We start from the raw sequence: 57,160 nt of genomic DNA on the forward strand, positions 1-57,160 counted from the left end.
CGCCATTTTCATGGCGGCGGCCTTGTTTCCGGGTCTTGTTCCCAGGCATGGTTTCTAGTCTTTGAGGGGGATCCATATCTCCGTAACGCCCGTGCCCGTGCGTGGGTCGAAGCGGTCATCATAGCGTTCCATCATGTCGGGGGTGCCGGCATGCTGTTGACCCGATTGCGGCAGCCAGTCTCCGAAGATCTGATGCACCGTCGCAGAAATGCCGGAGATATGGCCGCGATGCGTGAAGATCGCGTAGCGCTGTTGCGGCAGTTTCGTCGTCACGAAGCCTTCGGGCAGGCCGTCCGGGGCGGAAACTTCGGCTGCCGACATGTAACGGAAGCTTTCGTTACCGTCTTCCGCCTGGGTGCAGACGCCATAGGCGACATTGCCGATCTGGTCGGGAATATGGCCGAAATACTGGTTGAATTTCTGCCAGAGCGAGGGGATGGCCTGTGTCGCCTCATAGGCATAGGTTTCCGCAAGGCCGGCAAGCAGCATGGCGGGATGGGTCTCGAAGCGCGGTGCCTCGAGCTTGGGAAGGCGGGTGTCGTCCATTCTGATCGGTTCCTGTAGAGCGAGGTTGCGAACGTGCCCCTGCTTGCGCAGGTTTTCCGGCGTCATGCCGAATTGCTCGCGGAAGGCACGGGTGAAAGCCTCGTGCGAGCCGTAGCCGGCATCGAGGGCAACCTGGAGAATGGAGGAGGAGCCGTCGATCAGTGCGAGAGCTGCTTCGCTGAGGCGGCGGCTCCGGATATAGCTGCTGATCGAGTGGCCCGTCGTCATGCCGAAGACGCGTGAAAGATGAAAGCGCGACAGTCCAGCAGTCTCGGCAATCTCGTCGAGCGAGATGTCGGATTTAAAATGGCTTTCGATGAACCATATCGCTCTGCCGATCGCGCTCATTTTCAACTCCCCTGGTTGCCGGGCCACTCATAGGCCTGTGGCGGTGGCGATGCTTGATCGCCATTGCGGAGTTGAATTACTACACGCCCGCGGACCGCAGGAGAGGCCTGATCATCCTAATCCCTGCGATCCGGACCGTAGCCCGCCAGGAAAACCCGCACGGCGCCGCGCACGACATAGTCGATCTCTTCCTTAGACGGCGGCTCTTCCATGTCGCCGAAGAGCCGCAGCTTGAAATAGCCGCCGCTGGCCATTTCCAGGAAGTGGCGGGCAGCCATGTCGAAGTCGTCGATCTTGAGATGGCCTATGGCAGCCTGCCGCTCGAGGAAGCCGCGCAGCACCGTGCGCAGATTTTCGGGACCGGTGAAGAAGCGTTGACAGAGCGAAGGCATGCGCTCGCGCACCCCTATGACCGTGCGCATGGCGCTGATGGTCTTATCAGAGGTGACGTGCGTGACGAAGACGATACCGAAATCATAAAGCGAGGTGGTGACATCCGCTTCGTCTGAAAGGGCATTGCGCACGAGATTGACGAAATGGGTCCGCTCGCTCTCCATCATGGCGGCGAACAGATCTTCCTTGTTGGCGAAATAGACGTAGAGAGTGCCCTTGGAAACGCCCGCTTCGCGGGTGACATCGTTCATGCTCGCCGCATCGAAGCCCATTTTCATAAAGACACGCTTGGCGCCTTCGAGAATCTGATGGCGCTTGGCTGGGTCCTCGCCGGCTGCCCAACGTCCACCGGAGCCCGGTGCGGGCGCGTTCAACACAGCGGCATTTTGGGATTCGTGTTTCATTGGCTCTTCCACTGTCTCCTTTACGCGATACTCGATCATTTTTTCTGAATCTTAAACAGATTCGCGAAATAAATCGAACCGCTCAGTTCGATGTCTCTTGATATGAAGTGAAAAAGGCTTTATGTCAATTGAACCGAACCGTTCGGTTCGATTAATTTGCCAGATTTTCGGTGGTAGGAAATGTCGTCAAGTCATGGAAACAATGTAGCGCGTATCGTGAACGAGCCCGCTGATGCAGATGTGGAAGCTCGGCAAGCCGGTGCACCTGCGGATGCTCCTCTTGCCGAGACGCGCGGTAATCCTGCTCCCGCCCAGGCTGCGCCTGCCGCTCCGGCCCCTGCGGCCCCACCGCCGCCGGAGAAGAAGCGGCGCAGCCTGGTTTTCCCCATCGTCATCGTCGCGGCACTCGCGGCCGGTGGCTGGTATGGCTATGACTGGTGGACGAACGGCCGCTTCATGGTCTCCACCGACGATGCCTATATTGGCGGCGATATCGCCACGATCTCGCCGAAGGTGACGGGCTATGTCGCCAAGGTAAACGTTGTGGCCAACCAGCAGGTCAAGGCCGGCGACGTGCTCGTAACGCTCGATGACGGCGACTACAAGCTGGCGCTTGGCCAGGCTCAGGCCTCGCTCGATACCGAACAGCTTTCGCTCCATACCATCGATGCACAGATCGCTGCCGGCCAGGCAGCCCTTGCCCAGTCGCAGGCACAGAAGGTTGCCCTGGAAGCCACGGTCCGCGGCGCCCAGATCACCCAGACGCGCGCTGCCGAACTGCAATCGAAGTCGGTCGGCACCACGGCCGCTTTGGACAGCGCCAATATCGCGCTTGATCAGGCCAAGGCCAATCTGGTCGGCGGCGACGCCGCCATCGCATCCGCGCAGGCCAATATCAACCTGCTGCAGGCTCAGCGCCGTCAGGCCGAGAGCACGATCAAGGGCCTGGAAGCCGCTCGTGACAAAGCCGCTCGCGACCTGTCCTTTACCGTGCTGAAGGCGCCTTATGACGGTATCGTCGGCAATCGCTCGGTGCAGGAAGGCGATCTCGTCTCTCCCGGCCAGAAGCTGATGGCGATCGTACCGACCAAACAGCTCTATATCGACGCGAATTTCAAGGAAACGCAGATCCAGCATCTAGTTCCCGGCTCCAAGGTCAATGTTCACGTCGATGCTTTCAGCGATCATCCGATCGTCGGCACCGTCGAGTCGATCTCGCCGGCTTCCGGCTCGGTCTTCTCGCTGCTGCCGCCGGAAAACGCGACGGGTAACTTCACCAAGATCATCCAGCGCGTGCCTGTCCGCATCGCATTGCCGCAGGATGCGCTCAATACCGGCCGTCTGCGCGCAGGCCTCAGCGTCGTCGTCGACGTCGATACCCGCACGGCGCCGGACAAGTAAACGATCGAGCTCGGGAGAGACGCGCCATGTCGTCCGCCAGCACTACAGCCGGGTCGCCCCCACGCGCGGCCGGCCCCGCCGCGCCCGCGGCTGATCATATCGAGCCGAGAAAGCTCATCGCCTTTCTGGCGATGGTGCTCGGCATGTTCATGTCGATCCTCGACATTCAGATCGTCTCGGCCTCGCTCAGCGAAATCCAGGCCGGCCTCAGCGCCGGCTCGGATGAAATCGGCTGGGTGCAGACCGCCTATCTGATCGCCGAAGTCATCATGATCCCGCTGTCTGGAACGCTGGCACGCATCATTTCGACGCGCTACCTGTTTGCGATTTCAGCTGCCGGCTTCACAGCAGCGAGTGCGCTTGCCGCGACCGCCACCAACATCGATCAGATGATCATCTACCGCGCCCTGCAGGGCTTCATCGGTGGCGGCATGATCCCCTCGGTCTTTGCGGCGGCATTCACGATCTTCCCGCCGTCCAAGCGCAACGTCGTCTCGCCGATCATCGGCCTGATCGCCACGCTGGCGCCGACCATCGGCCCGACGGTCGGCGGCTATCTGTCCAACGCGTTTTCCTGGCATTGGCTGTTTCTGGTCAACATTCCACCCGGTATCATCGTTGCCATCGTCACCTGGAATTTCATCGATTTCGACAAGCCCGAGCTGTCGCTTTTCAAGAAGTTCGACTGGTGGGGCCTGATTTCGATGGGTGTTTTCCTCGGCGCGCTCGAATATGTGCTTGAGGAAGGCAATACGAACGACTGGTTCAACGACAATTATATCGTTGCGGGCGCCATCGCCTCCGCCATCGGCGCCGTGATCTTCTTCTACCGCGCCTTCACGGTCGATTTCCCCGTCGTCGATCTCAGGGCCTTCACGAACAAGAACTTCTCCTTCGGGTCCGTGTTCTCCTTCGTTATGGGCATCGGCCTCTACGGCCTGACCTATATCTATCCGCTCTATCTCGCGCGGATTCGTGGCTACGATTCGTTGCAGATCGGCGAGACGATGTTCGTCTCCGGCCTCACCATGTTCTTCACCGCGCCGCTGGCCGGCTTCCTGTCGAGCAAGGTCGATCTGCGCATCCTGATGATCATCGGCTTCACCAGCTTCTCGGCCGGCACCTACATCATGATGCACCTGACGGTGGACTGGGATTTCTGGGAGCTGCTCATCCCGCAGATCCTGCGCGGTTTCGGTCTAATGCTGTGCATGGTGCCGATCAACAATATCGCGCTCGGAACCATGCCGCCCGCCCGCATGCGCGGTGCGTCCGGCCTGTTCAATCTGACGCGCAATCTCGGCGGCGCCGTCGGACTCGCGATCATCAATACGCTTTTGACGAACAGGCAGGACCAGCATTATTTCAACCTGCGCGACCATGTTCATTGGGGCAGCCATGCGGCCGTTACCCAATTGAACAACATGGCCGCCAGCTTCAATGCAGCGGGTCTGGACGGCGACCAGGCCGCCCTGAAGCAAATGGTCAACATGGCGACGCGGCAGGCGGTTGTCATGTCCTTCGGGGATATTTTCCTGATGCTGACCGTGCTGTTCCTCGCGATGATCCTCGGCGTTCTGATGATCAGCAAGCCGAATACCGCAGGTGGCGGTGGCGGCGGAGGCCACTGATCCGGCTCTTATAAATGCTCCCAAGGCATGGCCCCTCCTCGCGAGGGGCCTTTTTTGTTTGTGGCATCTATCGGAAAAATTCGTCGGTCCGAAATTTTTGATTTACGTACATCAAAAATCGCAGTAAGGCTTTCTGCAGGGGGACCCATGAGACCGACCGTGCATGACATCGCCGCCGCCGCGGGCGTCAGCCTCGCTACGGTGGACCGCGTTTTGAACCAGCGGCCGGGTGTCCGACTGGTAACGCGGGAGAAGGTGGAAGCCGCTATCCGGCAAATCGGCTATATCCGCGATGTCGCAGCTGCCAATCTGGCCAAGAGCCGGGTCTATCCTCTCGTTTTCATCGTGCCGACCGGCGACAATTCCTTCATGCACGGGCTGCGATTCGAAGTGCATCAGGCAACCTTACGGGCCAGCATAGAGCGCACGGACATCCGCATCGTCGAGGTGCCACCATTCGATGTGCCGGCGCTGGTCGCGGCGCTGGACGCCTTGCAGGGGCAGGATATCGCCGGTGTCGCTCTCGTGGCAACCGACGCGCCGGAAGTCAGGGCCGCCGTCGACCGTCTCGTGTCGGAGCGTATTCCCGTCATAACGCTGGTCTCGGATCTCACCGATTCCACCCGCCATCACTATGCGGGTATCGACAATATTGCCGCGGGACGGACTGCCGCGCGGCTGCTCGGGCGCTTCCTTGGCGGTCGTGAAGGCGATCTTACCGTTCTCGCCGGCTCGATGCTGGTGCGCGACCATCGCGAACGCCTGCAGGGCTTTTCCGCCGTGATGGCAGAAGAGTTTCCCAAGCTCCGGCTGCTGCCCGTGCTGGAAGGACGTGACGATCCCGAGCGGGCCAAATCGCTTGTCTCCAAGGCGCTGTCCGAAAACAAGGACATTATCGGCATCTACAGCCTCGGCGCCGGCAACCGCGGTCTGATAGCGGCGCTGAAGGCCGTACGGCCCGAGCGTGAGTTGACCGTGGTCGTGCACGAGCTGACGCGGCATACGCGGGCGGCGCTGTTGGATGGCACGATCGACGCCGTCCTCAATCAGGATGCCGGTCATGAAGTCCGCAGCGCCATCCGCGTCATGAAGGCGACCGCCGACGGCCAAGCCGTCATCGCCGACCAGGAGCGTATACGCCTCGACATTTTCTTGAAGGATAATCTGCCCTGAGTATTCGAACGCGGCAGAGCATAGGGAGTAATATCTGATGTATTTGGGTCTCGATCTCGGAACGTCCGGCGTCAAAGCGATGCTGATCGACGGCAATCAGAAGATCATCGGCTCCGCCAATGGCGGGCTCGACGTGTCGCGCCCGCATCCCGGCTGGTCCGAGCAGGATCCGGCCCACTGGATCCGCGCGACCGAAGAGGCTGTGGCCGGATTGAAGGCTGCGCATCCGAAGGAACTCGCGGCTGTGCGTGGCATCGGCCTTTCCGGCCAGATGCATGGCGCAACGCTGCTCGATGCCGACGACAAGGTGCTGCGTCCCTGCATTCTCTGGAACGACACGCGCAGCTATCACGAGGCTGCCGCGCTCGATGCCGATCCGCGCTTCCGGGCATTGACCGGCAATATCGTCTTCCCCGGCTTCACCGCGCCGAAGCTCGCTTGGGTCGCCAAGCATGAGCCGGAGATTTTCGCTAGGGTACGCTGGGTGCTGCTGCCGAAGGACTATCTGCGCCTGTGGCTGACCGGCGAGCACATGTCGGAAATGTCTGACTCGGCCGGCACCTCCTGGCTCGATACCGGCAAGCGCGAATGGTCCTCAGAGCTGCTGGCCGCGACCAATCTTGACGAGAAGCAGATGCCGACGCTGGTGGAAGGCACCGAAGTTGCCGGCAAGCTGCGCGGCGAACTGGCCTCGAAATGGGGTATCGGCGGCGATGTCGTCGTTGCCGGCGGGGCAGGGGATAACGCAGCTTCGGCCTGCGGCATGGGCACGGTCAGCCATGGTGCGGCCTTCGTTTCGCTCGGGACCTCTGGCGTGCTCTTCGCGGCCAACGGCTCCTATCTGCCGAAGCCTGAAAGCGCGGTTCACGCCTTCTGCCACGCGCTGCCCAACACCTGGCATCAGATGGGCGTCATCCTCTCGGCAACCGATGCGCTCAACTGGCATTCGCATGTGACAGGCAAGTCTGCTGCCGAACTCACCGCCGAGCTTGGCGAGACGCTGAAGGCGCCGACCAGCGTAACCTTCCTTCCCTATCTCTCGGGCGAGCGCACGCCGCACAACGACGCGACGATCCGCGGTGCCTTCATCGGTCTCGGCCATGAAAGCGGCCGCGCCGTGCTGACGCAGGCCGTGCTCGAAGGCGTGTCCTTCGCCATTCGCGACAATCTCGAAGCGCTGCGCTCCGCCGGCACGGATATTGCGCGCGTAACCGCCATCGGTGGCGGTTCGCGTTCGCGCTACTGGCTGGCCTCGATCGCCACCGCGCTCGGCGTGCCCGTCGACCTGCCGGCGGACGGCGATTTCGGCGCAGCCTTTGGTGGCGCCCGTCTCGGCCTGATTGCCGCGACGGGCGCCGATCCGGTTGCGGTCTGCACCCCGCCGCAGACGGCCGGCACGATCGATCCGGTTGCGTCGCTGACGGATGCCTATGCGGATGCCTATAAGCGCTACCGCGCGGTTTATCCGGCGATCAAGCCGCTGGGCATAGCTTGAGGTGAAACCCCCTCACCCTGCCCTCTCCCCGAGGGGAGAGGGTGAGACCGAGTTTGCGGCAGCCGCCCATACCTTCTCCTCTCGGGGAGAAGGTGGCCCGAAGGGTTGGATGAGGGGGCCTTGCCGACAGGTGAACAACACTACCGAAACACCAAACCCAAGGAGATGAGATATGAGTACCGGATTTTTTGGTGACATCAGCAAGGTAAAATACGAAGGGCCTGACAGCACCAATCCGCTGGCCTTCCGCTATTACAACAAGGACGAAGTCGTTGCCGGCAAGCGCATGGAAGACCATCTGCGTTTCGCCGTCGCCTACTGGCACACCTTCACCTGGCCGGGCGGCGATCCCTTCGGCGGTCAGACTTTCCTTCGCCCCTGGTTCAACGAGACGATGGAAGCCGCCAAACTGAAGGCCGATGTCGCCTTCGAATTCTTCACCCTGCTCGGCGCTCCCTATTACTGCTTTCACGATGCCGACGTACGGCCGGAAGGCAAGAATTTTGCCGAGAACACCAAGAACCTCAACGAGATCGTCGACTATTTCGCCAAGAAGCAAGCCGATACTGGCGTAAAGCTGCTTTGGGGCACGGCAAACCTCTTCTCCAACCGCCGTTTCATGTCGGGCGCCGCGACCAATCCTGATCCGGATGTCTTCGCCTTCTCGGCTGCGACCGTGAAGACCTGCATGGATGCCACCCATAAGCTCGGCGGCGAAAACTACGTTCTCTGGGGCGGCCGCGAAGGCTACGAGACGCTGCTCAACACCGACCTGAAGCGGGAGCTGGATCAGTTGGGCCGCTTCCTCAATCTCGTCGTCGAATACAAGCACAAGATTGGCTTCAAGGGCACGATCCTCATCGAGCCGAAGCCGCAGGAGCCGACCAAGCACCAGTATGACTACGACGTCGCCACGGTTTACGGCTTCCTCAAGAAGTACGGCCTCGAAAACGAAGTGAAGGTCAATATCGAGCAGGGCCATGCGATCCTTGCCGGCCATTCCTTCGAGCACGAACTGGCGCTTGCCAATGCGCTCGGCATTTTCGGCTCGATCGACATGAACCGCAACGACTACCAATCCGGCTGGGATACCGACCAGTTCCCGAACAACGTTCCGGAAATGACGCTGGCCTATTACCAGGTTCTGGCAGGCGGCGGCTTCAAGTCCGGCGGCACGAACTTCGACGCCAAGCTGCGCCGCCAGTCGCTCGACCCGGAAGATCTGCTCATCGGCCATATCGGCGGCATGGATTGCTGTGCCCGCGGCCTGAAGGCGGCCGCCAAGATGATCGAGGACAAGGCGCTCTCCAAGCCGCTCGCCGACCGTTACGCCGGCTGGGATTCGGCTGAAGGCCAGAAGCTGCTGCGCGGTGAATATTCGCTCGATCAGATCGCTCAGTGGGTCGAAACCAAGGACGTCAACCCGCAGCCGAAGTCCGGCAAGCAGGAACTGCTGGAAAATATCGTCAACCGTTACGTTTGATCGACAACTTCGGGAGGCGGTGGTTCATCGCCTCCCGATTTCAGCCGAAACGCGCGGCTGGAAATGGCTATGGGATTCCCTGAGGGATCCTTCGCATTGGCGAAAACATAGCCGTCGGCTTGGTGCAGGGGGCCGAACTCCAGTCCCTCCTCCGCACACTTAGTGCGGAAAGCTTCGACATGCTCGACGTCGAAGACCAACTTGACCAGCACCTGGCCCATTTTCTGCGCCTTGCCCGCCGGATGGATCAGCAGGTTGGCGCCGCCATCCTGCGCGAGCAGCTCAACAATCCGATCGCCCTCCAGATAGAGCGGCTTGAACCCGAAATGCTTCTCGTAAAAGCTGATTGTCACTTCGACATTGCGGACATAGAGGGTGATTCTGCCGAGCGGCATCGTTGTGTCCACCTATCGCCGGAGGCGCGGCGGTGGGGAGACCGAATTTCGCACCACGAGATCCGGCCGCAACAGGATCTCCGTCTCGGGCGGCTCGCCATCCGAAAGCAGTTCCAGCAAAAGCGCCATCGCATGCTTGCCGATGGCGGTGCGCGGCTGCCGGATCGTCGTCAGCGACGGCGTCATAAAGACGGCTTGCGGGACGTCGTCGAAGCCGGTCACTGAAAAATCCTCGGGGATATCATAGCCGCGTGCCTTCAGGCCGATCATCACGCCGATCGCGGTCTGATCGTTGACGCACATGAAGGCTGTCGGCAGCGTATCGCGCATGAACAACTGCTCCACGGAGAGCCGCCCGCTCTCGATGGTGCCGTCGCCTTCCAGCACGATGCGCATATCTTGTCCGATGCCGGCCGCATCCAGTCCGGCCTCGTAGCCCATGCGCCGCCGGCTGTAGGCGAGGCGGGTGCGGGAATCGCCGATAAAGGCGATCTTGCGGTGGCCCTCGGCAATCAGCAGGTCGATGGCCTTGCGGGCGCCGGCAATATCGTCGACGCCGACATAGGGAATGCCGCCGTTGAAGACTGGCTCGAAAACGCCGACGCTCGGCGGCAGCCGCGCTGTCATGGTCTGATGACCGAAGGGCAGGATACCGGTGAAGAGGATCAGACCTGCCGCCTGGTTGGAATTGAGGAATTTCAGATATTCCAGGCCACGCTGCGCGTCGTTCTGCGTGTGTCCGATCAGGATGCCGTAACCGTGCGAACGCGCCTCGTTTTCCAGGCCGATCAGGATATTCGAGAAATTGGGATCGCCGATATCGGGCGCCACGACCAGAATCATGTTCGAGCGGCCGAGCCGGAGGCTGCGCGCCATGGCATTGGTGGTATAACCGGTGACGGCGATAGCCTGATTGACTTTCAGCCGCGTCGAATTGGCGACTTTCTCCGGAGTATGGATGGCCCGCGAAACCGTTGCTATCGAAACATTGGCAATTCGGGCGACGTCTTCGATAGTTGCGGGCGTGGAATTCGACACTGCGCTCTGCCTTGGGTCTCGTCTCGGGCTGGAGACTACACAGACTCACGTGGAGGTCAAAGGTAACCGCGAAATTTTGTGCGATATCCAACGATGTAAACCTTTACACGACGTATGTAAAGGTTTACATACCGTGGAAAGCGGGTGGGACCGCAGGGAGGATGCAATGGGTTCGGAAACCGTCGACGGTGCGGTCGTGCTGTCTGCGAGAGGGATTTCCAAGGCCTTCAGTGGCGTACAAGTGCTGTTCAGCGTCAACTTCGATCTTCGGGCCGGCGAAATCCATGCGCTCATGGGCGAAAATGGCGCCGGAAAGTCGACGCTCGTCAAGGTCCTGTCCGGCTTCGAGCAGCCGACCTCCGGTGAGATTTTGCTCGATGGCAAGCCGGTAAAGCTGCCGCCGAACGGTGCAGCGGAAGCGCTCGGCATCGTCATCATCCATCAGGAATTCAATCTCGCTGAGCATCTGACCGTTACCGAGAGCTTGTTTCTCGGGCGCGAAGTTACACGGCTCGGTGTGCTCGATCGCAAGCATATGCGTGCCGAAACGCGGCGCGTGCTCGATCTCCTCGGCTCGCATGTCGACGAGAATGCCGTGATCAGCTCGCTTTCCATTGCCGACAAGCAGATGGTGGAGATCGCCAAGGCGATCAGCCGCGATGCGCGCATCGTCTTTATGGACGAGCCGACCGCCGTTCTCTCCCGCGAGGAGACCAATTTCCTGTTCAAGCAGGTGCGTAAGCTGCGCGATCAGGGAACCAGTTTTGTCTTCGTCTCCCACAAGCTCGATGAGGTGATGGAGCTGACGGATCGCGTCACGGTGCTGCGCGACGGCCAATGGGTGAAGACATCGCCGACCTCGCTGCTCGATGGCGAATCGATCGCCCAGCTGATGGTCGGGCGCGAGCTTTCCAGCCTCTATCCGGCCAAGAACGAGCCGGATGTCGACGAGAAGGTGGTGCTCAGCGTCGCCTCGGTGTCCACCGGCTACGTCCACGATGCGAGCTTTGAGCTGCGCAAGGGCGAGATACTGGGCTTTTCCGGCATGATCGGCTCGGGGCGCACGGAGCTGATGGAAGCGATCGTCGGCCTGCGCGCTCGTGCATCCGGCGAGGTCGTCGCCAACGGCCAGACGGTGCCACCGCATGACGTGCATGCGGCCATCGATGCCGGCCTTGCCTATATGACCAAGGACCGCAAATCGAAGGGTCTGCTTCTGAATTCAGGCATGGTCGTCAATCTGACCCTGCAGTCGCTCGACCGGCACGGCAAGTTCGGCTATCTGAGCGCCTCCAGCGAAGCGGATGCGCTGACGCGGGCGCGACGCCGTTTCGACATACGTGTGCGTGACGGAAACATCGTTGCCGGCCGCATGTCCGGCGGCAACCAGCAGAAGCTGCTTCTCGCGAAGATCATGGAGACCGAGCCGCAGATCATCATCATTGATGAGCCGACGCGCGGCATCGATGTGGGGACGAAGCAGCAGATCTATCATTTCATTTCCGCGCTGGCGCGCGACGGCCATTCGATCATCGTGATCTCTTCGGAAATGCCCGAGGTCATCGGGCTCTGCACGCGGGTTGCCGTGATGCGCGAGGGCCGGATCGTCGGCGTGCTCGAAGGCGAAGAGATCACCGAGCAGGAAATCATGCGTTATGCGGCGGGCCTGAAGAAAAAGACGGCTGCCTGAATGGGCGGTGGAGAGCAGGGCGAATTCCCAGCAATCATGGGACGGGAGGTTGGTTTTGGTTATGAGCGTGGGTGAAGACAGCAGCGGCAAGACAGGCCGGCGCGGACGTTCCTGGCGGGATGTCGATCTTAGGGCGGTTGCACCGTTTGCGGCCCTGGTGCTGCTTCTGATCGTGGGCGCACTGGTCAATCCGAACTTCATTGGCATCACTAATCTCACCAATGTCGCGACGAGATGCGCCTTCATAGCCATCATCGCGGTCGGTGCCACTTTCGTCATTTCGGCGGGCGATCTCGATCTGTCCGTCGGCGCGATGGTCGCCTTCGTCGCCAGCCTGATGATCCTCTTCATGAATTCGGGCGTCATTGCCGATCCCTCTATGATGCTGGCGGCGGCGGTGCTGTTTTCGATCGTTGCCGGCCTGCTATGCGGCCTTGCCAACGGGTTGATTACGACCATGGGCAAGATCGAACCGTTCATCGCGACGCTCGGCACCATGGGCGTCTATCGTGGCCTGACGACCTGGCTGTCGCAGGGCGGTGCCATCACCTTGCGACCGGCGGATATTCAGGCGCTCTACAAGCCTGCCTATTATGGCGCCGTGCTCGGTGTGCCGGTGCCGATCGTGGTCATCCTCGTCGTCACCGGCATTGCGGCTTTCATTCTCTACCGCACCCGTTATGGGCGGCATGTGATTGCGGTCGGCTCCAACCGTGACGTTGCCCGCTATTCCGGTGTCGCGGTCAATCGCGTGCGTACCGTCGCCTTCGTCATCCAGGGATTTTGCGTTGCCATCGCCGTGCTTCTCTATGTGCCGCGGCTCGGTTCGACATCGGCGACGACGGGCAGCCTGTGGGAATTGCAGGCGATCACCGCCGTTGTCGTCGGTGGCACGGCGCTGAAGGGCGGCGCGGGCAGGGTGTGGGGCACGATCTGCGGCGCGTTCATCCTCGAACTCGTCGGCAATATCATGCTGCTTTCCAATTTCATCAGCGAGTATCTGCTGAGCGCCATCCAGGGTGCGATCATCATCATCGCCATGCTGGTTCAGCGTTCGCTTGCCCGCAAATAGTGAATAACCGGGTCAGGGGGCGCCCGGTCGTCATGCTAAGGCCCTGTCTCTATCTGGGAGGAAGAAACATGCGAAAAAGATTCATAGGCTTGGCTGTCGTGATGGCGGCTCTGGCCGGCACAGTACATGCCGCCGACAAGAAGGTGACGATCGGCGTTTCCATTCCGGCCGCCGACCATGGCTGGACCTCGGGCGTGGTGTTCCATGCCGAGCGCGTCGCCAAGCTCTTGATGGCGGAGCATCCGGGACTGAACGTCATCGTCAAGACCTCGCCGGATGCCGCCAGCCAGGCAAACGCCGTCCAGGATCTTGAAACACAGGGCATCGATGCCCTCGTGATCCTGCCGTCGGATCCGGATCCGCTCGTCAACGCGATCAAGGAAGTCAAGGACAAGGGCAAGTTCGTGGCGCTCGTCGACCGTGCGCCGAGCAACAACGACAATTCCGTCCGTGACCTCTATGTCGCCGGCAACAATCCGGCGCTTGGCCAGGTCGCGGGCGAATACATTAAGAAGAACACGCCGGATGCACAGGTCGTCGTCATCCGTGGTCTGCCGATCCCGATCGATCAGCAGCGCCAGGACGGCTTCGACAAGGGTATCGCCGGCTCGAACGTCAAGGTTCTCGACCGCCAGTACGGCAACTGGAACCGCGACGACGCCTTCAAGGTCATGCAGGACTACCTGACCAAATTCCCGAAGATCGATGTCGTCTGGTGCCAGGATGACGACATGGCCGTTGGCGTTCTGCAGGCGATCGAGCAGGCCAAGCGCACCGATATCAAGTATATCGTCGCCGGCGCCGGTTCGAAGGACATGATCAAGAAGGTCATGGATGGCGATAAGCTGATCCCGGTCGACGTGCTCTATCCGCCAGCAATGGTCGGCACCGCCATGGAGCTGACGGCTGCCAATTTCTATGATCAGGTTCCGATTCGCGGCAACTACATCCTGGATGCGACGCTCGTCACCAAGGACAACGCCAAGGACTTCTACTTCCCCGATTCACCGTTCTGATCGGTTTTTCGGTTGATCTTCCAGGGCGCCCGCCGGTTTCGGCGGGCGTTTTTTAAGTGTTCCATCAGCCCCGTTTTGCGGCGGATGGAAATTTTGCGGCACGTACCTCTTGCCGTCTGCAGCGTGCCGTGATTAGGTCGCAAGGCATTCGACTTTCAGCCCGACGACCCTATAGTTTTTGGAGGCTACGGCACCTCAGCCGCCTCGGATATGGGTCCGAAAGGCATCGGAAACGTTTACAGAACGCGATTAGGGAGGAATTACAGATGAAGACGATCAAGGGACCAGGCCTGTTTCTCGGTCAGTTCGCCGGCGATGCGGCACCGTTCAACTCGTGGGATTCGATCACGAAATGGGCTGCCGATGCAGGCTATATCGGCGTGCAGGTTCCGACCTGGGCAAGCCAGCTCATCGACCTGAAGAAGGCAGCCTCCTCGAAGGATTATTGCGATGAATTCGCCGGTGTCGCCCGCGCCAACGGCGTCGAAGTCACCGAGCTTTCCACCCATCTTCAGGGCCAGCTCGTCGCCGTGCATCCGGCCTATGACGAAGCCTTCGACGGTTTTGCGGCGCCGGAAGTGCGTGGGAATCCGAAGGCGCGGCAGGAATGGGCCGTCGAGCAGGTGAAGATGGCGCTGACGGCGTCGAAGCATCTCGGCATCAAGGCGCACGCGACTTTCTCGGGCGCGCTCGCCTGGCCCTTCATCTATCCCTGGCCGCAGCGCCCGGCGGGCCTCGTCGAAACCGCCTTCGAAGAGCTTGCCCGCCGCTGGACGCCGATCCTCAACCATGCCGACGAAAATGGCGTCGACGTCTGCTACGAGATCCATCCGGGCGAAGACCTGCACGACGGCATCACCTTCGAGATGTTCCTGGAGCGCGTTAAGAACCATCCGCGCGCCAACATGCTCTACGATCCCTCGCACTATGTCCTGCAGTGCCTCGATTATCTCGAGAACATCGATATCTACAAGGACCGCATCAAGATGTTCCACGTCAAGGATGCGGAGTTCAATCCGACCGGCCGCCAGGGTGTCTATGGCGGCTACCAGGGCTGGGTCGAGCGCGCCGGCCGCTTCCGTTCGCTCGGCGACGGCCAGGTCGATTTTGGGGCCGTCTTCTCCAAGATGACCGCGAACAATTTCGACGGCTGGGCCGTGGTCGAATGGGAGTGCGCGCTGAAGCATCCCGAAGACGGTGCCCGCGAAGGCTCCGAATTCGTCAAGGCGCACATCATCCGCGTCACGGAAAAGGCCTTCGACGATTTCGCCGGCAGCGGTACGGACCAGGCGGCAAACCGCCGCATGCTGGGGCTGTAATCCGAATCCTTCGTCCCGCAAGTGCGGGGAGAAGGTGGACTCAAACGATTGAGCGGAGCGAAATCGTTTGAGGACGGATGAGGGGCCTTCTCTATATTTCCACCAATTCAGAGCTTGCAGAAGGCTCGGCCCCTCACCCTAGCCCTCTCCCCGCAGGCGGGGAGAGGGGACGATTGCGGCAGGCAATCGCGTTCAAACAATTCCATTCTCAGGAGGACAAAATGGCAATCGAAGGATCATCGGAACAGACGCGGGAGCCGCGCATCCGGCTTGGCATGGTGGGCGGTGGCGCCGGCGCATTCATCGGCGCGGTACATCGCATTGCGGCACGTATTGACGATCAGTTCGATCTTGTTGCCGGTGCGCTCTCGTCTTCGCCGGAAAAGGCCGTGGCATCCGGCCGCGATCTCGGTCTCGATCCCTCGCGCACCTATTCCAGCTACCGCGACATGGCGATCCGGGAAGCCAAGCTGAAGAACGGCATCGAAGCGGTTTCAATCGTCACGCCGAACCATGTCCACTACGACGCCGCCAAGGAATTCCTGCGGCGCGGCATCCACGTCATCTGCGACAAGCCGCTGACCTCCAATCTTGCCGACGCCAAGAAGCTGAAGAAGGTGGCCGATGAAAGTGGGGCGCTCTTCATCCTCACGCATAATTACACCGGCTATCCGATGATCCGTCAGGCGCGCGAGATGATTCAGAATGGCGAGCTCGGCGATATCCGTGTCGTGCAGGCGGAATATCCGCAGGATTGGCTGACGGAAAATATCGAGCAGTCCGGCCAGAAGCAGGCCGCGTGGCGTACCGACCCGGCCCAATCCGGCGTCGGCGGCTCAACGGGCGATATCGGCACCCATGCCTATAACCTCGCTTCCTTCGTCACCGGCCTGGAGCTTGACAGTCTTGCCGCCGATCTCGACAGCTTCGTCGAAGGCCGTCGCCTCGACGACAACGGCCATGTGCTGCTGCGCTTCAAGGCGAAGGGCAAGGAAAAGCCCGCGAAGGGCATGCTCTGGTGCAGCCAGGTGGCGCCCGGCCATGAGAACGGCCTCAAGCTCCGCGTCTACGGCACCAAGGGGGGTATCGAGTGGACGCAGGCCGATCCGAACTATCTGTGGTACACGCCGTTTGGCGAGCCGAAGCGGCTGATCACCCGCAACGGTGCCGGCTCCGGTGCCGCAGCGGCGCGCGTCTCGCGCATCCCTTCGGGCCATCCGGAAGGCTATCTGGAAGCCTTTGCCACGATCTACACCGAGGCTGCGCGTGCCATCAATGCGGCCAAGAAGGGCGTGGCGGTCGATCCGGCTGTGATCTATCCGACCGTCGATGACGGCGTGAAAGGTGTGGCTTTCGTCGAGGCTTGTGTCGCCTCGTCCAAGCGCAACGGCGCCTGGGTCAAGCTCTAAGCTTTACGTGAGGTCCGAGGCGGTGAACCGCCTCGGACCTGCTTGTTCAGGCCGCAGCTTGCTGCTGGCGCTTCGTCAGTGCATCGACGCTCAGCGGGCCGCCGCCGGCGCTGGCGAGAAACAGGAAGATGAAGCAGAAGAGGATGGCAGCGGTGCCGCCGTTCTGCGCGGGGTAGAAGCTTTGCGGCGCGTGGCGAAGGAAATAGGCGAAGGCCATCAGGCCTGACAGGATGAACGAAGCAATCCGCGTCTTGAAGCCGATAAGGACGAGGAAGCCGAGAGTGAGTTCGAGCAGACCGGCGATCCAAGGCAGCGATCCAACGGCGGGCACATTTTCGGCCGCCGGGAAATGCAGCACTTTTTGCGTTCCATAGCTGAAGAGCACAAGAGAGGCGACAATCCGCAGGAGGCTCAGCAGATGAGGATTGAGGGCGTGGATCGCAGGGAGCATTTGTGTCCTTTCGTCGTCGAGTTTGGATGCTACCCTCAATTGATCCGCTTCGAAATGACAAGTCACGACTGTTGACATTGATGTTATCAAGCCGTGCGAAGAGTGTTGCCGCCGCCGACGAAATTCTTTCAGGCGCCTTTCGCCGACTTGTTTATCGGCGCCTGCAACGTTGCAGTTTTCCGGCGCCGACTCTGTACTTTGTCATGCCGCTTGGTTAAACCGCAGCCAACGAAGCCAAAATAGACGGGATTTTCATCATGATCGATCCGAAGCTTCTTGCTGATCGCTTCCCCGGCGATTTCACATTCGGTGTTGCCACCGCCGCTTTCCAGATCGAAGGCGCCACCAAGGCCGATGGCCGCAAGCCATCCATATGGGATGCCTTCGCCAACATGCCCGGCCGCGTCTATCAGCGCGATAATGGCGATGTCGCTTGCGATCACTATAACCGCCTGGAGCAGGATCTCGATATGATCAAGGATATGGGCGTCGAGGCCTATCGCTTCTCGATCGCCTGGCCGCGCATCATTCCCGAAGGCATCGGCCCGGTGAATGAAGCAGGCCTCGATTTCTACGATCGTCTGGTCGACGGCTGCAAGGCGCGGGGGATCAAGACCTTTGCGACGCTCTACCATTGGGATCTGCCGCTGGCGCTTGCCGGCGATGGCGGCTGGACTGCACGCTCGACGGCGCATGCCTTCCAGCGTTATGCCAAGACCGTCATGGCCCGCCTTGGCGATCGTCTGGACTCTGTCGCCACCTTCAACGAGCCCTGGTGCATCGTCTGGCTGAGCCATCTTTATGGCGTTCATGCGCCGGGCGAGCGCAACATGCAGGCCGCCCTTTACGCCATGCATTATATGAACCTTGCGCATGGTCTCGGCGTCGAGGCGATCCGCTCCGTGGCGCCGAAGGTGCCTGTCGGCATCGTGCTCAATGCCGCTTCGATCCTGCCGGGCTCCGATCGTCCGGAAGATCGGGCCGCGGTCGAGCGTGCGCATCAGTTCCACAACGGCGCCTTCTTCGATTCGATCTTCAAGGGCGAGTATCCGAAGGAGTTCGTCGAGGCGCTCGGCGATCGCATGCCTGTCATCGAGGACGGCGATCTCAAGACCATCAACCAGAAGCTCGATTGGTGGGGTTTGAACTATTATATGCCGATGCGCGTCTCCGATGACGCCTCCAAGAGTGGCGATTTCCCCTGGACGAAGGAAGCGCCGCCGGTCAGTGACGTAAGGACGGATATCGGCTGGGAGGTTTATTCGCCCGGCCTGAAGCATGTCGTCGAGGACCTCAACAAGCGCTACGAGCTGCCGGAGTGCTACATCACCGAAAACGGTGCCTGCTACAACATGGGCGTCGTCGACGGCGAGATCGATGACCAGCCGCGTCTCGATTATTATATGGAACATCTCGGCGTCGTCGCCGATCTCATCAAGGACGGCTATCCGATGCGCGGCTATTTCGCCTGGAGCCTCATGGACAATTTCGAATGGGCCGAGGGCTACCGTATGCGTTTCGGCCTCGTCCATGTCGATTACGAGACACAGGTGCGTACGATCAAGAAGAGCGGCAAGTGGTACAGGGAGCTTGCCTCGCAGTTTCCGAAGGGCAACCACAAAGCGGTCTGACGCGGTTCGGCCTCGCTCTCAAGGGGAAGGTGTCTGTCGCCCGAATCGGCGAGGCCTGATAGACAGCATGTATGACTCAGCGGCCGATTTTTCTTTATGCGCTTTGCGGCAGCCAGCGGCGGGCCTCAGCCAACCGCAGGCTGCTGGAGGCGCTGCAGCTCGCCTGCCCCGAAGGCATCACCATAGCGATTTGCGATCTGATCGGCGACTTGCCGGTCTTCAATCCGGATAATGAGGGTGAGCGAACTCCAGTTATCGTTCAGAGATTTGCGGCCGAGATCCGCAAGGCAGACGGTTTGATCGTCGCTTGTCCGGAATATGCCCATGGCATACCCGGCGGCTTCAAGAACGCGCTGGACTGGCTGGTGTCGCGGGACGAGGTGCCGTTCAAGCCGCTGATGTTTGCTCACGCGTCGCATCGCGGCGATCTCGTATTGGCACAGCTCACCGATGTCTTGCAGACCATGTCGCTGCATATCGTTGAAGACGCCTTCTTGCGTCTCCCGGTTGCTGGCAAGAGCGATGAGATACAGGCCGCAATGCTGCTGGAAGTGCGCGAAAGCGGCCTTTTATCCGCAAGTCTCCGCCGTTTCGCGCAGGCGATTGCCACGAAGGCATGAATTCTTCCGGTTTCGGCAGATCTACAACTATTTCCTGTAGGAATCTCCAATTCGCCTTAACCGTTTATTGAAGACCTGACGGCAGACTTATTCGCCAAGGAGAAAAGGCGTTGGGAGCAGCTTTCAGGTCATTGCGCAAAAATACACAGATCGGTCGTCATTCCATCGTGACGGCCGTTTTGGTTTGCTTTGCATTGATCGTTGCCGTCGTGACCTTGATGGTTCTTACCGCGATCGGCCGCGTCGCCGATTATTCCAATAAGCTGGATGACGAGCGCTCCTGGGAGACGACCGTCGGTGCACTGAAGACTTTTCAGGGACAACTGGAAGCGACGTTGCACGACCATTCCGCCCGCAATGACGCGGTGCGAAGCATTTACGGAACCGACAATCAAGGCTGGATCGCCGGCAATTACGGCGACATTTCCTCCAATGGTGCGCTGTTCGACACTGCCGTCATCGTCGACGACAACAACAAGCCGATCGTTGCTTATCATGACGGTGAACCATTGACTGGCAATATAGAGGAGGTCCTTGGCACCGCGGTCTGGGCGCTCGTCGATCAGGCGCGCGCGACACGTGTGACCGGGGTGCCGGAAGCCTCGAGCTATATCATGACCCGGGATGGTATCGCGGTGGCCGGTGCCGCGACGATCCGCGAAAGATCCGGTCGCATTCCGGTGCCAGAAGGGCATCGGCGCTATCTGATCCTCGTCCGCTACCTCGATGCCGACCGGATCAAGATGCTCTCGAATACCTATGTCATCAGCGGCTTGAGGCTGGTGCCGCCGGAAACCGTGGCCCGCTATGCCGTCTCCATCGTCGATCCGCTCGGCAAATCGCTGGGGCGGCTGGTGTGGAGTTCGCGCCAGCCGGGGGACATGAGCTATCAGCAGGTCCGCCCGCTGGTTCTCGGAGCGCTCGGTCTGGTGGGTCTATTCTTCATCGTGCTTTTGATCCTGGGATTGATGGCGGGGCGCCGGCTGCGGGCGGAAGAGGTTCAGGCGCGCCAGGTTTCTCTTCGCGATCGGCTGAGCGGGCTCCTCAACCGCGAGGGATTGCGGCTCGATGTGGATCGCCTGGTCGAGCGGGCGCGCTCCGATGGTACCAATGTCCTGCTTCTCTACCTCGATCTCGATGGTTTCAAGGAAATCAACGACGCCTATGGGCATGGCACCGGCGATCAGCTGATCCGCGCGGTGGCCGCCGGGCTCAAGGTGCTCGTGCCGCCGCAGGCAGCCTTGGCGCGCCTTGGTGGCGATGAGTTCGCCATCGCCTTCCCGACGAGGGAACTCAATGACGCTCCGGCTTTGCGGTTGGCGGAGCAGATCCTGGATTTCCTTGCCGAACCGCTGGAAATTGGCCGTCGCGTGGTGGTCGTCGGTGCCAGCATCGGCATCGCAAGCTCGCCTGAAGGTCGTATCGACAGGGAGGAACTGGTGCGGCGTGCCGATCTTGCTATGTACAAGGCCAAGGAAGCCGGCCGCGCTCGCATGACTTGCTACGACACCGCCATGGATGCCCATCGCGAGGAACGCAACGCGCTGGAGCTCGATCTGCGTCGCGCGATCGAATTGGAGGAACTGACGCTCGCCTATCAGCCGCTGGTCGATGCATCGAGCTGCGAGATGATCGGCGTCGAGGCGCTGGTGCGGTGGAACCGTGCCGGCCACGGGCCGATTTCGCCAGAGGCCTTCATTCCGATTGCCGAAACCAGCGGCCTAATCGAGGCATTGGGCCTGCTCGTCCTGCGCAAGGCCTGCGAGGCGGCAAGACATTGGCCGGATCTGCGTATCGCCGTCAACGTTTCGCCCGGCCAGTTCCGCAATCCCGCCTTCGCCGATTATGTCCGCAGCGTGCTTAACAGTACTGAAATCGAAGCCGAGCGTGTGACGCTGGAAATCACCGAAGGCTATATCATTCAAAATCCTGAGCGTACCCGTCAATCGATCGAGCGGTTGAAGAGGCTCGGCGTCAAGGTGGCGCTCGACGACTTCGGATCGGGTTTCTCCTCCATCGGCTATCTGCGCCAGTTCGGGTTCGACCGCATCAAGATCGATCGATCGCTGACGATGAATGTGCTGGAAGACAACCGCGCCCGCGAGATGGTGAAGGCGACCGTGGCGCTGGCCCGGTCACTCGACATTCCCGTCACGGCCGAAGGGATAGAAACCGAGGAGCAGGGAAGGGCGCTTGCGGGCTTCGGTTGCGACGAGCTGCAGGGCTATTTCTACGGCAAGCCAATGCCGGACGCCGAGATCAGCAAGCGGCTCGCCGTGCAGATAGCCGCGGCAGCGGACAAAGAGCACGCCGCCGCCTGATACGCGTGGAGCATTGGCGCTTTCCCCAGGGAAGGCCGCAGCACAGTTCCTCCGAAAATGCTTTAGCCGATATGCTCGTGGCCGCGCTTGCGGGCGAGCGCGATCTGGCGCTGCCTTTCGCGGTAACGCTCGCGATCCTCTTCGCTGCGCTCATGATAGCAATGGCTGCAGGAGACGCCGGCCTCGTAAAAGGGTGAGGTCACTTCTTCCGATGTAATGGGGTTGCGGCAGGCGTGGCAGAGCTTGTGATTGCCCTCCTTCAGGCCATGTTCGACGGAGACACGCTCGTCGAAGACGAAGCAGGCGCCTTCCCATAGGCTCTCTTCTGCCGGCACTTCCTCGAGATATTTCAGGATGCCGCCCTTGAGGTGATAGACCTCGTCGAAGCCCTGCTGCTTCATGAAGGCGGTCGCCTTCTCGCAGCGGATGCCGCCGGTGCAGTACATGGCGATTTTCGGCTTGTTGTGCAGGCCAGTATTGTCGCGCACCCAATCGGGAAATTCGCGGAAGGTCTTCGTCTTCGGATCGACCGCACCCTTGAAGACCCCGATGGCAGTCTCATAGTCGTTGCGGGTGTCGATGACGATGGTGTCGGGGTCGGAGATCAACGCGTTCCAGTCCTTCGGCGCGACATAGGTGCCGACGACCCTGGTGGGGTCGATATCCTCGACGCCCATAGTGACGATCTCTCTCTTCAGCTTTACCTTCATGCGCACGAACGGCATTTTCGACGCTCGGCTTTCCTTGTGTTCAAGGCCGGCAAATTCCGGCTGGGCGCGCAGGAAGGCGAGCACGGCGCCGATGGCGGCATCCGTGCCGGCAATCGTGCCGTTGATCCCTTCATGTGCCAGCAGCAGCGTGCCCTTGACGCCCTTTTCCTCACAGAGCGCAAGCAGCGGCTCGCGCAGGCTTTCGAAGCGCTGAAAGGAAACGAAATGATAAAGCGCGGCAACGAGGAATGCGCCGGTCGCGTCGCGCCGTGGATCTGGAAGCATGTCGGTCATGCCGGTGAAATACAATTTTGTGAGCTTTCAGGCAATCGGGATTTGCGCCGCAGCCCGCGTCTTCGCCATTCTGCCCGATCGGTGTCACCTACGACGTCGAAGGAAGGCATTTCAAGATGAGCCTATCGTGCAGGCGGCACATCATCCTTGATGTCGTCGGCAAACCTGCGCATGAGGCGCACAAGGTCCTCGATATCCTGGTCATCCCATTTGGCGAAAATGGACCGGGCGATCCTCTCGCGCGCCTCATCGATGCGATCGGTCATCACCTTTCCCTGTTCGGTGATGACGGCCTCGCGAAGGCGGCGATCGATCGCGTTCTCCCGTCGGCTGATAAGCCCAAGCCCCTCCATCTTCGCAACCTGGCGGCTGACGGTGGTGTAGTCGCGCCCGACGCGATCGGCCAGTTCGACGACGCCGATGGGGCCGAGCCGTTCCACCAAAACCAACAGGGAAAACAGTGCGCGGTCGAGGGAGATGCCCGCCTCCTTGATCATCGCCTCATCGCGCTGTGGCCGGTTCATGACGCCAACGATTTCGACCAGCGCGCTATGGAGTTCGCGTAGCTGACTGCTGATATGTGTATTTTGCAAGCTTCTTGTTGACACCGCATCACCCTTCTTTTAATATGTGCATATTACACATATGGAGATGGAAATGACAGAGCAATTTGCAGCCGATGTGCTGATTTGCGGCGCGGGTGCGGCCGGCCTGGCGCTGGCCATCGATTTGGCAAGGAGGGGAATTTCCTTCCGTCTGATCGAAAAGATGGAAGGGCCTTTCCGTGGTTCGCGCGGCAAGGGTATTCAGCCGCGAACCCAGGAAATCTTCGAGGATCTCGGCATTCTCGACCGGGTCGTCGCGGCCGGCGGCCTCTATCCACCCGAGCGGCGATATCGCGACGACGGCAGTTTTACCGAGTCCGACATCACCGAGCATGAGGACCCCACACCGGCAGAACCTTATCATCTGCCGCTGATGATACCGCAATTCCTAACCGAAAAGGTGATGCGCGAGAGGTTGCTTGAGCTTGGCCATAGGCCGCAATTCGGCTGCGAACTGGTTGGTTTCGAGCAGGACCCGAGCGGCGTGACGGCGCGTCTCTCGGGCAAGGCTGGAGAGGAAACTCTCCGGGTGCGTTGGCTCGTCGGCGCTGATGGCGGCCGCAGTTTCGTTCGCCATGCCCTCGATATCGACTTTCCGGGCAAGACCCTCGGCGTCCGTGCGATCGTGGCCGATGTCATTTTGACCGGTCTCACGCGCGATGCCTGGCATCGCTTCAACGACGGCGACATGTCGCGGCAGATCATGTTCTGCCCGCTCGCCGGGACCGAGATGTTCCAGATACAGGGGCCGATCCCTCTTGACGGTGATATCGACCTCTCTGCCGAAGGGCTCGAAGCCATGGTGGCGGAGCGCACCAGGCGCGACGATATCCATATCCAATCCGTGTCGTGGTCGTCGGCCTACAACATGAATGCGCGTCTGGCCGATCGATATCGTGTCGGTCGCGTGTTTCTCATCGGTGATGCCGCCCATATTCATCCACCGACCGGCGGCCAGGGCCTCAATACCAGCGTGCAGGATGCCTACAATCTCGGATGGAAGCTGGCTGCGGCCGCCAATGGAGCCAACGATAAGCTGCTCGACAGCTATGAGGAGGAGCGTCAGCCCATCGCGGCAGCGATGCTCGGTCTGTCGACAAGGCTTCTCGATGACCAGAAACAGGGCAAGATGCGGCGCGGTCGCGAGGTGCGTCAGCTCGATATAGGTTATCCTTCGTCCTCGCTCGCGCTCGAAACGCTGGGGCGCAGCGGTCGCCTGTCCGCCGGCGACCGAGCCCCTGACGCGCCGATCCGCGGCGTTGCCGGCCAGCCGAAACGGCTGTTCAATCTGTTCCGAGGCGCGCATTGGACATTGCTCGGCTACGGGGTGCAGCGGGGATCGGTGCCGCCGCGCGCGGGCTTGCATATTCATACTTTCGGCTCGTCAGGCGATATGGTCGACGCCGAGGGCTATCTTCGCGACATCTACGCTCTCTCCTCCGGCGAATGGGTGCTCGTGCGGCCGGACGGATATATCGGCGCGATCGCTGCGGCCGACGACATCGCGATGCTGGAAGGCTATCTCGCGCAAGTGGGGCTTGGTTCGGCGGATGCGTGGCGTGCCTAAAGGAACGGCTGGGGGCCATGCCGATTGAACTGCCTGAGCCGGGGGCGTGGCCCGGTCAGTCCGCCGCCTCCAGCCAAAGGTGCTTGATAGTCCGCGCCTCGTTTCCCGGCTTGTCGGCGAAGACCCAACGGGCTCGGTCCAGCGTCTCCTCACGCGCGGTCTGCTGCCGGGAAATGATCGCTTCCAGCAGGCGGGCGTGATCGTCGCTCCTGTCGAAGAGATGCGGCTCGCGGTCGGCGACATCGGCCAATATCGACATGTCGAGATAGCGGCCGAGCACGTCGACCAAGGCCTTGGCCTCCAGTTGCTTGGCATGCATGGCGGCTGGCCAGACATCGCGCAGCAACATGTGATGCATCCAGTAGTCCTGGCTGCGTTTGCGCAGATCATGAAAGCTCTCGACGTGCGCCGCTTCCGCATGGCAGTCGGACAGCGCCTCTATCGCCTTGCGGACATTCTTCCGCCAGCTTTTCTGAAAAAGACGCGCCGTGTCGCGCCGGCCGCAGTTGAAGGATATTTCCTTCAACGCCTCACGTGCCTCCGCACATGTGGCGACTGCTGCTCGTGCCTTGTCTTCGAGATCTGTTTCGGCTTCCGCCATACGGTCGCGTCTCGCGGTCAGCAGATCGCTCACGCGAGCCAGCGCATGCAGTTCCTCCGCCGATGCAGCGGTTGCCTGAAGATAATGGCTGATCTCGATCAACGCGGTTGCGTCGCGCACCCCGGAAAGTGTGAGCGCTACATTCCGAAGCCGGTCATTTTCCCGCAGCTGAAATTCGCGCGCGACCGGAGCTACCAACCGGTAGAGCGCCCGCACGCGCTTGATGTTCTTGCGGGCGGCGTGAACCGCTTCGTGCAGGCCCTGCGGCCTGTCCGTCAATACGGCCATTGCTTTGCCGAGTTGATGCGCGGCTGCTTTGTGCACCTCGTCATCAAGGGCTCGGTCAGGCCGTATGCGATAGCTCATCGTACTCCTGCTCGAACTGCGTCGCGAGGGCCTGGTTGGAATAGCGGTATTCGCCTGTCACCTCACGTCCGATCCAGTCCGGCAGTTCCGGATTGTCGCTTTCGTCGTCCATTTCCACTTCAGCGATGACGAGGCCGCGATGGGCGCCGCGGAAGACATCCACTTCCCAGGTAAAGCCCTTGAACTGCACCTTGTGGCGGGTCTTCTCGATGACGAGGCCGATCGCCGTTTCCAGCAATTCCTCCGCATCGTCGACGGGGATCTCATATTCGAATTCGTCCCTGGTCATTGCCTTGCCGATCTTGATCGTCAAGGTTGCCTTGGTGTCGTTCGCCAGCCGTATGCGCACGGAACGGTCCGCCATGGAGGCAATATATCCCTGTCGCAGGATCAGCCGCTCCGAAACGGAATCCCGCCAATGATCGGCGCGCACCAGAAACTTTCGCTCGATCTCTTTTGCCATGCGTTTGACATGCTCCACCGGCACAGATTGAGACAAACTATAGCAAGTTGCCGCAATTTCCTACCCGTCGTATTTAAAGCGAGCTTTTGTCTCGACAAGCACCTTCGGGAAGGCTATTCGAAAGCCGGATTTCAATCGTTTTAAGGGGAGTGCTCCGACCATGGGCGAGAAAACCGAGAAGCTTCTTTCCATCCTGAAACTGCAGCCCGTCGTTCCGGTGCTGATCGTCGATGATGCGAAATCTGCCGTGCCGCTCGCCCGGGCGCTCGTCGCAGGCGGTCTCAAGGCCATCGAGATCACGCTGCGCACCGCCGGTGCGCTCGACGCCATCCGCGCCGTGGCCGACGAGGTCGAGGGTGCAGAAGTCGGCGCCGGCACGATCCTCAATGTCAAACAATGGGACGCGGCTGTCGAAGCCGGTTCGAAGTTCATCGTCAGCCCCGGCACGACGCAGGAACTGCTCGATGCTGCGCGCTCCTCGGATGTGCCGCTGCTGCCGGGTGCCGCTACCGCAAGCGAAGTCATGGCGCTGCGCGAAGAGGGCTATACGGTACTGAAGTTCTTCCCGGCAGAGCAGGCAGGCGGTGCTTCCTATCTCAAGGCTCTGTCGTCACCGCTCGCCGGCACGGTCTTCTGCCCGACCGGCGGCATTTCGCTGAAGAACGCTCATGACTACCTGTCGCTGCCGAACGTCATCTGTGTCGGCGGCTCCTGGGTTGCGCCGAAGGAACTCGTTGCATCAGGCGATTGGGCCGGGATCACCAAGCTCGCCGCAGAGGCAGCAGCACTCAAAGGCTGAGACGCAGCCTGTCGAATTCGATTTGAAAGGCGCGTGGAGCTTTTCGCGCGCCTTTTTGCATGACCTGGATTGGTATTTGCAGTTGCGCTTCCTATCTCCCCTTCACCATCACAAGGACGGAGGACCATCCATATGATCGACGCCCGCAAGCTTCTTGACCAATTCCTTGGATCACAGGTTCCAGGAATGCAAGGAACCGTGAAAGACAGGGCAACGCAGGCCATCAATCTCGCCAGGGACAATCCGATGGCGACGAGTGCGATTGCCGGTGTGCTGCTGGGGACGAAGACGGGGCGTCAGGTCGCCGGAAATGCGCTGGCGCTCGGCGGTCTCGCTGCCATCGCGGGCCTCGGCTATCAGGCCTACAAGAATTATCGCGATGGCAACCAGCCGCAGCCGGCGCCGAAATCCACGCCTCAGGCCGAGCCGCAATTTCTGCCGCCGCCGACAGATTCAGGTTTCAGCACGTCGCCGGCGATTGCCAGCAATGATTTTGCGCTTTCCCTGGTGCGCGCCATGATTGCTGCCGCCCGCGCCGACGGCCATATCGATGATACCGAACGTCAGCGTATTCTCGGCAAGGTTCAGGAGGCCGGCGTCGGGGCCGAGGCGGAAGCTTTCTTCCAGCGCGAGCTCGCCGATCCCGTCGATCTCGATGCCATCGTCGCTTCGGCGAAGACCGAAGAACAGCGCGTGCAGGTCTATACCGCGTCGCGACTGGCGATCGAGCCGGATTCACGGGCCGAGCGCGGTTATCTCGATCTGCTGGCTGGAAGGCTCGGCCTAGCCGATGCGCTGGTCGATCATATCGAAGCGACGGTTGCGGGCGCCAAAGTTCAGCTGTGATTGATAGGGCCGGTTGCCTTTGATTGGCAGCTGGCCTAAGCCTTCGCCGGAACTCATGTCAGGGCGTCAAGGATGGCTACATTGACGGACAAGAAAAGCGAAACCCGCTCAGCGGCGATCGCGGCTGGTATTATTTTGCTGGTCGCGACAGCCGTTCTTTACCTGATGCCGAATGTCATCGTCTGGCTCGGAGACATTTCACCATGGCTCGGCACCGGCTTCGGCGTGCTGGTCATTCTGGCCTTCTTCTTCGTGTTCTGGATGCGAGCGCGCTATCAGCGGCGCAATGGGCCGTAAGCTCCGAGGCAAGGCTCTCTTCTGAATTCTTTCGGAAAATCGCTCAGTTCTGCAGCGAGGCCCCGAGCAGAATGATGCCCGTGCAGATGACGAGCAGCGCGCCGAGAATTTCGATGCCGTTGCTCACCCAAACCGAAAGTCTCGAGCCCTTGCCGGTGAAACGGACGGCGGTGCCTTTCGCGAAGACGGCGATGATGGCGAGCAGCGAAACGGTGAGCGCCGTGCCGATCGACATGGCCAGCACGGACAGCAGTCCACCGAGATAGAGCCCGTTCAGCATCGAAAAGGTCATGACCAGCAGCGCGCCCGAGCACGGACGCAGGCCGACTGCGGCGATGGCGGACCAGGCTTCGCGAGCACTGAACTTTTCGTTCGACAACATCTTCGGATCGGGAAGATGGGCGTGGCCGCAGGTCTCGCAGTAAGCGCCGTCGCTGGTCTTATGGGCGGGATCATAGCATTGATAGCCGCTGGCAGCGGGTATCGCGGCGCTGCTGCGCGCAAAACCTCTTGCCGAATCCGTGCCCGTTGCGGCTTCCTCGAACAGCGAGAGGCTGATTGGCCCCGCCGATGTCGCGAGCTGCATTTCCTGACGCTGCGCCCGGCTCTGCATCATCGCCCGCAGCTTACGGAACAAGAGCCAGCTGCCAAACAGGATGACCATGATGAAGCTTGTGATCTCCATAGCATTGGTCGCCATCGTCATGGTGATGCCGGAACCGCGCAGGACGAAATAGGCGGCGCCGACGACGAGGACGGCAACGAGGCCCTGAATGAGCGCAGAGACGAAGGAGATGCCGATGCCGCGCTTCAGCTCGATCTCGTTGGCGACCATGTAGGAAGAAATCACAGCCTTACCATGGCCCGGCCCGGCTGCGTGGAAGATGCCATAGGCGAAGGAAAGGCCGATCAGCGTCCAGAGCTGCCATGGGTCCTGGCGCATGGCTTCGATGGACTTGGTGAGCGCACGGTAGAAAGCCTGTTGCTCGTAGTTCACATAGAGGAAGATCGGCGCAAGCGGCCCGCCCATCGGCTGGAAGCTCGGCTCGGCCGTGCCAATGCCAAGTGGCGAGCCTGCGGCATGGGCGAAGCTGGCTGCCGCCAGAAGGGCGAATATTGCCGCGGGGACGAGCTTCTCTAGTCGCGAAATCAGCATTGCACATCTATCCGCGTTGCAAAGAGTTTCGACATGGTCGTTCCCGTCGGATCGTTGAAGAAGGCATCCGTCAAGGTGGATTTGTTCTCGGCAATGACTTCATCCGGATTGGGCCGGACGACCTTATGCGTGCAGCTTTTGAAGGCGTCGCCCTCCGTCACCAATTCATTGTCGCTCGGGAAATCGATCGAGGTATAGAGCGTCGGGTCGTAGATGCCGAAGCTCAGCTTGTTGCCCTTGGCGAGCGGCATCGGCTCGGCCGGTTTGACGGCGAAGAACATCAGGAGCTGGCCATCGCGGAAGTCGACATTGATGACATCGGGCTTGTTCACCTTGATTGCTTTGCCATTGAGCGTCAGGTTTGCATAATAATCGTAGTCCGCCAGAGACTCGCGCACCGTCTTGCCAACCTCTTTCAGCTCGTCGGGATCGAGCTTGAGGTTGGTGTTCTTGTCGAAATCCATGAGGACGGAGGAGGAGAACACTTCGTCGAAACGCCAGACATTGCGCAGTTCCTGCACGTTGCCATCCGTGCCGGCCAGCACTTCCAGGCGGGCTTCCACGAAAATATGCGGATGCGCCGATGCTGTGGCCGGCACGAGCAACAGGCCGCCGGTCAGGGCAACAGCGTAGGCGGTCGTGGATTTTCTCATGCGTCCGATAGATTTCGCGAGCATTGATTCACTTCGTTTTCTGGTCAGGAAATGAGACGGAATTGGGACCGGCCAACCAACCTCGGCCGTTCAGCCGTTCTTGCGGAACCAGTTGTGCAGGTAATCCACAAAGATGCGCACCTTGGCGGGGAGGTAGCGGCGATGCGGATAGACGGCATAGATGCCGCGATCCGTCGGAAGGTAATCGTTGAACAGCGTCAGCAACTGTCCGCTTTCGATCGCCTTGCGGCCGATGAAATCCGGGACAATGGCAACGCCGAGATCGGCGAGTGCTGCACGCAGCGTCGCATGCGGGCTATTGACCTCGAGCGTGCCGTTGATGGCGACGTTGAAGGTCGTGCTGTCGGCATCGACGAAGCGAATAGTGCCCTGCGAGCGGGTGTTGGTGTCGATGATGAAGGGAATGCGCGTAAGGTCAGTCGGATGTTCCAGCGTCGGATAGCGCTGAAGAAATGCCTCGGTTGCGCAGAGATGGACGCGGAAATCGGAAATCTTGCGGGCGATCATGCCGGAGTCTTCAAGCTTGGTGATGCGCACGGCGACATCGAAGCCTTCCTCGATCAGATCGACGAAACGGTCGTCGGCGGCGATCTCCAGTGCGAGATCGGGATTCTCCTTGGCGAAGTCGATCAGCGATTGCCCGACATCGGCATCGACGAAGGTGCGCGGCACGGAAACGCGCAGCCGACCTTTGAGCTGCTGATTGTTCTCACGCACGAGGTCGGCGAGATTGTCGATCTCCTTCAGGATATCGGAGGCGGTGCGATAATAGGTATGACCGGCCTCCGTCATGGAGAACTGACGCGTGGTGCGGTTCAAGAGCAGCGCGCCCAGCTCGTCTTCCAGTTCGCGGACATATTTGGACAGCAGCGCCTTGGAGCGGCCGGTCTTGCGCGCAGCCGCCGAAAATCCCTCGGCTTCGACCACGTCGATAAAGGCGCGAATCCGGGTCAAAGTGTCCATGCTGAAGCCTCCCGCTAACTGTTTCCGGATGTTGAACAAAATGCTTTGATTTGTTCAATTATTTTTTTCGGGCATGGCTGAAAAATTTTCTTGATTATTACGGCGAATATTCCTATTTCCCGATCAGCCCAAAGTCGCACGTGCCCGTGGGTGTCCGCCGATCCTCGATGTGGTGAGAAAATCGGTAAGGTACCTGGAACTAACCCCTCCAGTCGCTATTTCGGCCAACCGAAAAATGCGAGGACATCTGAAGCAACGACGGTGCGGGCCTTTTTGTTCTCTCCCGGCTTTCCATCAGCCGGGGATACTGAAGAGGCACACCTTCATTGCCGGAAGTGCGGTTGGGATATTCCCTCCAATCCATGGCAGACAAAGCGAATTAGCGCCGCTTGCGGCACTCGTTCATCATCCGCGCTTCGCGCATTTGCATGGTACCGGGGTCTCCACCGGCTGGTTCCTGAGCAAATGAGCGTCGCCCTTTGTCCTCTGGGTTTTCCCCGGAGCCTTTGGAATTGAAAGGGAATTGACATGACCACGCAACGTATTCGCGATTTCCTCGCTACCCGACGTCCGGACGGTCCTTGCCTGGTGGTCGATCTCGATGTTGTCCGCGACAATTTTCACGCCTTCCGCCATGCCATGCCGGACAGCGCCATCTACTACGCCGTCAAGGCCAATCCAGCTCCGGAAGTGCTGCGTCTGCTCGCAAGCCTCGGCTCCAACTTCGATTGCGCGTCCGTCGCTGAAATCGAAATGGCGCTCGATGCCGGTGCGACCGCGGCCCGCATTTCTTTTGGCAACACCATCAAGAAGGAGCGCGATATCGCCCGTGCGCATGCGCTCGGTATCAACCTCTTCGCCGTCGACAGCCATGAGGAAGTCGAAAAGATTTCGCGTGCCGCTCCCGGCGCCCGCGTGTTCTGCCGCGTGCTGACGGATGGTGAAGGCGCCGAATGGCCGCTGTCGCGCAAGTTCGGCTGCGTTCCGCAGATGGCCGTCGACGTTCTCGTCTACGCGCATCAGCTGGGTTTGGAATCCTACGGCGTGTCTTTCCACGTCGGCTCGCAGATGACCAAGGTTGATGCCTGGGACGATGCTCTTGCCGATGCCAAGCGCGTTTTCGTCTCGCTCGCCAAGCAGGGCATCCACCTGCAGATGGTCAACATGGGCGGTGGTTTCCCGACCAAGTACCTGCGCGACGTTCCCTCCGCCGAAGCCTATGGCAAGGCGATCTTTGCGTCTCTGCGTGCCCATTTCGGCAACCAGATCCCGCACACGATCATCGAGCCGGGCCGCGGCATGGTCGGCAATGCCGGCGTGATCAAGGCTGAAGTCGTCCTGATTTCCAAGAAGTCGGACAACGATGCCGCTCGCTGGGTCTTCCTCGACATCGGCAAGTTCGGCGGTCTGGCTGAAACCATGGACGAAGCGATCCGCTATCCGATCCGTACGACGCGTGACGGCGACGAAATGGAGCCTTGCGTCATTGCCGGCCCGACCTGCGATTCGGCCGACGTGCTTTACGAGAAGAACCTCTATCCGCTGCCGGTATCGCTCACCATCGGCGACGAGGTCCTGATCGAAGGCACCGGCGCCTACACCACGACCTACTCGGCTGTGGCGTTCAACGGTTTCGATCCGCTGAAGGCCTATATCATCTAAGGTCTGACAAAGCCGCCCCCGTAGCCAGCCGGGGCGGCACACTCACAATTCCCATTAGCACCGCTGATAACGGTATTGGGCACGGGAGGCCGAGATGGCCGCTGTTCTTGATTCTGTCCGCGCATTCTTTGCGCCGTCCACTTTCACCCTCGACCTGGAAAATGCAGGCGATGTCGTTGCGCGCGAAAACCTTCTGGATCGCGCCATGGGTCCCGACCGCCGCAAGAAGTCGTCCGAGAAGCTCCGCCAGGGCCGCGTGCCGGCTGAGGGCCTGGCACTGGTCGCGCGTGATCGCGCTGGCCATGTTATCGGCACGGTTCGCCTCTGGAACGTCGAAGCCGGCGTCGATCGCGAAACCCGTCCGGTCGATGCGCTGCTGCTCGGTCCGCTGGCGATCGATCCCGCCTATGAAGGCAAGGGCATCGGCTCGGCGCTGATGCGCGCCGCCATCATGGAAGCCAAGAAGCGCGGTCACGGCGCGATCCTGCTCGTCGGCGATGCGCCGTATTATGAGCGCTTTGGTTTCTTTGCCGCAAAGACCCGCCATCTTGTCATGCCAGGTCCATTCCAGCGCGAGCGCTTCCTGGCTCTCGAGCTCAAGGAAGGCTGGCTCGATAGCGCCGCCGGCATGATCGTCGCCAGCGGCCGCAAGCTCGCGCAGCCGCCGATATCAAAGGCTGCGTAAAGCGCCCGAACATCCCGAAGTATATAAGGCTTCCGCCCGTCCGGACGGAGGCCTTTTTATTTGGCTGCCTTCACGTTGTCCTTCGCCGGGTCGTATCCATCCGTCAGCGTTTTCAGGAAAGCGACGACGTCGGCGATCTCGGCATTAGTCAGGGCAGGGGCATCGCCGAGCTTGCGGTTCATCGGCGCGTCGATGACATCGATATTGGCCTGATACCGCGCCGGCAGGTCATCATATTTCAGCACCTTGCCGCTCGCATCCTTCGGATAGATTTCCTCCGGATTGGTATCGCGCTTGACGTAGAAGCGGGTGACATCCTCCAGTGTGCGGTAGACGCCATTGTGGAAGAAAACGTGGCGGGTGGCGACATTGCGCAGCGTCGGCGTCTTGAAGAGCCCGCAATTCTGCTGCTGTGCGGAGTAGGTATCGTTGCGCAGCGGGCCGCAAATGCCGGTGTCATAGTAATGCGCATCGGCATTGGCCGGAATGGCTAGGTTGCGAGGCACGCCCAAAGCCTCGAATTCGAAATCGGTGAAATTCGGCATCTGCCCGTCGCCGGTCATCTTATCGAGATGGCAGGAGGCGCAATTGCCCTTGTTCGCATCGTCGAACAGCTTCAGACCCCGCGCTTCCGCATCCGTCAGCACCGCCTTGCCGCGCAGATAGTAGTCATACTTGCTGGTATAGGGATGGAAGGAGTTTTCCTCGATCTGGTAGCGGGCGAGCGCAAAGCCGATCTCGGAGATCGTCATGTCCTGATCGTTGAGGATATTGTCGCCGAAGAGCGCCGAAATATCCTTGCCGTATCCCTTCTTCAGCTTGGCATAGACGGTGGCCGTATCGGCATTCGCCATTTCGAAGGGCGAGATCATCGGCTGCAGGGCCTGTTCCTCCAGCGAATCGATGCGCCCATCCCAGAACATGCCGCCCTGCGGCACGAGATTGGCCGCTGCTGCATCGGCCTTGACGGCGGCCTGTGCCGTTAGGGGACCAACAACGGCGGCGGGGGCATTGGCGAGAGCCACGCCCGATGCTTCGGCCATGGGCGAGGCTTCCACGGCCTCGTCGGCAGCGCTCCCTTCTCCGATCGAGAAGGAAGGCGTCGAAATCTTGTAGGCGAGGCTTGGCACCGCACGGATGCCCGGCTGATCGAGATGCGGGCCACCGAGCTGGACGGCGAGGCCATTGGCCGGCGCATAGTGATTGGCCGGATCGTGGCAAGTCGCGCAGGACATCTGGCCGCCGCCCGAGAGCGACGGATCGAAAAACAGCTTCTTGCCGAGTTGCGCAACCGCGCTCAGCGGTGCTTGGTCATCATAGCCGTCAGTCGCTGTGACGTTTATGGCCGACTCGCTTGCCATGCCCACAGCCGCACCCGCGAGCGAGAGGCCCGCGAGTGCGAGGAGCGGCAGGAGACGGCGATAGGTCAGGGACATTTCCGTCTCCCTTATGGTTTTACGATGCCGGATTGCCGGTCTTCGGATCGAGGAGCAGCTTCGGCACGTCACCCTTGGACCAGTCGAACATGGTGTTCAGCGAGCCCGAGAGCACATCGAAGGAGCCGCCGCCAAGGCGGGCGCCGGCCATCCAGTTGTCCTCAATGAAGCGCATAACGGAGGTCTGATCGGTCAGCGTGTGGTCGACGAAGTTGACCTTGGCATAAGGCGAAATCACGAGCAGCGGCTGGCGTGTGCCGTAGCCGCAGCGTCCCTGCGCCGGCTGGCCGTTGACGCCGGGCAAGGCAGTGCCGGTTGAACAGCTGTCGCCGCTCAGCACGTCGTAGCCTTTGACGGGGATTTTCGATGGATTGACGACCGCATGGGCATGGTCATACCAGCCGTCGGAATCGTCATAGAGGATAATGATGGCGGTGTCCTTCCAATCCGGCGAATTCTGCACGGTGTTGACCACTTGCGTCACGAATTCCTGTTCGTCGAGAGGATCGGAATAGCCGGCATGGCCGTCCTGATAGGCAGGTGCCTTCAGGAAGCTGATCGTGGGCATGTTGCCGTTCTTCAGCGCCGCATAGAAGTCGGTCATGTCATACTGGTGATTGGCCGCATCGGTCGTCCCGATCGCCGCTACCGAAGAGGGGCGCGCATGTGTCGGGTTGGCGGTAGAGGCATAGTACTGGAATGGCTGGTGATGCGGAATGTAGTCGGTGTAATTGACCTTGGTGATGGTCGACGTGGTCGCGCGCTTGCAACCTGTCGTGCCGTCCGGGTTGGTCGCCGTCAGATCGAAACCGCCCTCGAAGAAGCCCCAGGTGATCTTGTGCTCGTTCAGCATGTCGCCGATGTTCTTGCCATACATCAGTGCCGTCTGGCCGACCGAGCAGACGTCGCCGGTCGGATCGAAGTCGCTGATCGCAGTCCAGCCGCCATTGCCGTCAGGTACGATGCGGCCCTTCGAATAGGTGCCGTCATTTTCCAGCGTATAGCCGGGCGGCAGGATGGCGCCGTTGGTCTGGCCGGAGATGAGGTTCAGCGCGCCCGGGGTCGAGGGGCCGAAATTGGTGGAGAAGGAATTGTCGCTCAGCGCATAGTGCTGGGCATAATTCCAAAGGGCCGTGACGGTGTTGCCATCGTAATAGCCCATGACCTGCCCCTTCGTGCCGAAGGCGCCGGCAGCACCCTTGGTGCCGCGGCCGGTGTTGGCCGGGAAAAGGTCCATGGCGAAGTTGTTGTAGGCGGCCTGTTCGGCGGTATAACCATGGTTCTGTGACTGGGTTGCCGCCTGCGTACGATCGAGCCGGAAGGGGGCAGCCGCATCGGCGCCGTTTGCCGTGTTGGTCTTGTTCGGATTGTTGTCGAGAAGACCGGCATTGGCGAGCGTGTTGATATCTGTCGGCGTGTTGTCGGCCGCCTTGAACGTCGGTTCGCCGTCGACATTCGCTGCCTTGGGGTAGGTCGCGAAATAATGGTCGAAGGAGACGTTTTCCTGGAAGATCACGACAAGATGCTTGATGGGAGTCGCAGTATTCGGTGCTGGGCTCAAGTCAGCGGCACCGGAGGTGGAACAGAGCAAAACAAGGCCAAGCGCGCTGCCGGCTATAAGGGCGGCGCGATGTGAAAGACTGGTCATCTTCATATCCTCTTCGAGTGGGGGCATTGCTCCGGCGCATTTGCGCCACGCCGGGCATAGAGAACCCTTTCGAGCTATCAATGGAGTATGACAGTTCCATGAAGGGTGCGGAGAGGAGATATCGCTCTCGCTGCCTTGTTTCCGGCAATCTATTGATTCTGCTGTGTCGGGCAGAAAGAAGGGGGAAGATGCCCGGCCGTCGTGTCTACGATGCTACCTTATGCCACGGGTAGGGGCCACCACGCGCTCACGCTTCGAAACGGCCCGGTAGGCCTCAAGGCGGCCACCGTCTTTCGATGATCTAGATATTCTGATCCATCGTCTCGGCCGGAATCTCGTCGGCACGATGGATGCGCACGACCACGGCCGGGACGCCGGCGACAGTGCAATGCGGCGGCACGGGTTTGACCACGACGCTGCCCGCGGCAACCTTGCTGAAGGCGCCGACTTCGATGTTGCCGAGGATCTTCGCGCCGGCGCCGATCATGACGCCGTGGCGGATCTTCGGGTGACGGTCGCCGCTCTCCTTGCCGGTGCCCCCAAGCGTGACGTTCTGCAGGATGGAGACCTCATCCTCGATGACGGCGGTTTCGCCGATGACGATGCCCGAGCCGTGGTCGAGCATGATCGAGGTTCCGATCTTCGCGGCCGGATGGATATCCGGGCCGAAGACGAGCGAGACGAGGTTGGCGAGCCAGCTTGCGATTTCCTTGCGGCCCTCCGTCCAGAGCGCATGGGCGATGCGGTGTGTCTGCAGGGCATGGAAGCCCTTCAGGTTCAAAAGGGCATGCAGATAGGTCGTGCAGGCAGGGTCGCGGGTTCGCACGGCAACGAGATCCGCTTCAGTCGCCTGCAGGATGGCAGGATATCGCACCAGCACGTCGGACAGCAGCGAAAGCATGTCGCCATGCTCGATCCTGACAACGCAGAGCCGTGCCGCCAGTACGCTGGCAAGGCTTTCAGCATCGGAGTTCCCGCCAAGCAATTGCGCCCGCAGCAGAGGAGCGAGCGTCGGCTCGCGCGCAGCAAGCTCGGCTGCTTCGCAGCGGATCACATCCCAGACGTTTTCGGCTGGGGCAGGTATATCGCCGGCAACTGCCGTTCCTGGCTGGAGCATGATCCTATCTCTCTGCATCTCATTGTTTTCAAGCAATACCGGACGGAAAACCGCTGCGCACTTTTCCTGGAATCGCTTTAACCGGAAATATCCACGACGCCGCAGTCGCCGGCTTCGGAGGCAAAGGCGAGCAACTTGCCGGACTTGCTCCAGCTCATCGATGTGATCGCACCCTTGCCGGGCCGGCGCAGAAGCGCTTCCTTGGCGTCGCCGATGCGGACCGCGAGGATCATGCCGTCGATGAAGCCGATGGCGAGAATATCCTCGACGGGATGGAATTTCACCGAGGTCGCCATGATGTTGGCGCGTGTGCCGAGCTCCAGCGGCGCCTTGCCCATCGGGCCATCCTTGCCCTGGAAGGGCCAGACGATAGCGGCTGGCGCGCCGGAGGAGGCAAGCCATTTGCCCTTGTTGGACCAGGAGAGCGACTTCACCTTGGCGGGATAGCCGGTCATGCGCATATGGCGGGCTTCGGCACCCGGCTTCGCATCCATCTTCCAGCCGTGCAGGGCATTTTCCTGCATGGTCGTGACGATGAACTGGCCATCCGGCGAGAAGGTGACGCTGGTATGGGCGCCTTTCCATTCGAGATTGACCGGCGGCGCGCTCATGCCCACCCAATGCAGGGATACGCCGTTATAGCGGGCGACGGCGATCCGCAGGCCCTTGGGAGCGAAGGCGATGCCTTCGACGGTGCGTTCTTCCGGGAACTCTTTCGTCGTCCCGTCGGAGAGCCGTACGAAGGTGCTCTTGCCATAGGAATAGGCGACGGCGCCTTGCGGGCCGGCTGCAAGCTGGCTGATCCATTTGCGCGGCGCTTCGGCCAGTACCGTCGTGTTGCCATCGGAGGCGATCCGCAGGACCTTGCCGTCCTCGCCGCCGGAAATCAGGCTCTCGCTATAGGGATCGCGGATGCAGGTCAGCATCCCATGATGAGCTTCGGTGATCTTCTCCCCGCCTTCCAGGCGATGGATCGCACCGGCGGCGCTGGCGAAGAAGGGGGTATCACCTAAAAATTCGACGGCCAGAACGTGGCCGTCGATATCAAGCGGAGCAACAGTCGGCATCAGGCGGACGCCTCGCACGCCTTGAAGCTGGCTTCCAGCTTTTCGCGGTCGAGCTCGCGGCCGATGAAGACGAGGCGGCTTTCATGCTTCTCGCCGTCCTTCCAGGGGCGCTGGTGATCGCCTTCGATGATCATGTGGACGCCCTGAACGACGTAGCGTTCCGGATCGTCCTTGAAGGCGATGATGCCCTTGAGGCGGAGGATATTCGGGCCTTGGGTCTGCGTGACCTTCTGGATCCAGGGGAAGAAGCGCTCGGCATTCATCTCGCCGCCGCGCAGCGAAACCGACTGCACGGTGACGTCGTGGATCGGCGAAGGCGCGTGGTGGTGATGATGGTCGTGATCGTGATCATGGTGGTGATGATCGTGGTCATGATCATGATGGTGGTGGTGATCATGATCGCAATCCGGGCCGCAGACATGATCCTCATGGCCGTGCTCGAGGAAATGCGGGTCGTTCTCGAGCGCGCGTTCCAGGTTGAAGGCGCCCTGGTTCAGGACGCGGGCAAGATCGACGCCGGAGCGGGTCGTCTTGTAGACGCGGGCGGCCGGGTTGATCGCGTGGACGATGTCCTCGATCTGGGCCAGCTCTTCCGGCGTTACGAGATCCGACTTGTTGATGACGACGACGTCGGCAAAGGCGATCTGGTCTTCGGCTTCGCGGCTGTCCTTCAGTCGCAGCGGCAGGTGCTTGGCATCGACGAGCGCGACGACGGCATCAAGCTCGGTCTTGGCGCGGACATCGTCATCCATGAAGAAGGTCTGGGCGACGGGAACCGGATCGGCAAGGCCTGTCGTTTCGACGATGATGCCGTCAAAGCGGTCGGGACGGCGCATCAGGCCTTCGACGACGCGGATCAGGTCGCCGCGAACGGTGCAGCAGACGCAGCCATTGTTCATTTCGTAGATTTCTTCGTCCGACTCGACGATCAGGTCGTTGTCGATGCCGATCTCACCGAATTCGTTGACGATGACGGCGTATTTCTTGCCGTGATTTTCCGAAAGGATGCGGTTCAGCAGCGTCGTCTTGCCGGCGCCGAGATAGCCGGTGAGAACGGTGACGGGAACGGGCTTTTGCGTGGCTGTTTCGGTCATGGGAGCCTCGAAATATGGAAGGTTGCCCCGGGGAGCAGATATTGGTCGGGTTCCATATAAGGAGTTGGAGACGTCAGTTCAAAGGCTTTTGTATGTTATAAGATCACATTGGATTGCGGAGAGGCGATTTGACCGCATAGTCACGACAGCGTCGACACATCGAAGCGGTCGACATCTTCAAGCAGTTCGACGAGACCTTTGACAGAGTGCGCGATCAGCCGTTTACCCTTCTCCGCCGTTGCGACGCCGGCATTGCCGGCGACACCTTGTGCGCTCAGATCGGACATTTTCCAGCCGAAAGCGTGAGGGCCGTAGGCGCGCAGATGTTTGAAGCCCTTGATAAACTCGGATTGACGCGATGGGAAATTCGACGCCTTCGACATGTCCACCTTCTCCGGATGGAGGGCGAGCATGACCGATGTCTCGATATCGCCGCCGTGAATGTCGATGGCCTTTTCGTCCGGCGAGATCAGCCCATCCGGCACGCCGAAACGCGTCCAGCTGGTGGCGACCGCCAGCATGTCGAAGCGCACGCGCGCCTCTGTCGCCACGATGGTCATCAGCGGCGAGTTGCCGCCATGGGCGTTCAGCATGACGAATTTACGAATGCCGAGATTGTTCATCTTCTCGGCAATGCCGAGCCACCGCCGAACAGCTTCGTCAAAAGCCAACGTCCGCGTACCGACGACATCCATATGCTCGATGGAATAGCCAACCGGCTCGACGGCGAGAAAGGTGACCGGCAGGTTTGCGGGCAAGGCAACCTTGAGACGCGACACGATTCCTCCCGCGATGAGCGCGTCGGTTTCGAACGGCAAATGTGGGCCGTGTTGCTCATAGGCGCCAAGTGGCAGTACGGCGATCCATTTTCTTCGCTCTTCGGGCGTCAATGTTTCATCATTGTCATCGAAACATGGCAAAGGATGCGCCATCTGAGGATGTACCTCTTGTTTATGTCAGTAACCTGCGCAATGTCATAGCGTGATGACTTAGCGGCGAAAAGGTCAACGGAATCACGATGGGCAAAAAGAACAAGGTCGGGAAGAAAAGTAAGTCAGGTAAGAAGAAGGATCACCGGGACTACACGCTTGCCGATCTGTCGCCGGCCTTGACGCAGGCGGCGCGGTCCATGCGCACGGTGATAACGCGCAGCCTGACGGCGAGTGGCCTCTATGCCGGACAGGACGGTGTCATTCTTGCGCTCGCGGCAAGCGATGGTCTTCCGGCCGGTACGCTGGCCCAGAAGCTCGGCGTCAAGGCGCCGACGATGACGCGCACGATTGGCCGCATGGAGGCGCAAGGCTTTGTCGAACGGCGGCCGGATGCCGACGATGCCCGCCTGACCAAGGTCTATCTGACGGAAGCAGGGCGAAACAGCGTCAGCGAGATCGAAAGTTCGGCGGCAAGCTGCGATGAGCTTGCGACCCGCGGTTTCTCGGAAAAAGACATCCGCTCGCTTGTGCGCCTGCTCAAGACGATCGAGCATAATCTCCAGGCCGGCGACGATGGCGAGGATGAAGACGAATTCTGAGAATCCTCGAGAATTCGTGTTGCGCGGCGTGATTAAAGCTTTTAATTAAAGATTTTAAATTCCGGAATCGTAAAACGAACGGGATATGTTACGGCTGCGTTTCACGGGGAGGGCGCGCGTGGCGCAAAAGATAAAGCTTTCTACAATTGCGGAAACGCTGGGCATTTCAACGGCAACGGTATCTCTGGCCTTACGCGACAGCCCATTGGTTGCGGTCAATACCCGCGAGAAGATCAAGGATCAGGCCCGCGCGCTGGGCTATATCTACAATCGCCGCGCGGCGAGCCTGAGGACATCCCGATCGGGCATCATCGGTGTCGTTGTTCATGACATCATGAACCCCTTCTACGGGGAAATCCTGAAGGCGATCGAAAGCGAGCTCGATCGCAGCCGCCACACCTTCATCCTTTCCAATCACTATGATTCCGTCGAAAAGCAGCGGACCTTCATCGAGACACTGCTGCAGCTCGGTGGCGACGGCGTCATCATGTCGCCGGCAATCGGGACGCCGCCGGAAGATTTCGAGCTGGCGGAAGAAAACGGCATGCCGGCCATCCTCGTCGCGCGACAGATCGAAGCGCTGGATCTGCCGACTTTTCGCGGCGACGACAGCTACGGCATCTCCCTTGCGACCAATCACCTGATCAGCCTTGGCCACCGCTCCATAGCGATGATCGGCGGCACCGATCAGACTTCGACGGGGCGCGACCGCTATCAGGGCTATGTGAACGCGCTGCGCAAGGCGGCCATCGAGGTCGATCCCAATCTGCGTATTCCCGGCGCACGTTCCAAGCAGGGCGGCTTCGAGGCGGCGGTGCATTTCCTGTCGCTGCCGCAGAAGCCGACGGCGGCCGTCTGCTGGAATGACCTGGTCGCCATCGGTCTCATGAACGGCATTTCGCGCGCTGGCCTCGTTCCCGGGCGAGACATTTCGGTCACCGGCTACGACGATCTGGAGGAGGCGGCGATCGCAACGCCGGCGCTGACCACCGTCTGGAACGGTCAGGCCGAGGTCGGAAGGCTTGCAGCGCGCGCGCTTTTGGATAGGCTGGCGGGAAGCCATGAACCGGACGGGATTCATCTGATCAAGCCGGAAATGCGCATCCGCCAATCGACGGCGCCTTATAAAGCTCGCTAGCAGCGGTTCGGCGCCGAACTGTCTCTCAAGAGGAAAGAATCCATGTCCGATAATCGCATCGCCGTCCTCGTTCCGGGGAAGATACACCCGCGTGTCCTCGAAAGGCTCGGAAACCAGTTCGATATCGTTTCCGTCGAACGCGATGGCGGTCCGAAGGTTGATGCGGAAACCGCGGCCCGCATACGCGGCGTTGCCGTTGCAGGCAGCTTCGATGCCGGCTGGATCGATGCCTTTCCGAATGTCGAAGTCATCGCCAATTTCGGCGTCGGCTATGATGGCGTAGACGTCAAGCACGCCGCCTCGAAGGGGATCGTCGTTACCAATACGCCTGACGTCCTGAACGACGAGGTCGCCGATACCGCGATCGCCTTGCTCCTGAACACGCTGCGGCAGTTTCCGAAGGCGGAGACCTGGCTGCGCGAGGGGCGCTGGGCGAAGGAAGGGGCGTTTCCGCTCTCTCCCTTTTCGATGAGAGGACGCCGCATCGGCATCAACGGTCTCGGCCGCATCGGCCTGGAAATCGCGAGAAGGCTGGAGCCGTTCAAGGTGAAGATCGGCTATCACACGCGCACGCCGCGCGATTCGCTGCCCTATGACTACTATCCAACGCTGCTGGAGATGGCGCAGTCGGTGGACACGCTGATTTCGATCGTGCCGAAGACGCCGGAGACGCACAAGGTCATCAATGCGGACATCCTCTCGGCGCTTGGGCCGCAAGGTGTGTTCATCAATGTCGGCCGCGGCTGGTCCGTCGATGACGATGCGCTGATAACGGCCCTCGGCAATGGAACACTTGGCGCTGCCGGTCTCGACGTCTTCTACGACGAACCGAATGTCCCAGCCGGATATCTCTCGCTGACCAATGTTTCGCTGCTGCCGCATGTGGCCTCGGCCTCGGTGCCGACGCGCGATGCCATGGCCGATCTTGTTGCCGACAACGTCATCGAATGGTTCGCTAAGGGTGAGCCTGTGACGCCGGTGCCGGAAACGCCGGTCAAGCCGCGAGGCTGATCAGACGGCTTTTTGCTGATACGGAGCGGCCGCAGGTCGCTCCTTGCTCGCAGCATAGTCGCGCACCGCATCGCCGAAGGCGGTGAAGAGCTTCAATGATGGGGAATCCGTCTCCGCCCAATATTCCGGGTGCCATTGCACGCCGACGGCAAAGGCCTTGGCGCCGATAACGGAGACGGCCTCGATCGTGCCGTCTTCCGCGAGTGCCTCCACCTGCAGTCTCGGTGCCGTATCGGCGATCGCCTGGCGATGCAGCGAATTGACGCGCACTTCACCCGACCCAACGGCACGGGCGATGCAGGAGCCTTCCTTGACGAAAACGCTCTGGCGGATCGAATACATGGTATCGCGATCGACATTCGGCGGCTTGCGGTGATCCCAGATGCCCGGCTGGTCCTGGATTTCGCTGGCAAGCGTGCCGCCGAGCGCGACGTTCAGCTCCTGAATGCCGCGGCAGATAGCAAGCATCGGAATGGCGCGGTCGATCGCGCGGCGGATGAGCGGCAGCGATGTCGCGTCGCGCGCCGGATCGAAGGGGCCGTCGCTGTCCTTTGCCTCTTTTCCATAGAGAGACGGATGCACATTGGTCGCCGAACCGGAAACGAGCAGCCCGTCCACCCGGTCGAGAATGGCGTCCGCCTCGTTGCCGTCCTCCAGCGCGGGAACGATCAGTGCCATCAATCCCGCAGCCTTCACGGCAGCGCGTACATATTGCAGCTGCACCGCATGCCAGCTGGTGCCATCGAACTCGCGGATATCGGCGGGAATGGCGATGATCGGTCTGGGCATGCAAGGCTCCGAAGGCTGCAGACATTTGTTCGTTGGACCTCTGGACGATCATGATGTCAATCCAAAGGCATGTTATCCACGTCACGAATCTACGCGAAGACGGCGCAGGCAGCAACGTGCAGCGGCGTCCATAAGGCTTTGTTTCCCTTCGTCATGCGGATGTACAGGAATCGCCATAATGCGGTGTAAGAGAGCTAACTTGAAAGACTGGGTGCGGCGTGGTTAGTTCCATCGCTTGTGCCGTGACGGGGAGCGTGCCGCTCCTCAGCAATGCCGTCCTTATGGGAGAATTCGATGGATCGCCGTTCCTTCATCAGGCGGGCAGGGGCTGTTGGCGCAGGTGCCGCCGCTTCTGCACTTGCGACCCCGGCCCTTGCCCAGGAATATCCGAAGATCACCTGGAAGATGACTTCCTCCTTCCCCAAGAGCCTGGACACGATCTATGGCGGCGCGGAGGATATTGCCGCGCATGTTTCAGACGCGACCAATGGCAATTTCGTCATCCAGACCTATGAGGCCGGTGAGATCATTCCCGGCGCACAGGCGGCCGATGCGGTCAGCGCCGGCGCCGTCGATGCCGCGCACACCTGCTCCTATTATTTCTGGCAAAAGGATCCGACCTATGCCATCGGCACCGCGCTGCCCTTCGGCCTCAATGCCCGGCTGACCAACGCCTGGTTCTACCAGGGCAACGGCAACAGGCTGATGAACGAATTCTATGCCACACAGGGTATCTTGGGGCTTCCCGCAGGCAACACCGGCGCGCAGATGGGCGGCTGGTTTCGCAAGGAAATCAATACGCTCGACGATCTGAAGGGTCTGAAAATGCGCATTGCCGGTCTGGCCGGCAAGGTGATCGAGAAGATAGGCGTCGTGCCGCAGCAGGATATTGCGGTCAACGGCGTTTACGACGCGCTGAACAAGGGCACCGTCGATGCGGCCGAATGGGTCGGACCCTATGACGACCTGAAGCTCGGGCTGCAAAAGATCGCGAAGTATTATTATTATCCTGGCTGGTGGGAGGGCGGCGCCGTGGTGCATGCCTTTTTCAACCTGGAAAAATGGAATGCCCTGCCGAAGTCTTATCAGACAATTCTCGGCGATGCATGCGCCTTCGCCAACACCAACATGCTGGCGAAATACGACGTCAAAAATCCGCAGGCGCTGAAGGAAATCGTGACACAAGGCGTGACGCTCAGGCCCTTCAGCCAGGAGATCATGGAAGCCTGTTTCCAGGCAGCCGGCGCGCTCTATGCCGATCTCTCGAAATCCAATGATTATTTCAAGCGCATTTACGAGGACCAGGTCGCCTATAAGAAGGATGCCTATCTGTGGATGCAGCTTTCCGAGTATACCTTCGATACCTTCATGATGATCCAACAGCGGGCAGGCAAGTTGTAATCGTATTTCATAAGTCTTCGGCGATATATCGTTCCTTTATTAGTGATCCAACATCATATCAACGTGAACGAGTACCGAGAATCATTATGCCAGCGTGATGCTGGGCACAGTCGAGTTTCCATTTAAACTGCCGCTTTGAGTGGAAAATCTTTCCGGACGGGCCCAGTTCGGGCAAGTAAATTTTAAAGGGTTTCCACTACGGTGTCCGCCGCATCAGGGGAAGTCTGAATGAAGCCTCCAAGCCCGGACACCGTGCCGACGGATATTTATCTGTCGTTTGTCAGTTCGCTTTTCGGAAACCGGAAAACGCTCGTTACAGGCGTATTCGTTCATATCCTCATATATGTCCTCGTTTTTCTGAGCACATATGCCGGCATCTATCTGGCCTTTTGCGTGGCGTTTGCCGTCGTCTTCGGCTTACGGATCAATTTTTTCCGGCAGTTCGACGCAGCCGACAAGAATGGCTTTACGCGCGCCGATATAGCCAGCTGGGAAACACGTTATGTCGTCGGCGCCGCGGCCACCGCCGCCATTCTTGGCATCGGAAGCGGCTATGCCATCCTCGTCCTGCGCGATCCGCCGGCGGAATTCATCTGCGTCGCCGTCACCATGGCGTCCATGGTGTCGATCGTCGGCCGTAACTACGGCTCAACTCGTGCGGTCGATCTTCAGATTCTAGCCTGCTGCGTGCCGATTGTCATTGCCTGCCTGCTGTCGCAGGAACTCTACAAGGGAATCGCCTCCCTCATGCTCATCCCGTTCGGGCTGACGACGCGTGCGATGGCAAAGGGCATGCGCGAATTCCTCTACAGGAACATCGTCGCCTCCCGCGAGATATCGTTGATGGCCGACAGGTTCGACACCGCGCTCAACAACATGCCCCACGGGCTGTTCATGCTGGACGCCCAGAACCGGATTCTGATCGTCAATCGCAAAGCCTGCGAGCTCCTCAATTTTGCCGATCCGCAGCGGCTCAAGGACTGCGAGTTTGACGTCGTTCTACGTTATGGCGCCCGTCACGCCTTCATCGACGGATCGCTTCCCGGGCTCATTCAGCGGCAGTTGGCCCAACTCGTCAGCGGCACGCTTTCCCGAACCCTCATTCAATTCAATGAGGATCAGTTTCTGGAATTTTCGGCCAGCCGGCGTGCCGATGGGATCGTCATCCTGATCTTTGAAGACGTGACGGTGCGTATTCGCGCTGAACGCAAGATCCTGCATATGGTGCGGTACGACCCTTTGACCGGGCTACCGAATCGTGAATATTTCGTGGACCAGGTCAAGGAAAAGCTGGCTGCGCGCAATCGGGAAAGCCGCATCGGCATCCTTGTTCTGGATATCGACGATTTCAAGCATGTCAACGATACCAAGGGGCATGTTGCCGGGGACCGTCTGCTGGTTGCCGTAGCCGAGCGTTTGAAGGCGCTTGCCGGCACGACAGCGCTTGTCGCTCGTCTCGTCGGCGATCAATTCGTGCTGTTCTTTCCGAATGAGGACGATGTTCCGGATATCGATGGCCGCATCCGCGCCCTGCATGCGGCAATGGCCGGCACCTATGATGCGGAGGATAGCAGCTTTCGGGTTTCCGTCAGTGGCGGGTATATGACCATGCCCGGCCGGGAATTTCGCCCAGAGGAGTGGCAGATCAAGGTCGATCTCGCGCTCTTCGAGGCAAAATCACGGATGAAGGGCGGCTGTAGTGCCTTCGAGCAGGAGATGGACGCACGCTATGTCGAGCGGCAGACGCTGAAGGACGACCTGCGCGAGGCGGTGGAGGCCGGCAGGCTTCAAGCCGTCTACCAACCGATGTACACGCCGGATGGCTCCCGCATCGAATGCTGCGAGGCGCTCGCGCGCTGGATTCACCCGGAAAAGGGCTCAATTCCGCCCGATCTTTTCGTACAGCTTGCCGAGGAGATGGGCATCGTTGCCGGCATCACTCGCTTCATGGTCGATCGTGCTTGCAAAGATTGTGCTTCATGGCCTGCGCCACTCGCCGTTTCAGTCAATCTCTCGGCGCAGGATCTGCGCAATGACGAGATTGTCAAAATCGTGATCGCGGCGCTCGAGACGTCGGGACTTGAACCCTCCCGCCTTCATCTCGAAGTTACCGAAAGCTGCCTGATGGACGAGGTAGCAACCGTACGCTCCATTCTCGCGGATTTCCGGGCTAGGGGTATCACAATCGCGATCGACGATTTCGGAACGGGATTTTCCAGCCTCAGTTACCTCGATACGCTACCGGTGGATGTCGTGAAGATCGACCGGTCTTTCGTTCGCGATATCACGACGGATAGCCGACGTTTCAAGCTGCTATGCGGCATCGTCGATCTCTCCCGCGCCCTCAGCCTGAATGTCGTGATCGAAGGTGTCGAGACGCTGGAGCAGCTGGCATTGGTCGTCGAGCGGAACCTAGCGGATATCATCCAGGGCTATGTATTTTCCCCTCCGATAGCGCCAGAGCAAGTCGCCGAGAAGGTCGCCAGCCTCGACAGACGGCGGCTGGGAGCCGGCAGGCTCTTCTCGCCCGAGGTCGTCCGATAGCCGGCGGCGGCGCTGTGGTCCGCAGGCATTTGGAATCCTCCGTCAATTCGATCGGCCTGCGCCATCTGCGACCTTCTCGTGCATTGCATTTTTCCTCGCTTTGTGTAACGCCTCGGTAGAGGAAAATTGGTTGCGATATCTCTCTTACAAGATATTGCAACTTTTGAGGATGAACTCCGGCCGGCAGTCTAGATCATCTGTCGGGGAGAGGATTGAGGGGAGATTTCTGAATGGCCGAACATCACACTGGACCTGCTGAAGTGGGTGCTCCCATGGACTACAAGGAGCATGAGAAGACCTACAATCTTTTCATCTCGGGCGCCAAGGTCGGGTCTGCGATCGTTGCCGCATTGTTGATCGCCATGGCGGCCGGTTTCTTTGGCCATGCCGGTTTCCTCGGCGGCGTCCTCATATTCATCGTTCTGACCATCGCCAGCGTCGTCCTGTTGCGCTGATATAACAGCGCTGACAGATGGCGGGCCGATCTCCCGCGCTTTCCCATGATTCTGCAGGCTACAGCGCCGCCGCATCCAGGAGCCGCGCCGTCTGATGCGAGGTGTCGTCATTGAGCAATCTGGTTTTCGTGGCCAAGGAAAGCGTGGCGGAGGAGACGCGTGTTGCGGCTTCCGTTGAAACGGTAAAGAAGATGCGGAGCCTCGGTTTCGACGTGGTGGTCGAGGCGGGCGCAGGCGCCTTGTCGCGTATCCTGGATGCCGAATATGAAGCCGTCGGTGCGCGGATCGGCTCCATCAAGGATGCGAAGGCCGCCGATGTTGTGCTCAAGGTCAGGCGGCCGACGAGCAAGGAGATTTCCGGTTACAAGAACGGCGCCATCGTCATCGCCATCATGGATCCTTATGGCAATGAGGCAGCTCTTGCCGAGATGGCGCGTCGCGGGCTGACGAGTTTCGCCATGGAGTTGATGCCGCGCATCACCCGTGCGCAGTCGATGGACGTCCTGTCGTCGCAGGCAAACCTCGCCGGCTATCAGGCCGTGATCGAGGCTGCAGCCGTCTATGATCGGGCGCTGCCGATGATGATGACGGCGGCTGGCACCGTGCCGGCGGCGAAAGTGTTCGTCATGGGGGCAGGGGTTGCCGGCCTGCAAGCGATTGCGACCGGGCGGCGTCTCGGCGCACAGGTCTCGGCGACCGACGTTCGTCCGGCTGCGAAGGAACAGGTCGCCTCGCTCGGAGCAAAATTCATCGCGGTCGAGGACGAGGAATTCAAGGCGGCGGAGACCGCCGGCGGCTATGCCAAGGAAATGTCGAAGGAGTATCAGGCGAAGCAGGCAGCTCTCGTCGCCGATCATATCGCCAAACAGGACATCATCATTACCACGGCGCTGATCCCCGGACGGCCGGCGCCGCGCCTTATCAGCCGCGACATGCTGAAGGCGATGCGTCCCGGCGCCGTGGCCGTCGACCTCGCGGTCGAACGCGGCGGCAATATCGAAGGCGCTGAGTATGGCAAGGTCGCCGAGGTCGAAGGCGTCCGCGTGGTCGGCTATCCCAACATGGCCGGCCGGATCGCGGCCAGCGCATCGGCTCTCTATGCGAAGAACCTCGTCACCTTTCTGGAGACGATGGTCGACAAGGACACGAAGAGCCTCGCCGTCAACCGGACCGATGAACTGATCAAGGCGACGATGCTGACCGATGGCGGCGAGGTCGTGAACCCGAACTTCGTCGATCCCGACCAGCCGACGATCAAGAAGGGAGATCTCTGAGATGGCCAGTCAAGCGATGGATCAGGCACTGCAGCAACTGCATGATGCCGTTAACGCCGTCACGACCGCCGCAGCGCAGGCCCCGGAGACTGTGAGCGCGGCAACAGGCGGAGCAATCGATCCCTTCGTCTTCCAGTTCGCGATTTTCGTGCTGGCGATCTTTGTCGGCTACTATGTCGTATGGTCGGTGACGCCGGCCCTGCATACGCCGCTGATGGCGGTCACGAACGCCATCTCCTCGGTCATCGTCGTCGGTGCGCTGCTGGCCGTGGGCATCTCCGCGAGCGGTCTCGCCACCGGCTTCGGTTTCGTGGCGCTGGTTCTCGTTTCGGTCAATATCGTCGGCGGCTTCCTTGTCACCCAGCGCATGCTGGCGATGTACAAGAAGAAGGACAAGTGAGGGCGGCATGCTGAGCAATATCGCGGCTTTCCTCTATCTCGTCTCCGGTGTGCTCTTCATCCTGGCGCTGCGCGGGCTATCGCATCCGGCCACCAGCCGGCGCGGCAATCTCTACGGTATGATCGGCATGGGCATTGCCATTGTCACCACGCTTGTGCTGGCGACGCCATCCTTCGGCGGCTTCGTGCTGATCATCCTTGGCCTTGCCATCGGCGGCGGTGCGGGCGCCTATATCGCCCGTGTCATTCCGATGACCTCGATGCCGCAGCTCGTGGCAGGTTTCCATTCGCTGGTCGGTCTTGCGGCTGTCCTCGTCGCTGCTTCGGCGCTCTATACGCCATCCTCCTTCGGCATCGGCGAGATCGGGTACATTCACACCGAGGCTCGCATCGAGATGGCGATCGGTGTAGCGATCGGCGCGCTGACCTTCACCGGCTCGATCATCGCCTTCCTGAAACTCGACGGGCGCATGTCCGGCAAGCCGATCCTGCTGCCGAACCGGCATGTCATCAATGCTGCTCTGCTCGTACTCATCGTGTTCTTCATCATCAGCTTGGCGGCGAGCGAGAGCCATTTCGCTTTTTGGGCTGTCGTGCTGCTGTCGCTGGCGCTGGGCGTACTTCTGATCGTGCCGATCGGCGGCGCCGATATGCCCGTCGTCGTGTCGATGCTGAATTCCTATTCCGGCTGGGCGGCGGCCGGTATCGGCTTCACGCTCGGTAATCTCGCGCTCATCATCACCGGCGCGCTTGTGGGATCCTCGGGCGCGATCCTGTCCTACATCATGTGCAAGGGCATGAACCGCTCCTTCATCTCCGTCATTCTCGGTGGTTTCGGCGGCGAGGCGGTCTCGGGCGGAGCTGATAATTCCGATAAGACCGTGAAGCTCGGCTCGGCCGAGGATGCCGCATATCTGATGGCGAATGCCTCCAAGGTCATCATCGTGCCCGGTTACGGCATGGCGGTGGCGCAGGCCCAGCATGCGCTGCGCGAAATGGCTGATAGGCTGAAGGCACATGGCGTCGAGGTCAAATATGCCATTCATCCCGTTGCCGGCCGCATGCCGGGCCATATGAACGTGCTGCTCGCCGAAGCCAACGTGCCCTATGATGAAGTCTTCGAGCTTGAGGACATCAATTCGGAATTCGCCCAGGCCGATGTCGCCTATGTCATCGGCGCCAACGACGTCACCAATCCGGCGGCGCGAGACGACAAGACCTCGCCGATCTATGGCATGCCGATCCTCGATGTCGACAAGGCGAAGACCTGCCTTTTCGTCAAGCGTTCGCTGGGCTCCGGCTATGCCGGCATCGACAACACGCTGTTCTATAAGGATGGCACGATGATGCTTCTGGGCGACGCCAAGAAGGTGACCGAGGACATCGTCAAGGCAATGAACGAGTAGGCTGCCGCTGCGCCCGCAAGGGCGGTGTTTCCGCTCTTAGAGCCGTTCAGCTTTTCACGGAATCTCTGAACCGCTCTATCTCTTTGTTGCCTCGCAATTCCGGACGGAAAACCGCTGCGCACTTTTCCTGGAATTGCTCTAGGTCCTTTGACGCTCCATCATGTTGCGCGGTGCAGTCAGTATCCAGACAAGTCCGGTCGGACGGAAATCGACCTCGACATGGCCGCTGAAGGATGCCGCGGCATGGGTTTTCGTGACGGTGGTGCCGAAGCCGGTCGCGCTGGGCGGTTTGACCGTGGGACCGCCGGTTTCGCTCCAGACGAAGCGGATCATGGTGCCGGTTTCAGCGACCTCGTTCGTCCATTCGATGGTGATCTTGCCCTCCGGCGCAGAAAGCGCACCATATTTGACCGAATTGGTGGCAAGCTCGTGCAGGATCAGGCCGAGATTCTGCACCGCCTCCGGCTTCAAGAGGAAATCGTTGCCGAGGACGTCGAGCTGCTGAGGTCCCTGCAGGAAGGTCGCGAGATGAATGTCGATCACGCGGCGCAGCGACACGCCGGACCATTGTTCGCTGGTCAGCACCTCGATCGAGCGTGCCAGGCCTTCCAGGCGGTCGGCGACTGCCCGCTGGAAGGTATCGACGCTGTCCGTCTGCCGTGCGAGCTGGCGCGTCATCGCCTGGGCGAGTGCCAACAGATTCTTGGTGCGGTGGACAAGTTCGTGCATGACGAAATGCAGCCGGTCCTCCGTGACGCTGCGGTCGAAGGATGCGTTGGAAAGCGCAATGGCCACCTGGTTTGCCTCGATAACGCTGGTGTCAACGGGCGACACGATTTCGCCTCGACCCATGCGGTCTGCCATGTCGGCTATACTCTGGATGGTCGTGCGCACCTGGCGCGCCAGCGCATAGACGGCGATCAGCGCGATCAGCAGCAGCGTCACCCCGCCATAGATCAGGAATCGCCAGGTGCTCATCAGCGACTGCTGTGCGGATGCTATCGGTCCCCAGACGACGGCCTTCCAGGACCAGCCGGAGATCTGGGCATAGCCGAGCACCGCATTCGGGAGGGTCTTTTCATCCTGGTAGACACCGCTCGATGCGATCAGTTTCGGCAGAATATCCTTGTTGAACGTGTCTCCCGGAGCAAGGGTCGTCGGGCCGCCAGCGGCAACGACATGGCCGGATTTATCCACAACCGCTGCGGACCAGCCGGGCGGCAGGGCTTGCGTCGTCACGAGCTTGGCGAGCTCGTCGGCATCCTGGGTTACCGCCAAAGCGGCGCCGGCTGGCGAATGTTCGAGGGGCAGGGTGACGTTATAGACCCAGCGGCGGGCGTTAGGTCCCATGAAGACGTCGGATGCCTCGATGCGCCCGGAGTTCAGCGCCGATTGCAGCGCTGCGATGTTACCGGTCTTGCCGAGTGGTTTTCCAAGCGGCCAGCGAGTATTCAGCCGGAGCTGGCCATCCTTTTCCATGAGCAGCACGAAGAGCGAATCAGTGCGCAGGACCGTTTCCGTGCGGGCGAAGAAGGTGGCAATGTCGTTGCGTTCGAGTTCCGGCGAGGAAGACAGGAGACGCAATGTCGTCGCCATGTCCTGCAATTGGCGATCGATGACGCGCGAAAGCGCCTGCGCATCCTGAACGGTGTCACCCTTCAGCACATCGCGCTCATTATTTTCGAGCTGAACCAAAAGCAGCGCGACGAAGGCGAGAATGGGCAAGGCAATCGCCAGAGCGATTGCGATCAGATAGGCACCAATCGACGCTTTCGGAAAATGCGGCTTTCTCATGAAGCGATCAACCGATCGTGCCTCGATGAGGATACGACGCGCCGGCAAACGCAAATAGAATGGTATTGGTCATCATGCCAAGCGCCCCCGTGCCCCGATCCGAGCTACATGCTCCAGAAGCGCCATGTTAGGGCTCGGTAATTTTCCTTGCAACATCTGAAAAGTCATTATTGCGAAATCGTAAGCGATCTCGGGTATTTACGACTGTGGCAACGCATCCCTGCAGTTGCGCTGACTGCCTCATTCTCAAGCTAGGAAAAGCGAGAGAGTCGGAACGGCGCAAGCTCGTGTGCTTCGCTGCCATCGACGATTTCCTGCGCGGCGAGCAGGCCGACGAGCGGTGCGAGCGTAACGCCGGAATGCAGAACCGCGAGGTAGAGGCCGGGTGCCGCACCGGTGCTACCCAAGATCGGCAGGCCGTCTTTCGGCGTCGGGCGATAACCGACGGTGTGGAAATCGAGCTCCAGCGCCTCGCCGCCTTTCAATGTTGCTCTGACCTTGGCGAAGAGCGCGTCGGCAGCCGCTTGAGGATTATCGCCGGGATCGGTACCGCCGAAGTCGCCGCCGGCTATGATTCGTCCTTCTGCCGTTTGGCGCAGATGCAGTTCCGGTGCCATCACCAAGCCGTTCAACATTTTCCCTACGGGTCGGGAATGGACGATGAGCCCCGGAGGTGTTTCAAGCGGCACGAGAATATCCGCCGAGGCGGCAAGTGCTGCCGTGCCTGCACCGGCAGCCAGAACGACATGATCGACGTGCATCGGCCCTTCGCTCGTTTCGATACCGACGATCCGCTCGCCCTGCCTCAGCAGACCTTTGACTTCGACACTGGATGACAGGATCGCTCCCCGACGGCGGGCATCTTCGAGCAGCAGTTTGGCGGCCGCAACGGGTTCGACCGCGCCTTCTTCCGCGACGTGCAGAGCATAGTCGGGCGGATTGGCCAGATTCGGTTCGAGCATCGCACTCGTCGCCCGGTTGACCGGCTGTATGCCATAGCCCCAGCCATGGTGCTGCGCCGCATAGGCGTCCAGCTCCGGCTCGGGAAGATCCCAGCTGAGGCCACCGCACCAGGATAGAGGCATGTCAGGTAGATCTGTCTTCAGTCTCGACCACTCGGCCATCGAGCGATGACGGACACGGAAGTAGAATTCTGGATTGCCCCAGCTGGCATTGATCCAGGCGAAGGAGTTCGGGGTGGCAACGCCGCCGGTCTGCTGTGCGACCACCGTTACCGATGCCCCCCTGCGGCACAGATGCCAGGCGATGGAAGCCCCGATGATACCGGCGCCGATGACGATGATTTTCTGCGGGGAGGGCATGTCTTTGTCTCGCTTGAACGGATGAGCCCGAGACTACAGCATGTCGCGCAAAAGTGGGCAGCGGTTTTTGCGATAACGACATGCGCAAAATCGAAGACCAGGGCAAAGAAAAGCCGCCGGGCAGGGATTGCCGGCGGCTGGATATCTTTACTGCGATATGCCCCGTGTCAGGCGCCGGCGCCGACGCGAGCCAGGCCGTCTCTGGCCGGCTGATAGTTGGGATCGAGGTTGACCGCGTGCTGATAGGAGCGGCGGGCTTTCGCCTTGTCGCCTTTTCGCTCATAGACGAATGCCTGGTTTGCCCAGGATTCGGCGAGCTTGTTGTTCAGCTCGATCGCATGGTTGAAATCGGCAAACGCGTTGTCGTCGTCGTTCTGGGCAAGATAGGAGATGCCGCGGCTGTTGTAAGGTTCCGGCGAGTTCGGCGATAGCGAGATCGCCTTGGAGAAATCGTCGATCGCCTTATCCTGCTGATTGCGCTTCTGGTAGATCACGCCTCGGCCGTTATAGGCGCGGCCGTCCGTCGTCCCGAGGCTGATGGCCTTCGAATAATCGTTGAAGGCGTCGTTGTCGCGGCCGGACTGACGGTAGAGGTTGCCGCGGCCGATATAGGCGACGTCGTAGTTCGAGTTGATCTGCAGCGCAGCATTATAGTCAGCGACCGCTTCCGGCAGCTTGCCCATGTTGCGATAGATGAGCGCGCGGTTGGCATAGGCCTGGTAGAATTTCGGATTAAGCTGGATCGCTTGATTGAAATCGCTAAGAGCGCGATTGAAATCGCCGCCGCGGCCATAGGCCGTGCCGCGCACATTGTAGCCTTCCGGATCCTGCGGATTGGCATTGATGACTGACGTCAGCGAGGCGATATTTTCGGACGAGCCCTGAGCCTTGTCGATCTGGATCACATTATCTGTCGTAGCCGTCTGGCAGCCGGAAAGGCTGATCGCGGCAAGTATCGCCAAAGCAGGCAGCACCGCGGCGCGCTTCGAAACGGGTAATGAGAGGTTCGAAGTGCGGAACTTTACGGAAGTCGTCATTGCCATTATCGGGTTCGCTTTCCCCATGCGTCATATCAGGCTGTTCTGATTTAATCCGATTTGCGTAGAGAATAAATCAAAAAGGCGGCGGCGAACGACTCGCCCCCGCCACACATGCATCTGAAAACGTCGAAAAAAGGAGATTACTTGGCAACAAGGCCTTCGCGCTGAGCGCGCTTGCGAGCAAGCTTGCGAACGCGACGAACAGCTTCAGCCTTCTCGCGAGCACGCTTCTGCGACGGCTTTTCGTAGTAGTCGCGCATCTTCATTTCGCGGAAAATACCTTCGCGCTGCATCTTCTTCTTGAGAGCGCGGAGAGCCTGGTCGACATTGTTATCGCGGACAAGTACCTGCACGAGAATCACGTTCCTTTGGTTTGGTTGATGCCAGCGGCGACGGCAGCGCCAGGAGGCAAAAATATAACGTTCGCGCGGCCACAGCCTTGCGATTGGGAGGCGGGATAGCAGATCGGTTTGTCAAAGTCTAGCCAGATCGTGAGTTTGCAGAGGAAAAAGCTAGTTGTCGAGGGTTGAATTGAGCCGGCGATACCTGCTGCGCTTTCACGAAGGCGCTTGAAAGAGGGATTGGCAGATCCCGATCTTTGCGACACTGACATGCTTATGTGAGCATTTCGGATCAGAATCATTCGTGAGCTGCGGGGGATTCGAGCAGCCGTCCGAAACGAGAGGGAATCACTTTATGCGATCGCATCGCTTTATCGCTGTTGGGAAAGCGCTTGCTGCGCTCGCGCTCAGCCTTGTAGTACTCACTGCGGTGTTTGCGCCTGCCACAGCCGGCGAAGTGCGTTTTGGTAAGAATGTACGCATCGGTGGCCATGATTTTTCCAATCAGACCTACGACAGCAAACATCGTGCGAGAATTTATCTCTACAATGGAAAGCCGCGAAAAGAGGGATGCGTCTGGCGCAAGGACGGTCATGGCGGGCGCGTGAAGGTCTGCCATCTGCAGCGCAAATAATCGGCTAAGAGGTCGTAAGCGGGGCAGGCGGGAAGGCGGCAATCTTAACCGTGTCGAAAGACGGTCCTGAATGCGTCGCAAAAGAGCCGTTGTGTCGGTTTTTGATTTGCGATTTGTATGACCCAGAAAAAGGGCGTCTTGCCTGAAGGAGTTGAGGGCGAATGCGTAAATACTCGGTTTTTGCCGTGGCACGGG

The 57,160-nt window shown here is 60.2% G+C and carries 53 protein-coding genes (1 of these 53 running past the window's edge); 30 read left to right on the forward strand and 23 right to left on the reverse strand.

All coding sequences use genetic code 11. The features are described 5' to 3' along the window. Positions 1-54 precede the first annotated feature (54 nt). Both FHT73_RS20290 and FHT73_RS20295 read right to left on the reverse strand, forming a co-directional pair. Positions 55-894 (reverse strand): GyrI-like domain-containing protein, encoded by an 840-nt coding sequence (locus FHT73_RS20290; RefSeq protein ID WP_183714266.1) that lies wholly within the window; start codon positions 892-894, stop codon positions 55-57. 116 nt (positions 895-1,010) lie between these two features. Further along, positions 1,011-1,691: a TetR/AcrR family transcriptional regulator gene (locus tag FHT73_RS20295; RefSeq protein ID WP_041677674.1), complete on the reverse strand. Its 681-nt coding sequence runs from the start codon at positions 1,689-1,691 to the stop codon at positions 1,011-1,013. A gap of 180 nt (positions 1,692-1,871) precedes the next feature. On the opposite strand from FHT73_RS20295, the gene FHT73_RS20300 reads away from it, so the two are divergent. The 5 genes from FHT73_RS20300 (at position 1,872) to xylA (ending at position 8,874) form a co-directional block, all read left to right on the forward strand. Further along, positions 1,872-3,092, forward strand: a complete 1,221-nt coding sequence (locus tag FHT73_RS20300) for an HlyD family secretion protein (protein WP_112335200.1) — start codon at positions 1,872-1,874, stop codon at positions 3,090-3,092. Positions 3,093-3,118: 26 nt separating this feature from the next. Then, complete coding sequence (locus FHT73_RS20305) at positions 3,119-4,723, forward strand: DHA2 family efflux MFS transporter permease subunit (RefSeq protein ID WP_112335199.1); 1,605 nt, start codon at positions 3,119-3,121, stop codon at positions 4,721-4,723. A 147-nt stretch (positions 4,724-4,870) separates the two neighbouring features. Further along, entirely contained in the window at positions 4,871-5,896 is a 1,026-nt protein-coding gene (locus FHT73_RS20310; RefSeq protein WP_112400715.1) for a LacI family DNA-binding transcriptional regulator, read from the forward strand. A gap of 37 nt (positions 5,897-5,933) precedes the next feature. Continuing rightward, complete coding sequence (gene xylB, locus FHT73_RS20315; protein WP_183714268.1) at positions 5,934-7,391, forward strand: xylulokinase; 1,458 nt, start codon at positions 5,934-5,936, stop codon at positions 7,389-7,391. Between the two features lie 172 nt (positions 7,392-7,563). Then, positions 7,564-8,874: a xylose isomerase gene (xylA, locus tag FHT73_RS20320; RefSeq protein WP_112410050.1), complete on the forward strand. Its 1,311-nt coding sequence runs from the start codon at positions 7,564-7,566 to the stop codon at positions 8,872-8,874. Here the strand turns inward: xylA and FHT73_RS20325 are convergent. After that, positions 8,865-9,269: a VOC family protein gene (locus tag FHT73_RS20325; protein ID WP_183714271.1), complete on the reverse strand. Its 405-nt coding sequence runs from the start codon at positions 9,267-9,269 to the stop codon at positions 8,865-8,867. The genes xylA and FHT73_RS20325 overlap by 10 nt on opposite strands. 12 nt (positions 9,270-9,281) lie before the next feature. Next, positions 9,282-10,307 (reverse strand): LacI family DNA-binding transcriptional regulator, encoded by a 1,026-nt coding sequence (locus FHT73_RS20330; protein ID WP_112602903.1) that lies wholly within the window; start codon positions 10,305-10,307, stop codon positions 9,282-9,284. Between the two features lie 166 nt (positions 10,308-10,473). Here FHT73_RS20330 and FHT73_RS20335 point away from each other — a divergent pair, with 166 nt between their 5' ends. The 5 genes from FHT73_RS20335 to FHT73_RS20355 all read left to right on the forward strand — a co-directional run bounded on the left by FHT73_RS20335 (position 10,474) and on the right by FHT73_RS20355 (position 16,813). Next, on the forward strand, positions 10,474-11,997 hold the full coding sequence (locus FHT73_RS20335) for a sugar ABC transporter ATP-binding protein (protein WP_183714274.1): 1,524 nt from the start codon (positions 10,474-10,476) through the stop codon (positions 11,995-11,997). A gap of 61 nt (positions 11,998-12,058) precedes the next feature. Further along, positions 12,059-13,069 carry an ABC transporter permease gene (locus tag FHT73_RS20340; protein WP_183714277.1) on the forward strand — a complete coding sequence of 337 codons (1,011 nt, stop codon included), beginning with the start codon at positions 12,059-12,061 and terminating at the stop codon, positions 13,067-13,069. Between the two features lie 68 nt (positions 13,070-13,137). Further along, positions 13,138-14,085, forward strand: a complete 948-nt coding sequence (locus FHT73_RS20345; RefSeq protein WP_112335191.1) for a substrate-binding domain-containing protein — start codon at positions 13,138-13,140, stop codon at positions 14,083-14,085. 266 nt (positions 14,086-14,351) lie between these two features. Further along, positions 14,352-15,404, forward strand: a complete 1,053-nt coding sequence (locus FHT73_RS20350; protein ID WP_112343252.1) for a sugar phosphate isomerase/epimerase — start codon at positions 14,352-14,354, stop codon at positions 15,402-15,404. Positions 15,405-15,625: 221 nt separating this feature from the next. Further along, positions 15,626-16,813, forward strand: coding sequence for a Gfo/Idh/MocA family oxidoreductase (locus FHT73_RS20355; protein ID WP_183714280.1), 1,188 nt, complete (start codon positions 15,626-15,628; stop codon positions 16,811-16,813). A gap of 46 nt (positions 16,814-16,859) precedes the next feature. Here the strand turns inward: FHT73_RS20355 and FHT73_RS20360 are convergent, their stop codons facing one another. Next, positions 16,860-17,264 (reverse strand): DoxX family protein, encoded by a 405-nt coding sequence (locus FHT73_RS20360; protein WP_183714284.1) that lies wholly within the window; start codon positions 17,262-17,264, stop codon positions 16,860-16,862. Between the two features lie 257 nt (positions 17,265-17,521). Here FHT73_RS20360 and FHT73_RS20365 point away from each other — a divergent pair, with 257 nt between their 5' ends. The 3 genes from FHT73_RS20365 to FHT73_RS20375 all read left to right on the forward strand — a co-directional run bounded on the left by FHT73_RS20365 (position 17,522) and on the right by FHT73_RS20375 (position 21,836). Next, positions 17,522-18,895 (forward strand): GH1 family beta-glucosidase, encoded by a 1,374-nt coding sequence (locus FHT73_RS20365; protein ID WP_183714288.1) that lies wholly within the window; start codon positions 17,522-17,524, stop codon positions 18,893-18,895. A gap of 71 nt (positions 18,896-18,966) precedes the next feature. After that, positions 18,967-19,515 carry an NADPH-dependent FMN reductase gene (locus FHT73_RS20370; RefSeq protein ID WP_112602891.1) on the forward strand — a complete coding sequence of 183 codons (549 nt, stop codon included), beginning with the start codon at positions 18,967-18,969 and terminating at the stop codon, positions 19,513-19,515. 110 nt (positions 19,516-19,625) lie between these two features. Next, positions 19,626-21,836, forward strand: a complete 2,211-nt coding sequence (locus tag FHT73_RS20375; protein WP_112602889.1) for an EAL domain-containing protein — start codon at positions 19,626-19,628, stop codon at positions 21,834-21,836. Between the two features lie 62 nt (positions 21,837-21,898). On the opposite strand, the gene FHT73_RS20380 is transcribed toward FHT73_RS20375, so the two are convergent. Continuing rightward, positions 21,899-22,840: a rhodanese-related sulfurtransferase gene (locus FHT73_RS20380; RefSeq protein ID WP_112603045.1), complete on the reverse strand. Its 942-nt coding sequence runs from the start codon at positions 22,838-22,840 to the stop codon at positions 21,899-21,901. 122 nt (positions 22,841-22,962) lie between these two features. Continuing rightward, complete coding sequence (locus FHT73_RS20385) at positions 22,963-23,448, reverse strand: MarR family winged helix-turn-helix transcriptional regulator (RefSeq protein WP_112602887.1); 486 nt, start codon at positions 23,446-23,448, stop codon at positions 22,963-22,965. 49 nt (positions 23,449-23,497) lie between these two features. Between FHT73_RS20385 and FHT73_RS20390 the strand changes: the two genes are divergently transcribed. Next, positions 23,498-25,012 (forward strand): FAD-dependent oxidoreductase, encoded by a 1,515-nt coding sequence (locus FHT73_RS20390; RefSeq protein WP_112602885.1) that lies wholly within the window; start codon positions 23,498-23,500, stop codon positions 25,010-25,012. Positions 25,013-25,067: 55 nt separating this feature from the next. On the opposite strand, the gene FHT73_RS20395 is transcribed toward FHT73_RS20390, so the two are convergent. Then, on the reverse strand, positions 25,068-25,979 hold the full coding sequence (locus FHT73_RS20395; protein WP_183714291.1) for a CHAD domain-containing protein: 912 nt from the start codon (positions 25,977-25,979) through the stop codon (positions 25,068-25,070). Then, on the reverse strand, positions 25,957-26,442 hold the full coding sequence (locus FHT73_RS20400) for a CYTH domain-containing protein (protein ID WP_183714294.1): 486 nt from the start codon (positions 26,440-26,442) through the stop codon (positions 25,957-25,959). The genes FHT73_RS20395 and FHT73_RS20400 overlap by 23 nt, the downstream gene beginning before the upstream one ends. 160 nt (positions 26,443-26,602) lie before the next feature. Here FHT73_RS20400 and FHT73_RS20405 point away from each other — a divergent pair, with 160 nt between their 5' ends. The 3 genes from FHT73_RS20405 (at position 26,603) to FHT73_RS20415 (ending at position 28,384) form a co-directional block, all read left to right on the forward strand. Continuing rightward, positions 26,603-27,241: a 2-dehydro-3-deoxy-phosphogluconate aldolase gene (locus FHT73_RS20405; protein ID WP_112602879.1), complete on the forward strand. Its 639-nt coding sequence runs from the start codon at positions 26,603-26,605 to the stop codon at positions 27,239-27,241. A 132-nt stretch (positions 27,242-27,373) separates the two neighbouring features. Further along, positions 27,374-28,087, forward strand: a complete 714-nt coding sequence (locus FHT73_RS20410; RefSeq protein ID WP_183714297.1) for a tellurite resistance TerB family protein — start codon at positions 27,374-27,376, stop codon at positions 28,085-28,087. Positions 28,088-28,168: 81 nt separating this feature from the next. Beyond that, entirely contained in the window at positions 28,169-28,384 is a 216-nt protein-coding gene (locus tag FHT73_RS20415) for a hypothetical protein (RefSeq protein ID WP_183714300.1), read from the forward strand. Positions 28,385-28,427: 43 nt separating this feature from the next. Here the strand turns inward: FHT73_RS20415 and FHT73_RS20420 are convergent, their stop codons facing one another. The 3 genes from FHT73_RS20420 to FHT73_RS20430 form a co-directional block, all read right to left on the reverse strand. After that, entirely contained in the window at positions 28,428-29,540 is a 1,113-nt protein-coding gene (locus FHT73_RS20420) for a nickel/cobalt transporter (RefSeq protein WP_183714303.1), read from the reverse strand. Beyond that, the gene (locus FHT73_RS20425) at positions 29,534-30,193 is read right to left on the reverse strand and encodes a DUF1007 family protein (protein WP_183714306.1); all 660 of its coding nucleotides are present in this window, start codon (positions 30,191-30,193) and stop codon (positions 29,534-29,536) included. The genes FHT73_RS20420 and FHT73_RS20425 overlap by 7 nt, the downstream gene beginning before the upstream one ends. Before the next feature lie 90 nt (positions 30,194-30,283). Next, positions 30,284-31,177 carry a LysR family transcriptional regulator gene (locus tag FHT73_RS20430; protein ID WP_112602869.1) on the reverse strand — a complete coding sequence of 298 codons (894 nt, stop codon included), beginning with the start codon at positions 31,175-31,177 and terminating at the stop codon, positions 30,284-30,286. 528 nt (positions 31,178-31,705) lie between these two features. On the opposite strand from FHT73_RS20430, the gene odc2 reads away from it, so the two are divergent. Together odc2 and FHT73_RS20440 are read left to right on the forward strand one after the other, a co-directional pair. After that, positions 31,706-32,839 carry an ornithine/lysine decarboxylase gene (gene odc2 / locus FHT73_RS20435; RefSeq protein ID WP_112335175.1) on the forward strand — a complete coding sequence of 378 codons (1,134 nt, stop codon included), beginning with the start codon at positions 31,706-31,708 and terminating at the stop codon, positions 32,837-32,839. A 94-nt stretch (positions 32,840-32,933) separates the two neighbouring features. Next, entirely contained in the window at positions 32,934-33,524 is a 591-nt protein-coding gene (locus tag FHT73_RS20440) for an N-acetyltransferase (RefSeq protein ID WP_112602865.1), read from the forward strand. Between the two features lie 56 nt (positions 33,525-33,580). Here FHT73_RS20440 and FHT73_RS20445 read toward each other — a convergent pair whose 3' ends face one another. The 6 genes from FHT73_RS20445 to FHT73_RS20470 form a co-directional block, all read right to left on the reverse strand. Beyond that, positions 33,581-34,960, reverse strand: a complete 1,380-nt coding sequence (locus FHT73_RS20445) for a cytochrome c peroxidase (protein WP_183714309.1) — start codon at positions 34,958-34,960, stop codon at positions 33,581-33,583. A 19-nt stretch (positions 34,961-34,979) separates the two neighbouring features. After that, entirely contained in the window at positions 34,980-36,608 is a 1,629-nt protein-coding gene (locus tag FHT73_RS20450) for an alkaline phosphatase family protein (protein ID WP_183714312.1), read from the reverse strand. A gap of 301 nt (positions 36,609-36,909) precedes the next feature. Continuing rightward, complete coding sequence (gene cysE, locus FHT73_RS20455; protein WP_183714315.1) at positions 36,910-37,725, reverse strand: serine O-acetyltransferase; 816 nt, start codon at positions 37,723-37,725, stop codon at positions 36,910-36,912. A 77-nt stretch (positions 37,726-37,802) separates the two neighbouring features. Beyond that, complete coding sequence (locus FHT73_RS20460; RefSeq protein ID WP_183714318.1) at positions 37,803-38,792, reverse strand: WD40 repeat domain-containing protein; 990 nt, start codon at positions 38,790-38,792, stop codon at positions 37,803-37,805. Then, the gene (locus FHT73_RS20465; protein ID WP_112400695.1) at positions 38,792-39,886 is read right to left on the reverse strand and encodes a GTP-binding protein; all 1,095 of its coding nucleotides are present in this window, start codon (positions 39,884-39,886) and stop codon (positions 38,792-38,794) included. The genes FHT73_RS20460 and FHT73_RS20465 overlap by 1 nt, the downstream gene beginning before the upstream one ends. A gap of 140 nt (positions 39,887-40,026) precedes the next feature. Further along, a complete protein-coding gene (locus tag FHT73_RS20470; RefSeq protein WP_183714321.1) occupies positions 40,027-40,818 on the reverse strand; it encodes a creatininase family protein in 792 nt (263 codons plus the stop codon). Between the two features lie 86 nt (positions 40,819-40,904). Between FHT73_RS20470 and FHT73_RS20475 the strand changes: the two genes are divergently transcribed. The 3 genes from FHT73_RS20475 to FHT73_RS20485 all read left to right on the forward strand — a co-directional run bounded on the left by FHT73_RS20475 (position 40,905) and on the right by FHT73_RS20485 (position 43,566). Beyond that, a complete protein-coding gene (locus tag FHT73_RS20475; RefSeq protein ID WP_112400693.1) occupies positions 40,905-41,417 on the forward strand; it encodes a MarR family winged helix-turn-helix transcriptional regulator in 513 nt (170 codons plus the stop codon). A 118-nt stretch (positions 41,418-41,535) separates the two neighbouring features. Beyond that, the gene (locus FHT73_RS20480) at positions 41,536-42,555 is read left to right on the forward strand and encodes a LacI family DNA-binding transcriptional regulator (protein ID WP_112335169.1); all 1,020 of its coding nucleotides are present in this window, start codon (positions 41,536-41,538) and stop codon (positions 42,553-42,555) included. Positions 42,556-42,597: 42 nt separating this feature from the next. Further along, positions 42,598-43,566: a 2-hydroxyacid dehydrogenase gene (locus FHT73_RS20485; RefSeq protein WP_183714324.1), complete on the forward strand. Its 969-nt coding sequence runs from the start codon at positions 42,598-42,600 to the stop codon at positions 43,564-43,566. On the opposite strand, the gene FHT73_RS20490 is transcribed toward FHT73_RS20485, so the two are convergent. Next, complete coding sequence (locus FHT73_RS20490; RefSeq protein ID WP_112335167.1) at positions 43,567-44,355, reverse strand: gamma-glutamyl-gamma-aminobutyrate hydrolase family protein; 789 nt, start codon at positions 44,353-44,355, stop codon at positions 43,567-43,569. Positions 44,356-44,649: 294 nt separating this feature from the next. Here FHT73_RS20490 and FHT73_RS20495 point away from each other — a divergent pair, with 294 nt between their 5' ends. The 6 genes from FHT73_RS20495 (at position 44,650) to FHT73_RS20520 (ending at position 51,834) form a co-directional block, all read left to right on the forward strand. Next, entirely contained in the window at positions 44,650-45,756 is a 1,107-nt protein-coding gene (locus tag FHT73_RS20495; protein ID WP_183714327.1) for a TRAP transporter substrate-binding protein, read from the forward strand. A gap of 228 nt (positions 45,757-45,984) precedes the next feature. Beyond that, positions 45,985-48,300 carry an EAL domain-containing protein gene (locus FHT73_RS20500; RefSeq protein WP_183714330.1) on the forward strand — a complete coding sequence of 772 codons (2,316 nt, stop codon included), beginning with the start codon at positions 45,985-45,987 and terminating at the stop codon, positions 48,298-48,300. A gap of 230 nt (positions 48,301-48,530) precedes the next feature. Then, positions 48,531-48,755 (forward strand): aa3-type cytochrome c oxidase subunit IV, encoded by a 225-nt coding sequence (locus FHT73_RS20505; RefSeq protein ID WP_041677669.1) that lies wholly within the window; start codon positions 48,531-48,533, stop codon positions 48,753-48,755. A gap of 110 nt (positions 48,756-48,865) precedes the next feature. Continuing rightward, positions 48,866-50,029: a Re/Si-specific NAD(P)(+) transhydrogenase subunit alpha gene (locus FHT73_RS20510; protein WP_183714333.1), complete on the forward strand. Its 1,164-nt coding sequence runs from the start codon at positions 48,866-48,868 to the stop codon at positions 50,027-50,029. A gap of 1 nt (position 50,030) precedes the next feature. Beyond that, a complete protein-coding gene (locus FHT73_RS20515; RefSeq protein WP_112400689.1) occupies positions 50,031-50,429 on the forward strand; it encodes a proton-translocating transhydrogenase family protein in 399 nt (132 codons plus the stop codon). A 10-nt stretch (positions 50,430-50,439) separates the two neighbouring features. Continuing rightward, the gene (locus FHT73_RS20520) at positions 50,440-51,834 is read left to right on the forward strand and encodes an NAD(P)(+) transhydrogenase (Re/Si-specific) subunit beta (RefSeq protein WP_183714735.1); all 1,395 of its coding nucleotides are present in this window, start codon (positions 50,440-50,442) and stop codon (positions 51,832-51,834) included. Between the two features lie 138 nt (positions 51,835-51,972). On the opposite strand, the gene FHT73_RS20525 is transcribed toward FHT73_RS20520, so the two are convergent. From FHT73_RS20525 to rpsU, 4 genes are all read right to left on the reverse strand, one after another. Then, complete coding sequence (locus tag FHT73_RS20525; protein ID WP_183714336.1) at positions 51,973-53,628, reverse strand: sensor histidine kinase; 1,656 nt, start codon at positions 53,626-53,628, stop codon at positions 51,973-51,975. Positions 53,629-53,879: 251 nt separating this feature from the next. Continuing rightward, a complete protein-coding gene (locus FHT73_RS20530; protein WP_183714339.1) occupies positions 53,880-54,950 on the reverse strand; it encodes an FAD-binding oxidoreductase in 1,071 nt (356 codons plus the stop codon). A 167-nt stretch (positions 54,951-55,117) separates the two neighbouring features. Next, positions 55,118-55,993, reverse strand: a complete 876-nt coding sequence (locus FHT73_RS20535; protein ID WP_183714342.1) for a tetratricopeptide repeat protein — start codon at positions 55,991-55,993, stop codon at positions 55,118-55,120. A gap of 137 nt (positions 55,994-56,130) precedes the next feature. Continuing rightward, positions 56,131-56,343 carry a 30S ribosomal protein S21 gene (rpsU, locus tag FHT73_RS20540; protein ID WP_004117638.1) on the reverse strand — a complete coding sequence of 71 codons (213 nt, stop codon included), beginning with the start codon at positions 56,341-56,343 and terminating at the stop codon, positions 56,131-56,133. 343 nt (positions 56,344-56,686) lie between these two features. Between rpsU and FHT73_RS20545 the strand changes: the two genes are divergently transcribed. Together FHT73_RS20545 and FHT73_RS20550 are read left to right on the forward strand one after the other, a co-directional pair. Further along, entirely contained in the window at positions 56,687-56,965 is a 279-nt protein-coding gene (locus FHT73_RS20545) for a hypothetical protein (protein ID WP_183714345.1), read from the forward strand. A 161-nt stretch (positions 56,966-57,126) separates the two neighbouring features. Beyond that, positions 57,127-57,160 carry the start of a sarcosine oxidase subunit beta family protein gene (locus tag FHT73_RS20550; protein WP_112335159.1) on the forward strand. Its footprint extends 1,220 nt past the window's final position, so only the first 34 of its 1,254 coding nucleotides appear in the window; the start codon lies at positions 57,127-57,129; the stop codon falls past the right edge of the window.

Source organism: Rhizobium sp. BK098 (genome assembly GCF_014193155.1).
Lineage (GTDB): Bacteria > Pseudomonadota > Alphaproteobacteria > Rhizobiales > Rhizobiaceae > Rhizobium.

Bases quoted from the DNA above. Each gene is read 5' to 3' on its own strand.
- FHT73_RS20290 (WP_183714266.1), bottom strand. From the start codon at position 894: ATGAGCGCGATCGGCAGAGCGATATGGTTCATCGAAAGCCATTTTAAA.
- FHT73_RS20295 (WP_041677674.1), bottom strand. From the start codon at position 1,691: ATGAAACACGAATCCCAAAATGCCGCTGTGTTGAACGCGCCCGCACCG.
- FHT73_RS20300 (WP_112335200.1), top strand. From the start codon at position 1,872: ATGTCGTCAAGTCATGGAAACAATGTAGCGCGTATCGTGAACGAGCCC.
- FHT73_RS20305 (WP_112335199.1), top strand. From the start codon at position 3,119: ATGTCGTCCGCCAGCACTACAGCCGGGTCGCCCCCACGCGCGGCCGGC.
- FHT73_RS20310 (WP_112400715.1), top strand. From the start codon at position 4,871: ATGAGACCGACCGTGCATGACATCGCCGCCGCCGCGGGCGTCAGCCTC.
- xylB (WP_183714268.1), top strand. From the start codon at position 5,934: ATGTATTTGGGTCTCGATCTCGGAACGTCCGGCGTCAAAGCGATGCTG.
- xylA (WP_112410050.1), top strand. From the start codon at position 7,564: ATGAGTACCGGATTTTTTGGTGACATCAGCAAGGTAAAATACGAAGGG.
- FHT73_RS20325 (WP_183714271.1), bottom strand. From the start codon at position 9,269: ATGCCGCTCGGCAGAATCACCCTCTATGTCCGCAATGTCGAAGTGACA.
- FHT73_RS20335 (WP_183714274.1), top strand. From the start codon at position 10,474: ATGGGTTCGGAAACCGTCGACGGTGCGGTCGTGCTGTCTGCGAGAGGG.
- FHT73_RS20340 (WP_183714277.1), top strand. From the start codon at position 12,059: ATGAGCGTGGGTGAAGACAGCAGCGGCAAGACAGGCCGGCGCGGACGT.
- FHT73_RS20345 (WP_112335191.1), top strand. From the start codon at position 13,138: ATGCGAAAAAGATTCATAGGCTTGGCTGTCGTGATGGCGGCTCTGGCC.
- FHT73_RS20350 (WP_112343252.1), top strand. From the start codon at position 14,352: ATGAAGACGATCAAGGGACCAGGCCTGTTTCTCGGTCAGTTCGCCGGC.
- FHT73_RS20355 (WP_183714280.1), top strand. From the start codon at position 15,626: ATGGCAATCGAAGGATCATCGGAACAGACGCGGGAGCCGCGCATCCGG.
- FHT73_RS20360 (WP_183714284.1), bottom strand. From the start codon at position 17,264: ATGCTCCCTGCGATCCACGCCCTCAATCCTCATCTGCTGAGCCTCCTG.
- FHT73_RS20365 (WP_183714288.1), top strand. From the start codon at position 17,522: ATGATCGATCCGAAGCTTCTTGCTGATCGCTTCCCCGGCGATTTCACA.
- FHT73_RS20370 (WP_112602891.1), top strand. From the start codon at position 18,967: ATGACTCAGCGGCCGATTTTTCTTTATGCGCTTTGCGGCAGCCAGCGG.
- FHT73_RS20380 (WP_112603045.1), bottom strand. From the start codon at position 22,840: ATGACCGACATGCTTCCAGATCCACGGCGCGACGCGACCGGCGCATTC.
- FHT73_RS20390 (WP_112602885.1), top strand. From the start codon at position 23,498: ATGACAGAGCAATTTGCAGCCGATGTGCTGATTTGCGGCGCGGGTGCG.
- FHT73_RS20395 (WP_183714291.1), bottom strand. From the start codon at position 25,979: ATGAGCTATCGCATACGGCCTGACCGAGCCCTTGATGACGAGGTGCAC.
- FHT73_RS20400 (WP_183714294.1), bottom strand. From the start codon at position 26,442: ATGGCAAAAGAGATCGAGCGAAAGTTTCTGGTGCGCGCCGATCATTGG.
- FHT73_RS20405 (WP_112602879.1), top strand. From the start codon at position 26,603: ATGGGCGAGAAAACCGAGAAGCTTCTTTCCATCCTGAAACTGCAGCCC.
- FHT73_RS20410 (WP_183714297.1), top strand. From the start codon at position 27,374: ATGATCGACGCCCGCAAGCTTCTTGACCAATTCCTTGGATCACAGGTT.
- FHT73_RS20420 (WP_183714303.1), bottom strand. From the start codon at position 29,540: ATGCTGATTTCGCGACTAGAGAAGCTCGTCCCCGCGGCAATATTCGCC.
- FHT73_RS20425 (WP_183714306.1), bottom strand. From the start codon at position 30,193: ATGAGAAAATCCACGACCGCCTACGCTGTTGCCCTGACCGGCGGCCTG.
- FHT73_RS20430 (WP_112602869.1), bottom strand. From the start codon at position 31,177: ATGGACACTTTGACCCGGATTCGCGCCTTTATCGACGTGGTCGAAGCC.
- odc2 (WP_112335175.1), top strand. From the start codon at position 31,706: ATGACCACGCAACGTATTCGCGATTTCCTCGCTACCCGACGTCCGGAC.
- FHT73_RS20440 (WP_112602865.1), top strand. From the start codon at position 32,934: ATGGCCGCTGTTCTTGATTCTGTCCGCGCATTCTTTGCGCCGTCCACT.
- FHT73_RS20445 (WP_183714309.1), bottom strand. From the start codon at position 34,960: ATGTCCCTGACCTATCGCCGTCTCCTGCCGCTCCTCGCACTCGCGGGC.
- FHT73_RS20450 (WP_183714312.1), bottom strand. From the start codon at position 36,608: ATGACCAGTCTTTCACATCGCGCCGCCCTTATAGCCGGCAGCGCGCTT.
- cysE (WP_183714315.1), bottom strand. From the start codon at position 37,725: ATGCTCCAGCCAGGAACGGCAGTTGCCGGCGATATACCTGCCCCAGCC.
- FHT73_RS20460 (WP_183714318.1), bottom strand. From the start codon at position 38,792: ATGCCGACTGTTGCTCCGCTTGATATCGACGGCCACGTTCTGGCCGTC.
- FHT73_RS20465 (WP_112400695.1), bottom strand. From the start codon at position 39,886: ATGACCGAAACAGCCACGCAAAAGCCCGTTCCCGTCACCGTTCTCACC.
- FHT73_RS20470 (WP_183714321.1), bottom strand. From the start codon at position 40,818: ATGGCGCATCCTTTGCCATGTTTCGATGACAATGATGAAACATTGACG.
- FHT73_RS20475 (WP_112400693.1), top strand. From the start codon at position 40,905: ATGGGCAAAAAGAACAAGGTCGGGAAGAAAAGTAAGTCAGGTAAGAAG.
- FHT73_RS20485 (WP_183714324.1), top strand. From the start codon at position 42,598: ATGTCCGATAATCGCATCGCCGTCCTCGTTCCGGGGAAGATACACCCG.
- FHT73_RS20490 (WP_112335167.1), bottom strand. From the start codon at position 44,355: ATGCCCAGACCGATCATCGCCATTCCCGCCGATATCCGCGAGTTCGAT.
- FHT73_RS20495 (WP_183714327.1), top strand. From the start codon at position 44,650: ATGGATCGCCGTTCCTTCATCAGGCGGGCAGGGGCTGTTGGCGCAGGT.
- FHT73_RS20500 (WP_183714330.1), top strand. From the start codon at position 45,985: ATGAAGCCTCCAAGCCCGGACACCGTGCCGACGGATATTTATCTGTCG.
- FHT73_RS20505 (WP_041677669.1), top strand. From the start codon at position 48,531: ATGGCCGAACATCACACTGGACCTGCTGAAGTGGGTGCTCCCATGGAC.
- FHT73_RS20515 (WP_112400689.1), top strand. From the start codon at position 50,031: ATGGCCAGTCAAGCGATGGATCAGGCACTGCAGCAACTGCATGATGCC.
- FHT73_RS20525 (WP_183714336.1), bottom strand. From the start codon at position 53,628: ATGAGAAAGCCGCATTTTCCGAAAGCGTCGATTGGTGCCTATCTGATC.
- FHT73_RS20530 (WP_183714339.1), bottom strand. From the start codon at position 54,950: ATGCCCTCCCCGCAGAAAATCATCGTCATCGGCGCCGGTATCATCGGG.
- FHT73_RS20535 (WP_183714342.1), bottom strand. From the start codon at position 55,993: ATGGCAATGACGACTTCCGTAAAGTTCCGCACTTCGAACCTCTCATTA.
- FHT73_RS20545 (WP_183714345.1), top strand. From the start codon at position 56,687: ATGCGATCGCATCGCTTTATCGCTGTTGGGAAAGCGCTTGCTGCGCTC.